Annotated in this window: 56 protein-coding genes and 2 pseudogenes (2 of these 58 cut by a window edge); 34 read left to right on the forward strand and 24 right to left on the reverse strand. The window is 57.5% G+C overall.

Annotated features, from left to right (window positions below; translation table 11 throughout):
- Positions 1 to 734, reverse strand: partial view of an MFS transporter gene (locus tag KB890_RS23845; protein ID WP_002911522.1) — the beginning only. Its footprint begins 778 nt before the window's first position; the window shows 734 of its 1512 coding nt (coding positions 1–734); its start codon is at positions 732 to 734; the stop codon falls past the left edge of the window.
- A 65-nt stretch (positions 735 to 799) separates the two neighbouring features.
- Here KB890_RS23845 and KB890_RS23850 point away from each other — a divergent pair, with 65 nt between their 5' ends.
- Positions 800 to 958: a succinate dehydrogenase gene (locus KB890_RS23850; RefSeq protein ID WP_004148869.1), complete on the forward strand. Its 159-nt coding sequence runs from the start codon at positions 800 to 802 to the stop codon at positions 956 to 958.
- Between the two features lie 70 nt (positions 959 to 1028).
- Here KB890_RS23850 and KB890_RS23855 read toward each other — a convergent pair whose 3' ends face one another.
- Together KB890_RS23855 and KB890_RS23860 are read right to left on the reverse strand one after the other, a co-directional pair.
- On the reverse strand, positions 1029 to 1538 hold the full coding sequence (locus KB890_RS23855; protein ID WP_004175413.1) for a non-heme ferritin-like protein: 510 nt from the start codon (positions 1536 to 1538) through the stop codon (positions 1029 to 1031).
- Between the two features lie 434 nt (positions 1539 to 1972).
- Positions 1973 to 2068, reverse strand: a pseudogene (locus tag KB890_RS23860) (hypothetical protein); the annotation flags it as partial.
- A 361-nt stretch (positions 2069 to 2429) separates the two neighbouring features.
- Here KB890_RS23860 and KB890_RS23865 point away from each other — a divergent pair.
- The 5 genes from KB890_RS23865 to otsA all read left to right on the forward strand — a co-directional run bounded on the left by KB890_RS23865 (position 2430) and on the right by otsA (position 8331).
- A complete protein-coding gene (locus tag KB890_RS23865; protein ID WP_002911518.1) occupies positions 2430 to 3410 on the forward strand; it encodes an arabinose ABC transporter substrate-binding protein in 981 nt (326 codons plus the stop codon).
- Between the two features lie 62 nt (positions 3411 to 3472).
- A complete protein-coding gene (gene araG, locus KB890_RS23870) occupies positions 3473 to 4987 on the forward strand; it encodes an L-arabinose ABC transporter ATP-binding protein AraG (RefSeq protein WP_002911516.1) in 1515 nt (504 codons plus the stop codon).
- Positions 4988 to 5001: 14 nt separating this feature from the next.
- Positions 5002 to 5982, forward strand: coding sequence for an L-arabinose ABC transporter permease AraH (araH, locus tag KB890_RS23875; protein ID WP_002911507.1), 981 nt, complete (start codon positions 5002 to 5004; stop codon positions 5980 to 5982).
- Between the two features lie 161 nt (positions 5983 to 6143).
- Complete coding sequence (gene otsB / locus KB890_RS23880) at positions 6144 to 6932, forward strand: trehalose-phosphatase (RefSeq protein WP_002911505.1); 789 nt, start codon at positions 6144 to 6146, stop codon at positions 6930 to 6932.
- Positions 6907 to 8331 carry an alpha,alpha-trehalose-phosphate synthase gene (gene otsA / locus KB890_RS23885; RefSeq protein ID WP_004175414.1) on the forward strand — a complete coding sequence of 475 codons (1425 nt, stop codon included), beginning with the start codon at positions 6907 to 6909 and terminating at the stop codon, positions 8329 to 8331. Before otsB ends, otsA begins: the two co-directional genes overlap by 26 nt.
- A gap of 23 nt (positions 8332 to 8354) precedes the next feature.
- Here otsA and uspC read toward each other — a convergent pair whose 3' ends face one another.
- Complete coding sequence (gene uspC, locus KB890_RS23890) at positions 8355 to 8783, reverse strand: universal stress protein UspC (RefSeq protein ID WP_002911500.1); 429 nt, start codon at positions 8781 to 8783, stop codon at positions 8355 to 8357.
- Between the two features lie 352 nt (positions 8784 to 9135).
- On the opposite strand from uspC, the gene KB890_RS23895 reads away from it, so the two are divergent.
- Positions 9136 to 10719, forward strand: a complete 1584-nt coding sequence (locus KB890_RS23895) for an MFS transporter (protein WP_002911499.1) — start codon at positions 9136 to 9138, stop codon at positions 10717 to 10719.
- Positions 10720 to 10723: 4 nt separating this feature from the next.
- Positions 10724 to 11863, forward strand: a complete 1140-nt coding sequence (locus KB890_RS23900; protein WP_002911497.1) for a beta-galactosidase BglB — start codon at positions 10724 to 10726, stop codon at positions 11861 to 11863.
- A 61-nt stretch (positions 11864 to 11924) separates the two neighbouring features.
- Here the strand turns inward: KB890_RS23900 and argS are convergent, their stop codons facing one another.
- Entirely contained in the window at positions 11925 to 13658 is a 1734-nt protein-coding gene (argS, locus tag KB890_RS23905; RefSeq protein WP_004151452.1) for an arginine--tRNA ligase, read from the reverse strand.
- 235 nt (positions 13659 to 13893) lie between these two features.
- Here argS and KB890_RS23910 point away from each other — a divergent pair, with 235 nt between their 5' ends.
- Positions 13894 to 14463 (forward strand): VOC family protein, encoded by a 570-nt coding sequence (locus KB890_RS23910; protein ID WP_004180441.1) that lies wholly within the window; start codon positions 13894 to 13896, stop codon positions 14461 to 14463.
- Positions 14464 to 14539: 76 nt separating this feature from the next.
- The gene (gene cutC, locus KB890_RS23915; protein WP_004180440.1) at positions 14540 to 15283 is read left to right on the forward strand and encodes a copper homeostasis protein CutC; all 744 of its coding nucleotides are present in this window, start codon (positions 14540 to 14542) and stop codon (positions 15281 to 15283) included.
- 81 nt (positions 15284 to 15364) lie between these two features.
- Here cutC and cmoB read toward each other — a convergent pair whose 3' ends face one another.
- Genes cmoB through KB890_RS23940 form a run of 5 tightly spaced genes read right to left on the reverse strand, consistent with a single transcriptional unit; the run spans position 15365 to position 18978 of the window.
- Entirely contained in the window at positions 15365 to 16369 is a 1005-nt protein-coding gene (gene cmoB, locus KB890_RS23920) for a tRNA 5-methoxyuridine(34)/uridine 5-oxyacetic acid(34) synthase CmoB (protein WP_004151451.1), read from the reverse strand.
- Positions 16366 to 17109 carry a carboxy-S-adenosyl-L-methionine synthase CmoA gene (cmoA, locus tag KB890_RS23925; protein WP_002911486.1) on the reverse strand — a complete coding sequence of 248 codons (744 nt, stop codon included), beginning with the start codon at positions 17107 to 17109 and terminating at the stop codon, positions 16366 to 16368. Before cmoA ends, cmoB begins: the two co-directional genes overlap by 4 nt.
- A 39-nt stretch (positions 17110 to 17148) precedes the next feature.
- Positions 17149 to 17544 (reverse strand): MAPEG family protein, encoded by a 396-nt coding sequence (locus KB890_RS23930; protein WP_002911484.1) that lies wholly within the window; start codon positions 17542 to 17544, stop codon positions 17149 to 17151.
- A 52-nt stretch (positions 17545 to 17596) separates the two neighbouring features.
- A complete protein-coding gene (locus KB890_RS23935; protein WP_002911483.1) occupies positions 17597 to 18415 on the reverse strand; it encodes a DUF72 domain-containing protein in 819 nt (272 codons plus the stop codon).
- A complete protein-coding gene (locus KB890_RS23940; RefSeq protein WP_004145564.1) occupies positions 18412 to 18978 on the reverse strand; it encodes a hydrolase in 567 nt (188 codons plus the stop codon). Before KB890_RS23940 ends, KB890_RS23935 begins: the two co-directional genes overlap by 4 nt.
- Positions 18979 to 19245: 267 nt before the next feature.
- Between KB890_RS23940 and aspS the strand changes: the two genes are divergently transcribed.
- The 6 genes from aspS (at position 19246) to ruvB (ending at position 24512) form a co-directional block, all read left to right on the forward strand.
- Positions 19246 to 21033, forward strand: coding sequence for an aspartate--tRNA ligase (gene aspS / locus KB890_RS23945; protein WP_002911479.1), 1788 nt, complete (start codon positions 19246 to 19248; stop codon positions 21031 to 21033).
- Between the two features lies 1 nt (position 21034).
- The gene (gene nudB / locus KB890_RS23950) at positions 21035 to 21478 is read left to right on the forward strand and encodes a dihydroneopterin triphosphate diphosphatase (protein WP_004180439.1); all 444 of its coding nucleotides are present in this window, start codon (positions 21035 to 21037) and stop codon (positions 21476 to 21478) included.
- Between the two features lie 27 nt (positions 21479 to 21505).
- Positions 21506 to 22246, forward strand: a complete 741-nt coding sequence (locus KB890_RS23955) for a YebC/PmpR family DNA-binding transcriptional regulator (protein WP_002911459.1) — start codon at positions 21506 to 21508, stop codon at positions 22244 to 22246.
- 34 nt (positions 22247 to 22280) lie between these two features.
- Positions 22281 to 22802 (forward strand): crossover junction endodeoxyribonuclease RuvC, encoded by a 522-nt coding sequence (ruvC, locus tag KB890_RS23960; protein WP_002911456.1) that lies wholly within the window; start codon positions 22281 to 22283, stop codon positions 22800 to 22802.
- Positions 22803 to 22881: 79 nt separating this feature from the next.
- The gene (gene ruvA / locus KB890_RS23965; protein ID WP_002911454.1) at positions 22882 to 23493 is read left to right on the forward strand and encodes a Holliday junction branch migration protein RuvA; all 612 of its coding nucleotides are present in this window, start codon (positions 22882 to 22884) and stop codon (positions 23491 to 23493) included.
- 8 nt (positions 23494 to 23501) lie between these two features.
- Positions 23502 to 24512, forward strand: coding sequence for a Holliday junction branch migration DNA helicase RuvB (gene ruvB, locus KB890_RS23970; protein WP_004148860.1), 1011 nt, complete (start codon positions 23502 to 23504; stop codon positions 24510 to 24512).
- Between the two features lie 63 nt (positions 24513 to 24575).
- Here the strand turns inward: ruvB and znuB are convergent, their stop codons facing one another.
- Positions 24576 to 25361, reverse strand: coding sequence for a zinc ABC transporter permease subunit ZnuB (gene znuB / locus KB890_RS23975; RefSeq protein WP_004180438.1), 786 nt, complete (start codon positions 25359 to 25361; stop codon positions 24576 to 24578).
- A complete protein-coding gene (gene znuC / locus KB890_RS23980) occupies positions 25361 to 26080 on the reverse strand; it encodes a zinc ABC transporter ATP-binding protein ZnuC (RefSeq protein WP_004197828.1) in 720 nt (239 codons plus the stop codon). Before znuC ends, znuB begins: the two co-directional genes overlap by 1 nt.
- A gap of 111 nt (positions 26081 to 26191) precedes the next feature.
- Between znuC and znuA the strand changes: the two genes are divergently transcribed.
- From znuA to lpxM, 3 genes are all read left to right on the forward strand, one after another.
- Complete coding sequence (znuA, locus tag KB890_RS23985; protein WP_004180437.1) at positions 26192 to 27136, forward strand: zinc ABC transporter substrate-binding protein ZnuA; 945 nt, start codon at positions 26192 to 26194, stop codon at positions 27134 to 27136.
- A gap of 15 nt (positions 27137 to 27151) precedes the next feature.
- Positions 27152 to 28471: a murein DD-endopeptidase MepM gene (gene mepM, locus KB890_RS23990; protein WP_002911444.1), complete on the forward strand. Its 1320-nt coding sequence runs from the start codon at positions 27152 to 27154 to the stop codon at positions 28469 to 28471.
- Positions 28472 to 28588: 117 nt separating this feature from the next.
- The gene (lpxM, locus tag KB890_RS23995) at positions 28589 to 29563 is read left to right on the forward strand and encodes a lauroyl-Kdo(2)-lipid IV(A) myristoyltransferase (RefSeq protein WP_004175421.1); all 975 of its coding nucleotides are present in this window, start codon (positions 28589 to 28591) and stop codon (positions 29561 to 29563) included.
- A gap of 40 nt (positions 29564 to 29603) precedes the next feature.
- Here the strand turns inward: lpxM and pyk are convergent, their stop codons facing one another.
- Both pyk and KB890_RS24005 read right to left on the reverse strand, forming a co-directional pair.
- Positions 29604 to 31046, reverse strand: a complete 1443-nt coding sequence (gene pyk / locus KB890_RS24000) for a pyruvate kinase (RefSeq protein ID WP_002911440.1) — start codon at positions 31044 to 31046, stop codon at positions 29604 to 29606.
- Between the two features lie 125 nt (positions 31047 to 31171).
- Complete coding sequence (locus KB890_RS24005; RefSeq protein WP_004145555.1) at positions 31172 to 32077, reverse strand: MurR/RpiR family transcriptional regulator; 906 nt, start codon at positions 32075 to 32077, stop codon at positions 31172 to 31174.
- A gap of 159 nt (positions 32078 to 32236) precedes the next feature.
- On the opposite strand from KB890_RS24005, the gene KB890_RS24010 reads away from it, so the two are divergent.
- The 4 genes from KB890_RS24010 (at position 32237) to KB890_RS24025 (ending at position 36586) form a co-directional block, all read left to right on the forward strand.
- Positions 32237 to 32386 carry a hypothetical protein gene (locus KB890_RS24010; protein WP_004145554.1) on the forward strand — a complete coding sequence of 50 codons (150 nt, stop codon included), beginning with the start codon at positions 32237 to 32239 and terminating at the stop codon, positions 32384 to 32386.
- Between the two features lie 10 nt (positions 32387 to 32396).
- Positions 32397 to 33872, forward strand: a complete 1476-nt coding sequence (zwf, locus tag KB890_RS24015) for a glucose-6-phosphate dehydrogenase (RefSeq protein WP_002911427.1) — start codon at positions 32397 to 32399, stop codon at positions 33870 to 33872.
- Positions 33873 to 34094: 222 nt separating this feature from the next.
- On the forward strand, positions 34095 to 35906 hold the full coding sequence (edd, locus tag KB890_RS24020; protein ID WP_004180436.1) for a phosphogluconate dehydratase: 1812 nt from the start codon (positions 34095 to 34097) through the stop codon (positions 35904 to 35906).
- 38 nt (positions 35907 to 35944) lie between these two features.
- Positions 35945 to 36586, forward strand: a complete 642-nt coding sequence (locus KB890_RS24025) for a bifunctional 4-hydroxy-2-oxoglutarate aldolase/2-dehydro-3-deoxy-phosphogluconate aldolase (protein WP_002911423.1) — start codon at positions 35945 to 35947, stop codon at positions 36584 to 36586.
- Between the two features lie 57 nt (positions 36587 to 36643).
- On the opposite strand, the gene purT is transcribed toward KB890_RS24025, so the two are convergent.
- A complete protein-coding gene (gene purT, locus KB890_RS24030; RefSeq protein WP_004180435.1) occupies positions 36644 to 37822 on the reverse strand; it encodes a formate-dependent phosphoribosylglycinamide formyltransferase in 1179 nt (392 codons plus the stop codon).
- Positions 37823 to 37966: 144 nt separating this feature from the next.
- On the opposite strand from purT, the gene KB890_RS24035 reads away from it, so the two are divergent.
- From KB890_RS24035 to ptrB, 3 genes are all read left to right on the forward strand, one after another.
- Positions 37967 to 38314 carry a YebG family protein gene (locus KB890_RS24035; protein WP_004175424.1) on the forward strand — a complete coding sequence of 116 codons (348 nt, stop codon included), beginning with the start codon at positions 37967 to 37969 and terminating at the stop codon, positions 38312 to 38314.
- A gap of 139 nt (positions 38315 to 38453) precedes the next feature.
- Positions 38454 to 39113 carry a tellurite resistance TerB family protein gene (locus tag KB890_RS24040; RefSeq protein ID WP_004180434.1) on the forward strand — a complete coding sequence of 220 codons (660 nt, stop codon included), beginning with the start codon at positions 38454 to 38456 and terminating at the stop codon, positions 39111 to 39113.
- A gap of 120 nt (positions 39114 to 39233) precedes the next feature.
- Positions 39234 to 41294, forward strand: coding sequence for an oligopeptidase B (gene ptrB / locus KB890_RS24045; RefSeq protein WP_004151449.1), 2061 nt, complete (start codon positions 39234 to 39236; stop codon positions 41292 to 41294).
- A 3-nt stretch (positions 41295 to 41297) separates the two neighbouring features.
- On the opposite strand, the gene exoX is transcribed toward ptrB, so the two are convergent.
- Together exoX and KB890_RS24055 are read right to left on the reverse strand one after the other, a co-directional pair.
- Entirely contained in the window at positions 41298 to 41957 is a 660-nt protein-coding gene (exoX, locus tag KB890_RS24050; RefSeq protein WP_020324964.1) for an exodeoxyribonuclease X, read from the reverse strand.
- A 78-nt stretch (positions 41958 to 42035) separates the two neighbouring features.
- Positions 42036 to 42266, reverse strand: a complete 231-nt coding sequence (locus tag KB890_RS24055; protein WP_002911406.1) for a DNA polymerase III subunit theta — start codon at positions 42264 to 42266, stop codon at positions 42036 to 42038.
- 112 nt (positions 42267 to 42378) lie between these two features.
- Here KB890_RS24055 and yobA point away from each other — a divergent pair, with 112 nt between their 5' ends.
- The 3 genes from yobA to KB890_RS24070 are packed head-to-tail and all read left to right on the forward strand — an operon-like array spanning position 42379 to position 43981.
- Positions 42379 to 42753, forward strand: a complete 375-nt coding sequence (gene yobA, locus KB890_RS24060; RefSeq protein WP_004151448.1) for a CopC domain-containing protein YobA — start codon at positions 42379 to 42381, stop codon at positions 42751 to 42753.
- 3 nt (positions 42754 to 42756) lie between these two features.
- Positions 42757 to 43626, forward strand: a complete 870-nt coding sequence (gene copD, locus KB890_RS24065; protein WP_004151447.1) for a copper homeostasis membrane protein CopD — start codon at positions 42757 to 42759, stop codon at positions 43624 to 43626.
- Positions 43627 to 43642: 16 nt separating this feature from the next.
- Complete coding sequence (locus KB890_RS24070; RefSeq protein WP_002911404.1) at positions 43643 to 43981, forward strand: YebY family protein; 339 nt, start codon at positions 43643 to 43645, stop codon at positions 43979 to 43981.
- Positions 43982 to 44617: 636 nt separating this feature from the next.
- On the opposite strand, the gene KB890_RS24075 is transcribed toward KB890_RS24070, so the two are convergent.
- The gene (locus KB890_RS24075) at positions 44618 to 44761 is read right to left on the reverse strand and encodes an Ecr family regulatory small membrane protein (protein ID WP_002911398.1); all 144 of its coding nucleotides are present in this window, start codon (positions 44759 to 44761) and stop codon (positions 44618 to 44620) included.
- Positions 44762 to 44865: 104 nt separating this feature from the next.
- On the reverse strand, positions 44866 to 45834 hold the full coding sequence (locus KB890_RS24080; RefSeq protein WP_004151446.1) for a VirK/YbjX family protein: 969 nt from the start codon (positions 45832 to 45834) through the stop codon (positions 44866 to 44868).
- A 156-nt stretch (positions 45835 to 45990) separates the two neighbouring features.
- Between KB890_RS24080 and pphA the strand changes: the two genes are divergently transcribed.
- Positions 45991 to 46644, forward strand: a complete 654-nt coding sequence (gene pphA, locus KB890_RS24085) for a protein-serine/threonine phosphatase (RefSeq protein WP_004180432.1) — start codon at positions 45991 to 45993, stop codon at positions 46642 to 46644.
- Here the strand turns inward: pphA and KB890_RS24090 are convergent.
- The 5 genes from KB890_RS24090 to yebS all read right to left on the reverse strand — a co-directional run bounded on the left by KB890_RS24090 (position 46641) and on the right by yebS (position 52727).
- A complete protein-coding gene (locus KB890_RS24090) occupies positions 46641 to 46832 on the reverse strand; it encodes a YdfD/YebW family protein (protein ID WP_002911395.1) in 192 nt (63 codons plus the stop codon). The genes pphA and KB890_RS24090 overlap by 4 nt on opposite strands.
- A gap of 97 nt (positions 46833 to 46929) precedes the next feature.
- Positions 46930 to 47169 (reverse strand): YebV family protein, encoded by a 240-nt coding sequence (locus KB890_RS24095; RefSeq protein WP_002911393.1) that lies wholly within the window; start codon positions 47167 to 47169, stop codon positions 46930 to 46932.
- Positions 47170 to 47284: 115 nt separating this feature from the next.
- Entirely contained in the window at positions 47285 to 48718 is a 1434-nt protein-coding gene (gene rsmF / locus KB890_RS24100) for a 16S rRNA (cytosine(1407)-C(5))-methyltransferase RsmF (protein WP_004148845.1), read from the reverse strand.
- 123 nt (positions 48719 to 48841) lie between these two features.
- Complete coding sequence (locus KB890_RS24105; RefSeq protein ID WP_002911388.1) at positions 48842 to 51475, reverse strand: PqiB family protein; 2634 nt, start codon at positions 51473 to 51475, stop codon at positions 48842 to 48844.
- The gene (yebS, locus tag KB890_RS24110; RefSeq protein ID WP_002911387.1) at positions 51444 to 52727 is read right to left on the reverse strand and encodes a membrane integrity lipid transport subunit YebS; all 1284 of its coding nucleotides are present in this window, start codon (positions 52725 to 52727) and stop codon (positions 51444 to 51446) included. The genes KB890_RS24105 and yebS overlap by 32 nt, the downstream gene beginning before the upstream one ends.
- 132 nt (positions 52728 to 52859) lie before the next feature.
- Here yebS and KB890_RS24115 point away from each other — a divergent pair.
- From KB890_RS24115 to htpX, 4 genes and pseudogenes are all read left to right on the forward strand, one after another.
- Positions 52860 to 53373 (forward strand): annotated as a pseudogene (locus tag KB890_RS24115) (GAF domain-containing protein).
- A gap of 81 nt (positions 53374 to 53454) precedes the next feature.
- Complete coding sequence (proQ, locus tag KB890_RS24120; RefSeq protein WP_002911385.1) at positions 53455 to 54132, forward strand: RNA chaperone ProQ; 678 nt, start codon at positions 53455 to 53457, stop codon at positions 54130 to 54132.
- Between the two features lie 19 nt (positions 54133 to 54151).
- Complete coding sequence (prc, locus tag KB890_RS24125) at positions 54152 to 56200, forward strand: carboxy terminal-processing peptidase (RefSeq protein ID WP_004145536.1); 2049 nt, start codon at positions 54152 to 54154, stop codon at positions 56198 to 56200.
- Positions 56201 to 56435: 235 nt separating this feature from the next.
- Positions 56436 to 56900, forward strand: the 5' portion of a protein-coding gene (htpX, locus tag KB890_RS24130; protein ID WP_002911381.1) for a protease HtpX. The gene runs 420 nt beyond the window's last position; the window shows 465 of its 885 coding nt (coding positions 1–465); the start codon lies at positions 56436 to 56438; its stop codon lies off the right edge, out of view.

Genomic DNA, 56900 nt, shown 5'->3' on the forward strand with positions numbered 1-56900 from the left:
CCAAAGCCGCACAGGTACATACCAAGATGTTTGCGGAATACGCGTAGATAAAAAGTCGAACGCATATCTTTCGCCAGCGACAGCAGGGTGCTCAGCAGTCCTTTTTTCGCGCTGGTTTCCACCTCTTCCCCGCGCTCACGCTCCCAGCTGCACAACCACAGGCAGGAAATAGCGACGATCAGGATCGCGCCATAGGTCAGACCGGTGAGGAAGAAAGGGGTGGCAGAATCTTTGCCATACAGCAGAATGAACTGGCCGGGAATAAACGCCGCGAGGAAGTTGGCCAGCTTACCAAAGATAGCTTTATAGCCGGTCAGTTTTGAACGCAGTGAGAAATCATCGGTCATCTCTGTCGCCAGCGTTTCATAAGGCACCATGATAGAGGTGTAGATGATCTCAAACACCACATAGGTGCTAAGGTAGTACCAGAAACTCAGGCCTTCCACCCACAGCAGCGGGTAGAACATCATCAGCGGAATACCGATTAGCAGAAAGAAACGCCGGCGGCCGAAGCGCTTGCCCAGGCGCGTTTTGCCAAAATTATCCGTCAGATAGCCCATCAGCGGGTTGCTGATAGCGTCAATGATGCTGGCGACGGAGAAGATAAATGAGGCCTCGATCAGCGTCAGGCCGCAAAAGGTCGTATAAAAATAGAGTAGCCATGCGCCGCTTATCGCCAGTGCGCCGCTCCCTAACAGATTTCCGCCGCCGTAGGCTAACTGATGGCGTAACAAGATCGGTCTTCCCTGCAGCCCTTCAGAGGCTGAAGCCGTGTATCTAGCCATAAAAAATAAACCTCGTGTTTTATATTTTTGAAACACTGTTTTTATATTTCTTTATGGTTCGTCAAAAAGTGACCGCGCTCACTAATCCCCCTTATGGGGTAACGGTGATGAGGGAATGGGATCGAGTTAAAACTTTTTTATTCTTGAAAGGAATAATAGGGGAGAAAAAATAGACGTAATGGATTAATAAACCGGGCGGGGCAGCGCAGACGCGCTCCCCCTGGCAGAGCGATAAAGGCTTGATTAATGCGCTTTCTGCGCTTCTCCAACGATAGCCATCAGACGCCGATCGGTCTGCTCCATCCCGAGACCGGCTTTATCGGCATTACGAATTTCCTCAAGCACGCTTTGCAATAGCAGGCCATCCTGCTGCTGCTCTTCCGCCAACAGCGTGAGAAACCGCCAGGTGCTGTCATCGCTTTGCGCTTTGGCTTCCTGAGCGAGACCGCTCAGCAGACGACTGCGCTGTTGGTAATCGCTCAGGGTTTGGGTAAACAGATCTTCCAGCGAGGTGCACTCAGGGTTACAGGCGTGGTCGGGATTGACGATCGGCCAGCTGCCGGCTTTTTTCAGGTAGTCAAATACGCGCATGGTGAGGGTGATGCTGCTTTGCGCGCGGGTGCGCAGAAACGTCGCGGCGCCGTCGAAGCGATGTCGGGCGCACCACTCACTTAAGTTCAGGTAAACGTTAGAGGCGTGAAACTCAAGATTCATTTGGGTGTTTAGCTTTTGTGCCATTCCTGGAACTGCCATAAAAAATATCCTTATTAACCGGGAAGGGGTTACTGGTGCGCGTCAGCGGATCCTGCGGATAACTACAAGATAAAATAGTGACACGCGGCACTGTTGCAGAATAATAAAACTCTACACATTCCGTATGAGTCGGGTATTTTTTCCATTTGCCGACGATTTAAGAATACTCGCTCAACGAAATTAAGAAAACTCTCAAGCGCGGTAATTTACGTTTTGTTACACCATTATTTGTGCAAACTACCAGGGCTGAGATTGTGCGCCGTTGGCAGGGGCTTGCTGGTTTCAGATTGGTTATAAGATATAAGTATTTGACTACGAGATTCGTCGTAGAAGAGAACGGAATAAGTTATTTCATTAGTAATGTTTCAGGTTGATGATCATTATTTTTATTTTTTGTTGCAGGCGCTTTTATCAAGAGGAATATATTTTTTCTATTCGGAATAAATTACGCCAAAGATCCGTTTTTTCGCGATATTAAGCGGGCCATGTGGCTCAGCGGTGCGAGGTGGGTTGCCATTTGAGTGGCGCACAGGCGATCGCCCGCAGCAACGCCGTCAATCGCTGATGATAACAGTGCTGTAACCCACCGTTAAACATCCTCTGACAACACAAGGATAAGCCTGCTGATGGTATAGATGATCCTGCTATGCCCCGGTAAAATTGTATGACAATTGTGTCATTTTTTATGTCATTTTTTGCTAAATGTATGTACGCAATTACTGTAATTCCGCGATGTGATAATGCTCTCGTATGGAGAAATAATTTCCGGGTATTACTACTCTAACAACGGCAGTGGGGAATGCGATTTTTCTAATGCCTTGTTTTGATGCCGATTAAATTGTTAATTCCGATTTTTCCCTACATGAAAGCGAATTAAAGCTGGAGTTTACCATGCACAAATTTACTAAAGCGCTGGCGGCCATTGGTCTCGCTGCGGTTATGTCACAATCAGCTATGGCGGAAAATCTTAAACTGGGTTTTCTGGTGAAACAGCCGGAAGAGCCATGGTTTCAGACTGAGTGGAAATTTGCTGATAAAGCAGGAAAAGATTTAGGCTTTGACGTTATTAAAATTGCGGTCCCGGATGGGGAGAAAACCCTGAATGCCATTGACAGCCTGGCGGCCAGCGGCGCGAAGGGCTTTGTCATCTGTACCCCCGATCCCAAGCTCGGGTCGGCGATTGTCGCCAAAGCGCGTGGCTATGACATGAAGGTGATTACCGTCGATGACCAGTTCGTCAATGCGAAGGGCAAACCGATGGAGAGCGTACCGCTGGTGATGATGGCGGCGAGCGAAATTGGCGCCCGTCAGGGGCAGGAACTCTATAAAGAGATGCAAAAGCGCGGCTGGGATGTCAAAGACACCGCCGTAATGGCGATCACCGCCGATGAGCTGGATACCGCGCGCCGTCGCACCACCGGCTCCATCGATGCCCTGAAGGCGGCCGGCTTCCCGGACGCGCAAATCTACCGCGTGCCGACAAAATCCAACGATATCCCGGGAGCGTTCGACGCCGGTAACTCGATGCTGGTCCAGCATCCGCAGGTTAAACACTGGCTGATCGTCGGGATGAACGACAACACCGTCCTCGGCGGCGTGCGCGCGACCGAAGGTCAGGGCTTTAAAGCTCCCGATGTGATTGGCATCGGCATCAACGGCGTGGATGCCGTCAACGAACTGTCGAAGGCGCAGCCGACCGGCTTCTATGGCTCTCTGCTGCCAAGCCCGGATATCCACGGCTACAAAACCAGCGAAATGCTCTACAACTGGGTCACCAAGGGCGTCGAGCCGCCGAAGTTCACGGCGGTGACCGATGTGGTGTTGATTACCCGCGATAACTTCAAAGAAGAGTTGGCGAAAAAAGGGCTGTAACAGCCTGATTAAACTGGCCCCCGCCGCGGCGCGGGGGCTGAGTGCAGAAGAGCGGAGTCGTTATGCAACAGTCTACCCCTTATCTCTCATTTCGCGGCATCACCATGACGTTCCCTGGCGTAAAGGCCTTGTCCGATATCAGTTTTGACTGCTACCCGGGACAGATCCACGCGCTGATGGGCGAAAATGGCGCAGGCAAATCGACGCTGTTGAAAATTCTCAGCGGCAACTATATCCCGACCGCGGGCCATCTGCAGATCGGCGGCCAGCAGATGGCATTCGCCAATACCATGGAGGCGCTGAACGCCGGCGTGGCAATTATCTACCAGGAGCTGCATCTGATCCCGGAGATGACCGTCGCCGAAAATATCTATCTCGGTCAGCTGCCGCACAGAGGCGGCATCGTCAATCGCTCGCTGCTCAACTATGAGGCCCGCCTGCAGCTGGAGCATCTGGGTCTGGATATCGACCCGGAGACGCCGCTGAAATATCTCTCCATTGGTCAATGGCAGATGGTGGAGATTGCCAAAGCGCTGGCGCGTAACGCCAAGATTATCGCGTTCGATGAGCCGACCAGCTCGCTCTCCGCCAGAGAGATCGACAACCTGTTTCGCGTCATCCGCGAGTTGCGGGAGGAGGGAAGGGTCATCATCTATGTTTCACACCGGATGGAAGAGATTTTTGCCCTCAGCGATGCCATCACCGTCTTTAAAGATGGCCGCTACGTTTGCACCTTTGACGATATGCCGAGCGTCAGCCACGACGCCCTGGTCCAGGCAATGGTAGGCCGCAATCTGGGCGATATTTATGGCTGGAAGCCTCGCCCCTATGGCGAGGAGCGGCTGCGCCTGGAAGAGGTCAAAGCGCCGGGCGTGCGCACGCCGGTTAGTCTCTCGGTGCGCAGCGGTGAAATTGTCGGTTTGTTCGGACTGGTAGGTGCCGGGCGCAGCGAACTAATGAAAGGCCTGTTTGGCGGCACGCAGATAACCGGCGGTCAGGTGTATATCGATGGCCAGCCCGTCTCCATTCGCAAACCGGCCCAGGCCATCCAGGCCGGGATGATGCTGTGCCCGGAGGATCGTAAAGCGGAGGGGATTATTCCGGTGCATTCCGTGCGCGATAACATCAATATCAGCGCCCGGCGCAAGCATATTCACGCTGGCTGCCTGATCAACAACGCCTGGGAGGCGGACAACGCCGATCAACATATCCAGTCGCTGAATATTAAAACGCCGGGCCCGGAACAGCTGATTATGAACCTGTCGGGCGGCAACCAGCAGAAAGCGATCCTTGGCCGCTGGCTGTCGGAAGAGATGAAGGTGATCCTGCTTGATGAGCCAACCCGCGGCATCGACGTCGGCGCCAAACATGAAATTTACAATGTGATCTATGGCCTCGCCGCCTCCGGTGTCGCCGTGGTGTTTGCCTCCAGCGACCTGCCGGAAGTGCTGGGCGTCGCTGACCGCATCGTGGTGATGCGCGAAGGACAAATCGCCGGCGAACTGCTGCATGAAGAAGCCAATGAACAGCAGGCGTTAAGCCTTGCGATGCCAACAGTGAGCCAGGCTGTCGCCTGAGTAAGGAGTAAATGATGTCATCAGTGACTACGTCCGGGGCTACCCGCTCAACCTTTAGCTTTGCCCGCATCTGGGATCAGTTTGGCATGCTGGTGGTGTTTGCGGTGCTGTTTATCGGCTGTGTGATTTTTGTGCCCAACTTTGCTTCATTCGTCAATATGAAAGGGCTGGGGCTGGCGATCTCGATGTCCGGGATGGTGGCCTGCGGCATGCTGTTTTGCCTGGCCTCCGGCGATTTTGACCTGTCGGTCGCGTCGGTTATCGCCTGCGCCGGGGTCACCACCGCGGTGGTGATTAATCTCAGCGAAAGCCTGTGGCTGGGGATCGCCGCAGGCCTGTTGCTGGGGGCGCTTAGTGGTCTGGTTAACGGCTTTGTCATTGCGCGCCTTAAGATCAACGCGCTGATCACCACGCTGGCCACCATGCAGATTGTCCGCGGCCTGGCCTATATTATCTCCGACGGCAAAGCGGTGGGGATCGAAGATGAACGTTTCTTCACCCTCGGCTATGCCAACTGGTTTGGTTTGCCGGCGCCGATCTGGCTGACCGTCGCCTGCCTGGTGGTTTTCGGATTATTACTAAACAAAACCACCTTTGGCCGTAATACGCTGGCTATTGGCGGCAATGAAGAGGCGGCGCGCCTTGCCGGCGTCCCGGTGGTGCGCACCAAGATTATTATCTTTGTGCTCTCCGGTCTGGTATCGGCCGCAGCGGGGATCATTCTGGCGTCGCGCATGACCAGCGGCCAGCCGATGACCTCGATTGGCTATGAGCTGATTGTTATTTCGGCCTGCGTGCTGGGCGGGGTGTCGCTGAAGGGCGGGATCGGCAAGATCTCCTACGTGGTGGCCGGGATCCTGATCCTCGGAACCGTGGAAAATGCGATGAACCTGCTGAATATCTCGCCATTCTCACAATACGTCGTGCGCGGGGTGATCCTGCTGGCGGCGGTGATCTTCGACCGCTACAAACAAAAAGCCAAACGTGCGGCCTGAATTTAAACCGAACTTTTTAGTTTACAGAGTAATTGCCGCCAGCGCCCGTTTCGCTGGCGGTAACTATCAAAAATGGCGAGGTTGGTCACACTGTCTATACTTACATGGCTCACATATAATTAACAACCAGCTTCGGCTGGCCATGATAAGGAGGAAACAGGGTGGATAACCAGATATCTGTACCGCCTGCGCTAACCGGAAACTACGCTTTTTTCTTTGACCTCGACGGTACTCTTGCCGATATCCAACCGCACCCCGATCAGGTGGTGATACCCGACAGCACGCTGCAGGCGCTCAATGCGCTGGCCCAGCAGCAGGGGGGCGCGGTGGCATTGATTTCAGGGCGCTCAATGGCTGAACTTGACGCGCTAACCCATCCCTGGCGGCTACCGCTGGCCGGCGTTCACGGGGCCGAGCGCCGTGATATCAATGGTAAAACCTACATCGTCTCTCTGCCGACAGCGCTGCGCGATGAGATCGCGGCTGAGCTGACGTCGGCGCTGGAAGCGCTCCCGGGATGTGAGCTGGAGAGTAAAGAGATGGCTTTCGCGCTCCACTATCGCCAGGCCCCGCAGCAGCAGAGCGCCGTGCTGGAGCTGGCGCAGCGGATTGTTCAGCGCTATCCGCTGCTGGCGTTACAGCTTGGCAAGTGCGTGGTGGAGATTAAACCCCGCGGCGTCAACAAAGGGGAGGCGATTACCGCGTTCATGCAGGAGGCGCCATTCGCCGGCCGCGAACCGGTTTTTGTCGGCGATGATTTGACCGACGAGGCGGGATTCAGCGTCGTTAATCAACTGCAGGGAATGTCGGTAAAAGTTGGCGCCGGGGAAACTCAGGCGCACTGGCGGTTGGCGGATGCCGCCGCTGTAAGGACGTGGTTGCAACATCTGGCGTATGACGCGCAAACCGAAAGGAGGGATGACCATGAGTCGTTTAGTCGTAGTCTCTAACCGTATCGCCTTACCGGACGATAAAAAATCGAGCGCTGGCGGTCTGGCCGTCGGCATCCTGGGGGCACTGAGAGCGGCGGGGGGTCTGTGGTTTGGCTGGAGCGGCGAGATTGGCGATGACCAGCAGCCGCTCAAGCAGGTCTCCCGCGGGAATATTTCCTGGGCGTCGTTCAACCTTAATGAACGGGACCATGATGAATACTACAACCAGTTCTCTAACGCCGTGCTGTGGCCGGCTTTCCACTATCGTCTTGATCTGGTCAGCTTTCAGCGCGAAGCCTGGGAGGGATATCTGCGGGTTAACGCCATGCTGGCGGACAAGCTTCTGCCGCTGATTGAGCCAGACGATACGCTGTGGATCCATGATTACCATCTTCTGCCCTTCGCCAGCGAGCTGCGTAAGCGCGGAGTGAACAATCGCATCGGGTTTTTCTTACATATTCCGTTCCCGACGCCGGAGATTTTTAACGCTCTGCCGCCGCACGCTGAGCTGCTGGAGCAACTGTGCGATTACGATCTGCTGGGCTTCCAGACCGAAAGCGACAGAACCGCTTTTCTCGACAGCATTGCTATGCAGACTCGCCTATCCGACCTCGGCGATAAACGCTATCAGGCATGGGGTAAGGCGTTCAGTACCGAGGTTTATCCGATAGGGATCGATCCGGACGAAATTACGCGCAACGCTAAAGGTCCGCTGCCGCCGAAGCTGGCCCAGCTGAAGAACGAGCTGAAAAATGTGAAGAATATCTTCTCCGTGGAGCGTCTTGACTATTCGAAAGGGTTGCCGGAGCGATTCCTCGCCTACGAGACGCTGCTCGAGAAGTACCCTCAGCACCACGGCAAAATCCGTTATACCCAGATCGCGCCGACCTCCCGCGGCGATGTGCAGGCCTATCAGGATATCCGCCACCAGCTGGAAACCGCAGCCGGACGCATCAACGGACAGTTTGGTCAGCTTGGCTGGACACCGCTCTACTATCTGAACCAGCATTTTGATCGTAAGCTGCTGATGAAGGTCTTCCGCTACTCTGACGTCGGGCTGGTGACGCCGCTACGCGATGGTATGAACCTGGTGGCGAAGGAGTACGTCGCGGCGCAGGATCCGGATAACCCTGGCGTACTGGTCCTGTCGCAGTTTGCCGGGGCGGCGCAGGAGCTGACCAGCGCCCTGATCGTCAATCCTTACGATCGCGACGAGGTTGCCGCCGCGCTGGATCGCGCGCTCAGCATGCCGCTGGCGGAACGTATCGCCCGTCATTCAGCGATGCTGGACGTGATCAGAGAAAATGATATTCATAACTGGCAGGCGCGCTTTGTCGAGGATCTGCAGCATATTTCACCGCGCAGCGAGGAGAGCCGTCTGCGGGGGAAGATAGCCACCTTCCCTAAACTGGCCTAGTTCAGGAAAAGGGCTAACCGGCGTTAGCCCTTTTCAAGGGAAACCAACAGGACATCAACGCCGCAGCTGCCGACGATACTTTTCGCCGAGCAGGTGGCGCGTGAGAAGAGGGAATGGTTGTGATTGCCGCAGATCACCAGATCAACACGGTGCGACCGGCAGAAGTCCTTAATATGATGGCCTAGCTCGCCGCAGGCGATGGTCATTCTTTCTATTGGGTAGTCCGCGTGGCGAGCCAGCTCATTGAGAAACTCCCGCGTCTCTTCCTGCATCACTTCGCGCAGATTTTCCATCATCGGTGCGGCGAACTGGTTATACAGCTCCGGATCCGTAGCGAGAGTGATTAAGCTCACCTTCGCGTTAACGGGGCGGGCTATCGACACCGCTTTTTTAATTAATACCTGACTCTCCGGCGTTGGCGCGACGGCAACCAGCAGATGGGTATAAGGCATCTGGCCTCCTTGAGATACGCGGAATAACCCTTTCTTCCATTCTTTACTCCTGTTTCCCCGACTGCGCAAGGGCCGATCCCGGGATTTGCGAGCCTGTTCGTTAGTCGGCGACCTTCCAGCCAGATCACATCAATGAACCTGTCTTTTGATTAAAAAGAAATGCTGTTTTATAAATGAGTGAAGTGGCGACGTCATCTCTTTGTCATTTTGCCACCGGCGACTGTTCCGTGGCAAAAGTACAAAGGTAACCTCCTTTCACAGCTTTTAGTGTAGCCAGGTACCCACTCCCTTCCGGTGGCAAATCCGGAACGATTGTCGGCGTTCTTTTAAAAAAAGACACAGGATCACGGCGATGAAAACACGAAAAATTGGACTGGCTAACTATCTGGCCTACGGCGCGGGCGATTTTCTCGGCGCCGGCACGACGGCGCTAACCGCCGCATGGCTGCTCTACTTTTACACGACCTTTTGCGGACTGACCCCGATTGAGGCCACGCTTATTTTTGCTGCCGCCCGCGTGCTGGACGCGGTGGTAAGCCCGCTGATGGGCTTTCTCACCGATAACTTTGGCACCACCTGGCTTGGTAAGCGCTTCGGCCGCAGAAAATTCTTTATTCTGCTCGGCATCCCCTGCGTATTCAGCTATTCAGCGATGTGGGTCGGCGAGATGGGCTTCTGGTACTACCTGGCGACCTATCTGCTGTTTGATATGGTCTATACCATGATTCTGGTGCCCTATGAGACGCTGGTGCCGGAGATGACCGATGACTTTAAACAGAAAACCAAATTCTCCGGCGCGCGCATTTCGATGGCGCAGATGTCGGCGATTTTAGCCTCCTTCCTGCCGGGGATCCTTCTCTCCTGGCTCGGCAAAGATAATGCCAGCTCGTTCTTCTATGCCAGTCTGGTGTTCTCGGTGCTGTGCGCGGTGATGCTGACTCTGGTCTGGTGTTTCACCTGGGAACGACCGCGGGAGGCGTGGTCGGAAGCGGCCCTGCGGGCGGAAGCGGAAAAACAAAACTTAACCCTTGCTCAGAGCCTCAATCGCCTGGTGATTGAGCTGAGTTCTACGCTGCGGATAAAAATTTTCCGCCAGCACCTCGGCATGTATCTGGGGGGCTATATCGCCCAGGACGTCTTCAATGCCGTGTTTACCTATTACGTGGTCTTTGTTCTGATGCAGGAAGCCGCCGTCGCCTCGAACCTGCTGGGGACGATGGCCATCTTCCAGTTTATTGCAGTAATCGCCATGATCCCGCTGTGCATTCGTTTTGGCCCCGCGCCGTCGTACCGCATGGTGGTGGTCCTGTTTGGCCTGAGCTCACTCTCCTACGCGCTGCTCTATTACGCCGGACTGAGCGACGTCTATTCCTTATTGCTGCTCATCTCTGCTGTCGCCGGACTGGGACGCGGCGGGATAAATTACGTACCGTGGAATACCTACACCTATATTGCCGACGTCGACGAAGCGATCACCGGCCAGCGCCGGGAGGGGATTTTTGCCGGCATCATGACTCTGACCCGCAAAGCCTCGCAGGCGGGGGCGGTGATGCTGGTGGGGATCATTATGCAGTTGTCGGGGTTTGTTTCCGGGCAAAAAATACAGCCTGAAGGGGTCAGCCATACCATTCTGCTGATCCTCAGCGTCGGCACTCTGGTGGTGTTAGCCTGCGGCTTCCTCGTCTCGCTGCGCTTCAAGCTCAACCTGCACACCCACAGCGTCCTGCGCAGCGAGACCCTCAGAATGCGCGAGCTCGGCTACGCTCAGTCGGAACAAACCAGTGCGGAACACCGTGCGGTGGTCGAGCTGCTGGCGGGGATGCCTTACGACTGTCTGTGGGGCAATAACAATATTGGCTATCTGAATCGTCATAAACCTGCTGCCCCGGCGCTCATTAAGGGCGGCGCTTTGAATTCGACATATACCCGAGGTTAACAACATGAAAGTTTGGCCGGTCAAACATAGCCCATTACTGCGTCAGCCTGAGCGTTTTATCGCCCGCAGCGAACTGCAGGCGCTGATCCGCAACGTGACGCAAAACCTGGTGAATATTAAGGATGAGAGCGGGCAATTTTTACTACGCCTGGATGACGGGCGCGTGATCGATACCAAAGGCTGGGCCGGCTGGGAGTGGACCCACGGCGTTGGGCTGTACGGCATCTATCAGTATTACCAGCAAACCGGCGATATCGAGATGCGTGATATCATCGATCGCTGGTTTGCCGACCGCTTCGCCGAGGGAGCAACGACCAAAAACGTCAATACTATGGCCCCGTTTCTGACCCTGGCTTACCGCTTTGAAGAGACCGGCCGTATGGCGTATCTGCCGTGGCTGGAGAGCTGGGCGGAGTGGGCGATGCACGAGATGCCGCGCACCGAGCAGGGCGGTATGCAGCACATGACTCTGGCGGAGGAGAACCATCAGCAAATGTGGGATGACACGCTGATGATGACCGTGTTGCCGTTAGCCAAAATTGGCAAGCTGCTTAACCGCCCCCAGTATGTGGAGGAGGCAACCTACCAGTTCCTGCTCCATGTGCAGAACCTGATGGACCGGGAGACCGGGCTGTGGTTTCACGGCTGGAACTATGAGGGGCGGCATAACTTTGCCCGGGCGCGTTGGGCGCGGGGCAACAGCTGGCTCACCATGGTGATCCCGGATTTTCTGGAACTGGTGGATCTCCCCGAGGGGAATGCGGTACGGCGCTATCTGATTACAGTCCTCGACGCACAGATTGCCGCCTTAGCAGAATGCCAGGACGACAGCGGCCTGTGGCATACCTTGCTGGACGACCCGCACTCTTATCTTGAGGCCTCGGCGACCGCCGGCTTTGCCTACGGGATTCTCAAAGCGGTGCGCAAGCGTTACGTCGGGCAGCACTACGCCGGGGTGGCTGAAAAAGCGATTCGCGGGATTGTGCAGAATATTTCGCCGCAGGGGGAGCTGCTGCAGACCTCATTTGGCACCGGGATGGGGTCAGACCTCGACTTTTATCGCCAGATCCCGCTTACCTCGATGCCCTACGGTCAGGCGATGGCGATCCTTTGTCTGACGGAGTATCTACGCAAGTACTTCTGAGCAGGGCGCCCCGCTGGCGAGGCGCCGAATAAAACTAACCCGGCTTTCGCCGGGTTGCTTGTTACATACGCTCGACGGTTTCGATACCGAGGGTATCGAGACCCAGCTTGAGGGTTTTCGCCGTGAGCAGCGCCAGCTTCAGACGGCTGTTGCGGGTCTCTTCGCTTTCCGCGCTGAGGATCGGGCAGTGCTCGTAGAAGCCGGAGAACAGGCCCGCCAGATCGTAGAGGTAGGCGCACATCACGTGCGGCGTCCCTTCGCGAGCGACCACGGAGAGGGTCTCTTCAAACTGCAGCAGGCGCGCGGCCAGCTGAGCTTCGCGATCTTCGGCGATGACCACCGGCGCGTCGATCATCGCGTTTTCGTCGATGCCGGCTTTGCGGAACACGGAGAGCACGCGGGTATAGGCATACTGCATATACGGCGCGGTGTTGCCTTCGAACGCCAGCATATTATCCCAGTCGAAGACGTAGTCGGTGGTGCGGTTTTTCGACAGGTCGGCATATTTAACCGCGCCGATACCCACCACTTTCGCCAGATTTTCCAGCTCGTCAGCCGACATATCCGGGTTCTTCTCGGCCACCAGGCGACGGGCGCGCTCCAGCGCTTCGTCCAGCAGATCCGCCAGCTTCACGGTACCGCCGGCGCGGGTTTTAAACGGCTTGCCGTCTTTCCCCAGCATCATACCGAACATATGGTGCTCCAGCGGCACGGAGTCCGGCACGTAGCCTGCCTTGCGCACGATGGTCCACGCCTGCATCAGGTGCTGGTGCTGACGAGAGTCGATGTAGTAGAGCACGCGGTCGGCGTGCAGCGTTTCATAGCGATACTTCGCACAGGCGATATCGGTGGTGGTATAGAGGTAGCCGCCATCCTTTTTCTGGATGATGACGCCCATCGGTTCGCCTTCCTTGTTTTTGTACTCATCAAGGAAGACCACGGTAGCGCCTTCGCTCTCAACCGCCAGCCCTTTGGCTTTCAGATCGGCGACGATCCCCGGCAGCATCGGGTTGTACAGGCTCTCACCCATCACGTCATCGCGGGTCAGGGTGACGTTCAGGCGATCGTAGGTGATCTGGTTCTGCGACATGGTGATGTCGACCAGCTTACGCCACATCTGCAGGAAGTACTCATCACCGCCCTGCAGCTTAACCACGTAGCTGCGCGCGCGCTCGGCGAAGGCTTCGTCTTCGTCATAGTGCTTTTTCGCTTCGCGATAGAAACCTTCGAGGTCGGCCAGGGCCATCTCGCCGGCGTTTTCCTGCTGCTGTTTTTCCAGATACGCGATCAGCATCCCGAACTGGGTGCCCCAGTCGCCGACGTGGTTGGCGCGGATCACCTTATGACCCAGGAACTCAAGGGTACGGACTGAAGCATCGCCAATGATGGTCGAACGCAGATGGCCGACGTGCATCTCTTTCGCTACGTTGGGTGCCGAGTAGTCGACGACGATAGTCTGCGCCTGCGGTTTCGTGACGCCCAGGCGCTCAGACTGCAGCGCGCGGTTGACGTTGTCCGCCAGAAACGCGGGGTCGAGGAAAATATTGATAAAGCCCGGCCCGGCGATTTCAACCTTGTTGGCAATGCCGTTGAGGTCAAGATGAGACAGTACCTGCTCTGCAAGTTGTCGCGGCGCCATACCCAGCTTTTTGGCGACAGCCATCACGCCGTTGGCCTGATAGTCGCCGAACTGAACTTTTGCTGACTGGCGGACCTGGGGTTCGCAATCGGCAGGGGCGCCTGCCGCGATCAGGGCCTGGCTGACTTTTTCTGAGAGAAGAGCCTGAATATTCACCGGAATACCTTACGTGTAATGCGCCTGCCCCCGAGGGAGGCGGCGCCATAATGTGGACAAATTAGGGCGGGAGTATACTGCATTTGTCCCCGTCCGTCAGCATTGCGCGCGGCGCGCCGGCGTGCGCAATCCATCGCCGGTCAGTTGCCCATCAGCGGGGCGGCGGTTGGTCCGCAGGCCGAAACACGGTAAATTACCTTTTCATTACTGACGAGCATTATTGACGAGCAAACCCATGGCAAACTGGCAGCAAAATGAACAACTGGCCGATATTACGGCGGATCTCCCGCGATTTTCCGATGCGCTTGAGCGCTTCACTGCGCGACTGGGACTGGAGATCGCCGGGCTCGACGCCGACCATATCTCCCTGCGCTGTCATCAGAATACCACTGCGGAACGCTGGCGCCGCGGTCTGGAGCAGTGCGGCACCCTGCTGTCGGAGAATATGATTAACGGCCGGCCCATTTGCCTGTTCAAACTGGCGGAGCCGGTCTGCGTGGCGCACTGGCGCTTCCATATCGTTGAGCTGCCGTGGCCGGGTGAAAAGCGTTATCCCCATGAAGGCTGGGAGCATATCGAAATCGTCCTGCCCGGCGATCCGGCAACCTTAAATGCCCGCGCGCTGGCGCTGCTGGCCGATGACGGACTCAGCCAGCCGGGGATCGTGGTCAAAACCAGCTCGCCGAAAGGGGAGCATGAGCGCCTGCCGAATCCTACCCTGGCGGTGACTGACGGCAGCGTGACGGTCAAATTTCATACGTGGTCTATTGAACAAATCGTCGCCAGCGAGCAAGCCGATACGTAACAGTGTGAAGCCGCGCGGCGTCTGCCGCGTGAAATTGTGACATGCTGCAAAGGTTGTCTGGATCAGGGAGAGAGGAATGGCGGTACTGGAAGTGTGTTGCTACAGCATGGCGTGCGCCCGGGAGGCTGAGCGCTGCGGCGCCGATCGTATTGAGCTCTGCGCCGCGCCGCAGGAAGGGGGATTAACCCCCTCTTATGGGGTGCTGGTCTCGGCCCGCGAGGCGATTACTCTCCCGGTGCATCCGATCGTTCGCCCGCGCGGCGGCGATTTCTGCTACACCGAGGAAGAGTTCGCCGCGATGCTTAACGATATTCGCATGGTGCGGGATCTGGGCTTTCCCGGGCTGGTGACCGGCGTGCTGGATGCTGATGGCCAGATCGATATCCCGCGGATGAAAAAAATAATGGCCGCGGCGGGGCCGCTCGCGGTGACCTTTCATCGCGCGTTCGATCTGTGCGCTGACCCGCGTCAGGCCTGGAAAACGCTGGGTGAGCTGGGGGTCAAACGTATCCTGACTTCCGGTCAGCAATCCTCGGCGGAGAAAGGTATTTCATTAATTACGGAACTTATTGCCGCAGGGGATACTCCAATCATTATGGCCGGTGCGGGAGTCCGCGCCGCGAACCTGCCGCTGTTTCTGCAGGCGGGGGTGAAAGAGGTCCATAGCTCTGCTGGCCACTGGTTGCCGTCGGAAATGCGCTTTCGTCATCCGGGCGTTTCGATGTCAGCCGATCCCGATGCCGATGAATACAGACGCTACGCCGTGAATGGCGCAGCGGTGGCGGAGATGAAAAGGATTATCTCCGCCTGGAGAAGTTAAACGGTTTTTTGCTGCACATCATGTCGCCCAATATGATGATTGCCCGTACCAGGCCCCTGCCCATTAAACAGGGGCCTTTTTTTATCTCGCCTTTTTCGCCAGCGACTGCTGGGTTTCCGGTTTGGTGGCAATGATCACAGCCCGTAATGGCGCCGGATAGCCTTCCACCGTTTTGCGCTGATCCTGTGGGTCGAGGAAATCGGCCAGCGATTCGGTCGTCATCCATTCGGTGCGTCGCTGCTCCTCTGTCGAGGTGACGCAGGCGTCGACGATGCGCACGTCAATAAACCCGCACTTCTCCAGCCACATTTTCAGGGCCGCCGCCGAGGGGATAAAATAGACGTTGCGCATTTGCGCATAGCGGTCGCCCGGAACCAGCACCGTATTTTCATCTCCTTCAACCACCAGCGTCTCCAGCACCAGCTCGCCCCCTGGCGCCAGCTGATCTTTCAGCTGCCACAGATGGTCCAGCGGCGAGCGGCGGTGGTAGAGCACGCCCATCGAGAACACGGTGTCGAAGGCCTCCAGCGCCGGCAGCTGCTCGATGCCCAGCGGCAGCAAATGCGCCCGCTGGTCGTTACCGAGCAGCTTACGCACCGCTTCAAACTGGCACAGGAACAGCTGGGTGGGATCGATACCGACCGCCAGATGTGCGCCGGCGCCGATCATCCGCCACATGTGATAGCCGCTGCCGCAGCCCACGTCGAGGATAGTCCGGCCAGTGAGATCGGACAGGTGCGGCAGAACGCGCTCCCATTTCCAGTCGGATCGCCATTCGGTATCGATATTGATGCCGTACAGCGAATAAGGGCCTTTGCGCCACGGCATCAGGTTTTTAAGCAGATTTTCGATCCGCCGCTGATGGCCTTCGCTGAGCGGCGTTTCGCTCTCGGCGGTGACGCTGTGCAGAAGATCCAGACGCCAGGGAGTTAACTCCGGCAGAAATTCTACGGCGCGCTCCCATTCACGAAACTTGCCGTGCAGGGCATCGCGCTGCCAGGCGGCTACCTGGGCAGGCAGCGTCTCCAGCCAGTGAGACAGCGGGCTTTTGGCGATCAGCTGATAGAAGTTACTGAAGTCGATCATGCCTGCTCCCCGGCTTTCACGGCCACCAGCGAGCCAAAGTTAAAGCACTGGAACCACAGTTCGGCATGTTCAAACCCAGCCTGACGCAGGCGGGCTTTATGGGTTTCGACAGAGTCCGTCAGCATCACATTTTCCAGCATGCTGCGTTTCTGGCTGATCTCCAGTTCGCTGTAGCCGTTGGCGCGCTTAAAGTCATGATGCATATTGAACAACAGTTCGCCAACGTGGGCGTCTTCGAAGCTGAATTTTTCCGAGAGCACCAGCGCGCCGCCCGGATTCAGCCCCTGATAGACTTTATTGAGGATCGCCTGGCGATCGCCCGGCTCAAGGAACTGAATAGTAAAGTTCAGGATCACCAGCGAGGCGTTTTCAATGGTCACGTCGCGGATATCCCCTTCAATCACTTCGACCGGCGTCGGCGCTTTATAAGCGTCAATATGGCGACGGCAGCGCTCCACCATCGCGGGCGAGTTATCGATGGCGATAATGCGACAGCCCGGATGGCTAATATTGCGGCGCACGGAGAGGGTGGCGGCGCCCAGCGAACAGCCAAGATCGTAAACCTGAGTGTTGGGCTGAACGAAGCGCTCGGCCAGCATGCCGATCATCGAGATGATATTGGAGTAGCCGGGCACAGAACGCTGGATCATATCGGGGAAGACTTCAGCAACCCGTTCATCAAAGGTCCAGTCGCCGAGGCTGGCAATCGGCGCGGAAAAAAGCGTATCGCGGTGAGACATAACGTTAAACCCGAAAAAACGAAAACGGCGTATTGTGCGCTAACGGAGGGAGAAAACCAACTCCCAGGGCATATACCAGAGATTGGCCAGCACCATTAGCAACAACGCGCACCAGGTGGCGCTCATGCCGGAGCGGCGCCAGTAGTAGACGCGGTGATGAAAGCCCCAGGAGTGCATCAGTCGCCCGACAATCAATAAAATCCCGCAAACGTGCACCATCCAGGTCTGAGCGCCGTTCATCTCCATAAATAACAGCAAAATGAGGCCAATCGGCACATATTCGACGGCATTGCCGTGAACGCGGATGGCAACCTGCAGCTCGCTAAAGCCGCCGTCACCGTAGCCTACATGGTATTGGGTGCGCAGACGCACCACGTCAAATGAGAACTTCACTAACAATAACGCACCTAAAACGGCATACAGCGCGCTGACCATACGAAAACTCCCTTTAACTCTGGCAGATGGCTCCGGATATGATAGCAGGATATCAGAAAAGAGAAGATTGCTGCGGAATCGACGGCGCATTTCCTGCCGCCGGCAGGGCAGCGCGCAGGTCACCCCACAGGGTATCCACCAGTGCCGGGGCGAAGGCAATGTCCGGAGTATGCAGGAACAACCACGGGGTCCCCGACTGATGCCACTTCGCCAAGGTCTGAAGCCAGACGCGAAACAGTTCCCGGTTATGGGCCATATCGTCACCGCCGATAAAGCGCACCATTGGCTGCCGGGCGGTCATCACCGCATGTACCGGCACCTTCGGTTTCTTTTGTTGGGCATCGATCATCGCCGGACTGGTGGCCGCAGCGCTATGGACCGGGCGGCTGTCGAGGATCACGCGGTTGACGTTACGCTCGTGCAGCCCGCGGTTGAGCTGCTGTTCTGCTTCCCCTTTGGCGAAAAACTCGGGATGACGAACTTCGACGCCGTAGGTGAAATCCTTCGGCAGTCCGTCGAGAAAATGCCATAGCGCGGGGAGATCGCGAGGACCGAACGTCGCCGGCAGCTGCAGCCAGTACTGGCCGATGCGCGAGGCCAGCGGCGCCAGGCGGGCAAAAAATTCGCTGCTTAACTCGTCGCAATGGCGCAGGGCGGCCTGGTGCGAGATGGTGGCCGGGAATTTGAAGCAGAAGCGGAAGTCATCGTGGGTCTGTTCGTACCAGCGGGCGACAATCTCCGGCTTTGGTAGCGCATACAGGGTGGTGTTGCCCTCCACGCAGTTAAAGTGGCGGGCGTACTCTTCAAGGCTGGTGATGCCAAGGCGCACCCATTTCGGGTGCGACCACTGGGGAAGCCCAATATAAATCATAGCGCCGTGAGGATCTCCTCGGTACTGCGCACCCGGCCGATGCGCGGGAAAATATGCGTCATGCTGCCCTGATGCTGCTCGGCGGAGGCGGCGCTGCAGGCATCTTCAGCGATGACCAGGTTAAAACCCAGCTCCCAGGCATTGCGGGCGGTGGATTCGACGCCGATGTTGGTGGAGATGCCGCAGAGAATAATGGTGTCGATCCCGCGGCGGCGCAGCTGAAGCTCAAGGTCGGTGCCATAGAACGCGCCCCACTGGCGTTTGGTCACTTCGATATCGCTCTCCTGCTTACCCAGCGTGGCCGGGTAGGTCCACCAGTTTTCGGGCAGCGTATGCGCCCCGGCCTGAGCGTCGACAGGCTGTTTCAGCGCTTCGGCGAAATCGGCCGACCAGCCCACGCGGACCATGATGACCGGCGAACCCTGTTGCCGGCACTTGTCTGCCAGGCGAGCGGCGCGCGCCACCACCTCGTCAGCCCGATGCGGGCCGCCGGCGAAAGGCAGAATGCCTTCCTGCAGATCGATTACCACCAGCGCCGTGTTTTTTGCATTGAGTTCTAACATGGTATCCCCGTATCTTCATCTGTTGTCAGGCGGCTACAATACCTTTGCGGCTTCAGCAAAAGAGTAACAAATTTTGTTAATTTATGTGAGTGTGGACGTTAAGCGCGCAGCAAAGCAGCGTACATCGTGCGTCGGACTTATCGAACGACAGAATTTCCAGTATAATAGCCGCCTTTTTTCATTCAGTTGTGACATCAGCTAAAGCTGCGACCTCGTCGCCTGCAGGGCAGACGACAATCCGCCGACGGCTAAGTTAAGGGATATCTCATGCGTACAGAATATTGCGGACAGCTTCGACAGTCCCACGTTGGGCAGCAGGTGACTCTGTGTGGTTGGGTCAACCGCCGTCGCGATCTCGGTAGCCTCATTTTTATCGATATGCGCGACCGCGAAGGCATCGTTCAGGTGTTTTTCGATCCGGATCGTGCGGATGCGTTGAAGTTAGCCTCTGAACTGCGTAATGAGTTCTGCATTCAGGTCACTGGCACCGTTCGCGCGCGTGAAGAGAAAAACATCAACGCGGACATGGCCACCGGCGCTATCGAAGTGCTGGCTTCCGATCTGACGATCATTAACCGCTCAGAATCGCTGCCGCTGGACTCCAATCACGTCAACACCGAAGAAGCGCGTCTGAAATACCGCTACCTCGACCTGCGTCGTCCGGAGATGGCGCAGCGCCTGAAAACCCGCGCGAAAATTACCAGCTTTGTGCGCCGCTTTATGGACGACCATGGCTTCCTCGACATCGAAACCCCGATGCTGACTAAAGCCACCCCGGAAGGCGCCCGCGATTACCTCGTGCCTTCCCGCGTGCACAAAGGCAAATTCTACGCGCTGCCGCAGTCGCCGCAGCTGTTCAAACAGCTGCTGATGATGTCCGGCTTCGACCGCTACTATCAGATCGTCAAATGCTTCCGCGATGAAGACCTGCGTGCCGACCGTCAGCCTGAATTCACCCAGATCGACGTGGAAACCTCCTTTATGACCGCGCCGCAGGTGCGTGAGATCATGGAGGCGATGGTGCGTCAGCTGTGGCTGGAAGTGAAAGGCGTCGACCTGGGCGAGTTCCCGATCATGACCTTCGCCGAAGCCGAACGTCGCTATGGCTCCGATAAACCGGATCTGCGTAACCCGATGGAGCTGGTGGACGTCGCCGACCTGCTGAAGTCTGTGGAATTCGCGGTCTTTGCCGGCCCGGCCAACGATCCGAAAGGGCGCGTGGCGGCCCTGCGCGTCCCGGGCGGGGCCTCTCTGACCCGCAAGCTGATTGACGAATACGGCAACTTTGTGAAGATCTACGGCGCGAAAGGGCTGGCCTATATTAAAGTGACCGAGCGTGCCAAAGGCATGGACGGGATCAACAGCCCGGTGGCCAAATTCCTGACCGCTGAAATCGTGGAAGCGATCCTTGACCGCACCGGCGCGCAGGATGGAGACATGATCTTCTTCGGCGCCGACAACAAGAAAGTAGTGGCCGACGCGCTGGGCGCGCTGCGTCTGAAGCTGGGTAAAGACCTGAGTCTGACTGACGAGAGCAAATGGGCGCCGCTGTGGGTGATCGACTTCCCGATGTTCGAAGACGACGGCGAAGGCGGCCTGACGGCGATGCACCATCCGTTCACCTCGCCGAAAGATATGACCGCGGATGAGCTGAAAGCCGCCCCGGAAGAGGCTGTAGCCAACGCCTACGATATGGTTATTAACGGTTATGAAGTCGGCGGCGGTTCGGTGCGTATCCACCGCGGCGAGATGCAGCAGACCGTATTTGGTATTCTAGGCATTAACGAACAGGAACAGCGTGAGAAATTCGGCTTCCTGCTGGATGCGCTGAAGTACGGTACGCCGCCGCATGCAGGTCTGGCCTTCGGTCTTGACCGTCTGACCATGCTGCTGACCGGTACCGATAACATCCGCGACGTTATCGCTTTCCCGAAAACCACCGCGGCCGCCTGCCTGATGACCGAAGCGCCAAGCTTCGCCAATCCGGCGGCGCTCGGTGAGCTGGGTATTCAGGTTGTGGAGAAAGAGGCAAAAGCGTCTCTGGAGAACAAGTAATATGTCATTTAAGCTGCCCGTTTCGGTGCTGGTGGTGATTTACGCCGAAGATACGAAACGGGTGCTGATGTTGCAGCGGCGCGACGATCCCGCGTTCTGGCAGTCGGTCACCGGCAGCCTGGAAGCTGGAGAGACCGCGCTGCAGGCCGCCGCGCGTGAAGTAAAGGAAGAGGTCGCCATTGACGTTGCCTGCGAGCAACTGACCTTAATCGACTGTCAGCGCACGGTGGAGTTCGAGATATTTTCTCATTTGCGTCATCGCTATGCGCCGGGTGTAGAGCGCAATACGGAATTCTGGTTCTGTCTTGCGCTGCCTCATGAGCGGGAGATTACTTTCACCGAACATCTGGCCTATCGCTGGGTCAGCGCGAAGGAAGCCGCTGCGCTGACCAAGTCGTGGAGCAACCGGCAGGCGATTGAAGAATTTGTAATTAACGCCGCCTGAAAGGGCGCGCTTTTTGGAGAGTTTTTTATGGCAGGTCATAGTAAATGGGCCAACACCAAACACCGCAAAGCGGCACAGGATGCCAAACGCGGTAAAATCTTTACGAAAATCATTCGCGAGCTGGTCACCGCCGCGCGTCTGGGCGGTGGCGATCCGGCTTCCAACCCGCGTCTGCGTGCGGCCGTTGATAAAGCGCTGTCTAACAACATGACTCGCGACACCCTGAACCGCGCCATCGCGCGCGGCGTCGGCGGCGATGAAGACGCGAACATGGAAACCATCATTTATGAAGGTTACGGCCCTGGCGGCACCGCGGTGATGGTGGAATGTCTGTCCGACAACCGTAACCGTACCGTTGCGGAAGTGCGTCACGCCTTCACCAAAACCGGGGGTAACCTCGGCACCGATGGTTCCGTCTCCTACCTGTTCAGCAAGAAAGGCGTTATCTCCTTCGAGAAAGGCGATGAAGACACTATCATGGAAGCGGCGCTGGAAGCAGGCGCAGAAGACGTGGTGACCTATGACGACGGCGCCATCGACGTCTACACCGCCTGGGAAGAGATGGGCGCTGTGCGCGACGCGCTGGAAGCCGCCGGCCTGAAAGCCGACGCTGCCGAAGTCTCAATGATTCCGTCCACCAAAGCGGATATGGATGCCGAGACGGCGCCGAAGCTGCTGCGTCTGATCGATATGCTCGAAGACTGCGACGACGTGCAGGAAGTGTACCATAACGGCGAGATCTCCGACGAGGTCGCAGCCACCCTGTGATGCAGCCGCATCCACGGTTAACCGGAGGCGCGTGATGGCTATTATTCTCGGCATTGACCCGGGGTCGCGCGTTACCGGTTATGGCGTGATCCGCCAGGTTGGGCGGCAGCTGAGCTACCTGGGCAGCGGATGCATCCGCACCAAAGTGGACGATCTGCCGTCGCGGCTGAAGCTGATCTACGCCGGGGTGACGGAGATCATCACCCAGTTCCAGCCCGACTATTTCGCCATTGAGCAGGTCTTTATGGCCAAGAATGCCGACTCGGCGTTAAAGCTCGGGCAGGCGCGCGGGGTGGCGATCGTCGCAGCGACCAATCAGGCGCTGCCGGTGTTTGAATACGCCGCCCGTCAGGTCAAGCAGACCGTGGTCGGGATTGGCAGCGCCGAAAAGAGCCAGGTCCAGCATATGGTGCGCACCTTGCTCAAGCTGCCCGCCAATCCGCAGGCGGATGCGGCGGATGCGCTGGCGATCGCCATCACCCATTGCCATGTCAGCCAGAATGCCGCTCAGATCAGCGAGACCCGGCTCAATCTGGCGCGGGGGCGCTTACGATAATCGCAAATCAGGCTGGATATCTATCCAGCCTTTTTTTATGATACCGCCAGATACTTAGACCATAACGCAGGAGCCCCACGTGATAGGCAGACTCAGAGGCATCATTCTCGAAAAACAACCCCCGCTGGTGTTGCTGGAAACGGCGGGCGTCGGCTATGAAGTGCATATGCCAATGACCTGCTTCTATGAGCTGCCGGAGGCCGGGCAGGAGGCGATCGTCTTCACCCACTTTGTGGTGCGTGAAGATGCCCAGCTGCTGTATGGGTTTAACAACAAACAGGAACGTACCCTGTTTAAAGAGCTGATTAAAACCAACGGCGTGGGGCCCAAGCTGGCGCTGGCGATCCTCTCCGGCATGTCGGCGCAGCAGTTCGTCAACGCCGTTGAACGGGAAGAGGTCGCCTCGCTGGTGAAGCTGCCGGGGATTGGCAAAAAAACCGCTGAGCGTCTGATCGTTGAGATGAAAGACCGCTTCAAAGGGCTGCACGGCGACCTGTTCACCCCGGCGGCCGATCTGGTGCTGACCTCGCCGGCAGGCCCAACGGCGGACGATGCCGAGCAGGAAGCGGTTGCCGCGCTGGTCGCGCTGGGCTATAAACCGCAGGAGGCCAGCCGGATGGTCAGCAAGATCGCGCGTCCGGACGCCAACAGTGAAACGCTAATTCGCGAAGCGCTGCGCGCTGCGTTGTGAGGTAAGGGATGATTGAAGCAGACCGGCTGGTATCGGCAGACAGCAGCGGCTTTGAAGAGGCCGCTGACCGCGCCATCCGCCCAAAATTGCTGGCAGAGTATGTCGGCCAGCCGCAGGTGCGTTCGCAGATGGAGATCTTTATCCAGGCGGCGAAGCTGCGCGGCGACGCCCTCGATCACCTGCTGATTTTTGGCCCGCCAGGGTTGGGGAAAACCACCCTGGCCAATATCGTCGCCAATGAAATGGGGGTGAATCTGCGTACCACCTCCGGCCCGGTGCTGGAGAAGGCGGGCGATCTCGCCGCGATGCTCACCAACCTCGAACCGCACGATGTTCTGTTTATCGATGAGATCCATCGCCTCTCGCCGGTGGTGGAAGAGGTGCTCTATCCGGCAATGGAAGACTACCAGCTGGATATTATGATTGGCGAAGGTCCCGCGGCGCGTTCCATCAAGATCGATCTGCCGCCGTTTACCCTGATCGGCGCCACCACCCGCGCCGGTTCGTTGACCTCGCCGCTGCGCGACCGCTTTGGCATCGTGCAGCGTCTGGAGTTCTATCAGATCCCCGATCTGCAGCATATTGTCAGCCGCAGCGCCCGCCATATGGGGCTGGAGATGAGCGACGAGGGCGCGCTGGAAGTAGCCCGCCGTTCACGCGGCACGCCGCGTATTGCCAACCGTCTGCTGCGCCGGGTGCGTGACTTTGCGGAAGTGCGCCACGACGGCACCATCTCCGCCGATATTGCCGCCCAGGCGCTGGATATGCTTAACGTCGATGCGGAAGGGTTCGACTATATGGACCGTAAGCTGCTGCTGGCGGTGATAGATAAGTTCTTTGGCGGCCCGGTGGGGCTGGATAACCTCGCCGCCGCGATTGGCGAAGAGCGGGAAACCATTGAAGATGTACTGGAGCCCTACTTAATTCAGCAGGGCTTTCTGCAGCGTACGCCGCGGGGAAGAATGGCGACGGTGCGCGCCTGGAATCATTTCGGGATTACGCCGCCGGAAATGCCGTAGCGCGTTGCGGTTGAGCAGTTTATGGTGAAGCCCGGTCAGCAGCGTGACCGGGCTTTTTCATTTTCAGCTGGCGGCTTTTTTCGTCATGCTGAGAATAAACAGCACCGCGGCGCAGAGCACCACCGACGGCCCGGCCGGGGTATCATAGAAAGCCGAGAAGGTTAACCCGCCGGTAACGGCCAGCATGCCCACGCCCACCGCCACGGCGGCCATCTGCTCCGGCGTGCGGGCAAAACGGCGGGCGGTGGCGGCCGGGATAATCAGCAGGGAAGTGATGATCAGCGCCCCGACGAACTTCATCGCCACGCCGATAGTCAGGGCGGTGACCAGCATCAACAGCAGCTTGACCCGCTGCAGCTTCACGCCGTCGACAAACGCCAGGTCCGGACTGATGGTCATCGCCAGCAGATTCCGCCACTGCCAGAGCAGAATGCCAATCACAATCACCACGCCAATGGCAATGGCGATCAGGTCCTGCGGCGTAACCGCCAGCAGATCGCCGAACAGGTACGCCATCAGATCGACGCGGACGTTAGACATCAGACTGACCACCACCAGCCCCAGGGACAGCGCGCTGTGCGCCATGATGCCCAGCAGGGTATCGATCGCCAGATGCGGTCGTTTTTCCAGCCACACCAGCCCGCCGGCCAGCAGCAGGGTCACGTTGATCACCGCATAGAACGGATTGACGTTAAGCAATAAACCGAAAGCGACGCCGAGCAGAGACGCATGCGCCAGCGTGTCGCCGAAATAAGACATGCGGCGCCAGACCACAAAGGAGCCCAGCGGACCAGCGGCGCAGGCCAGCATCATCCCGGCAAGCCAGCCAGGTAACAGAAGTTCAATCATTAGCGGCTGTTTCCCCGACGCAGTACAATTCGCCCCTGAAGGTCGTGGCGGTGATTATGGTGGTGGCGGTATATCCCCAGCTGTTCCGCGCCGCGCGGGCCGAACATGGAGATAAACTCCGGGTGCATGGAGACCACCTCCGGTGCGCCAGAGCAGCAGATATGCTGGTTCAGGCACAGAACTTCGTCGGTTTTGGCCATCACCAGATGCAGATCGTGGGATACCATTAGCACCGCGCAGTCCAGTTCATGGCGCAGCTGGTTGATAAGATCGTAGAGCGCCACCTGGCCGTTGACGTCAACACCCTGGGTCGGTTCATCCAGCACCAGCAGCTGCGGACGGTTGAGCAGGGCGCGGGCCAGCAGTACGCGCTGCGTTTCGCCGCCGGAGAGCTTTTGCATCGGCGCATCGATCAGATGCCCCGCCTGCACGCGCTTCAGCGCCGGCAGGATGTCGTCTTTACGGGTGCCCGGGCGCAAACGCAGGAAGCGACTGACGGTCAGCGGCAGCGTGGCGTCCAGATGCAGTTTCTGCGGCACATAGCCGATGCGCAGGCGTGCGTCACGCTTGATAACACCCTCTGTCGGTGCTACCAGCCCGAGAACCACCCGCACAAGGGTCGATTTGCCGGCGCCGTTGGGGCCCAGCAGGGTTAAGATTTTGCCTGGCGTGAGAGCCAGCGAGATGTCAGACAACACGCGGCGTTGGCCAAAGGCCACCGAGACATTTTCCAGCGTTACAAGGTTTGTCATAGTAATTTAGGGGTTGCACAAGCTAGTGAATGTTATAATATCACATCACACTCACTTATTTCGATGACTAGACGCATTATGTTACATAAAAATACGCTTCTTTGCGCTGGACTTGGCGCTGTTTTTTTGTTCGCACAGGTACCGCTGGCCAGCGCCGCCGTGGTGACTTCTATGAAACCGCTGGGCTTTATTGCGGCGGCCATCGCCGATGGGGTGACCGAGACCCAGGTGCTGCTGCCCGATGGCGCCTCCGAGCATGATTATTCCCTCCGTCCTTCTGATGTAAAACGCTTACAGAACGCAGACTTAGTGGTGTGGATTGGTCCGGAAATGGAAGCCTTTATGGATAAGTCGACGCAAAGCATTGCGGCGAATAAAAAGGTGACGATTGCCGAGCTGGATGGGGTCAAACCGCTGCTCATCACCGGGGCGGACGACGATGACGATCACCATGGTCATGACCATGGCGCAGCAGAAAAAGGTGACGGCGATCACCATCACGGTATTTACAATATGCATCTGTGGTTATCCCCAGAGATAGCGCGGCTTTCGGCGGTTGCAATCCACGATAAATTATTGGAACTTATGCCGCAGAGTCGAGCCAAACTCGACAGCAACCTGCAGCAGTTCGAGACCGCGCTGGCGGCGACCGACAAGCAGGTGAGCAATGAGCTGGCACCGCTGAAAGGGAAGGGCTATTTCGTTTTTCATGACGCCTACGGTTACTTTGAAAAACACTACGGTTTGACCTCGCTGGGGCACTTTACCGTCAACCCTGAAATACAGCCCGGTGCGCAGCGTTTACACGAAATCAGAACACAACTGGTTGAGCAGAAAGCCACTTGCGTTTTTGCTGAGCCACAGTTCAGGCCAGCGGTTATCGAAGCTGTTGCCCGGGGCACGTCTGTGCGCATGGGGACCCTGGATCCACTGGGGACAGGAATTACGCTGGGTAAAACGAGTTACCCGCAATTCCTCACCCAACTGGCGAATCAGTATTCGAGCTGCCTGAAAGGAGATTAACGAGGAAGTGAATACGTGCAACAGATAGCCCGCGCTGTCACTCAGGCATTCAACAATTTGCCACGACCTCATCGCGTCATGCTGGGGTCGCTTAGCGTTCTTACCTTAGCGGTCGCCGTCTGGCGACCCTACATTTACCACCCGGAATCCGCCCCCATCGTCAGAACCATTGAACTGGAAAAAAGCGAGATCCGTTCCCTGCTGCCGGAAGCCTCCGAGCCGATCGATCAGGCCCCGCAGGAAGAAGAAGCCATTCCTCAGGATGAGCTCGACGAAAAAGCCGATAGCGATGCCGGCGGGCACGAATATGTGGTGTCGACCGGCGATACGCTCAGCAGCATCCTGAACCAGTACGGTATCGATATGGGCGATATCGCCCAGCTTTCCTCCGCCGATAAAGAGCTGCGCAACCTGAAGATTGGCCAGCAGCTCTCCTGGACCCTGACCGCCGACGGCGATCTGCAGAGCTTGACCTGGGAGATGTCCCGCCGCGAGACCCGCACCTATACCCGTGTGGATAACGGTTTTAAAATGAGCAGCGAGCTGCAGAAAGGCGATTGGGTCAACAGCGTGCTGAAGGGCACCGTCGGCGCCAGCTTTGTCTCCAGCGCGCGTGATGCCGGGCTGACCAGCACGGAAATCAATGCGGTGATCAAGGCCATGCAGTGGCAGATGGATTTCCGTAAGCTGAAGAAAGGCGACGAATTCTCGGTATTGATGTCGCGCGAAATGCTCGACGGCAAACGTGAGCAAAGCCAGTTACTCGGCGTGCGTCTTCGCTCTGACGGTAAGGATTACTATGCCATCCGCGCCGAAGACGGCAAATTCTACGACCGCAACGGGACGGGTCTGGCGAAGGGCTTTATGCGCTTCCCAACGGCGCGTCAGTTCCGCGTCTCCTCTAACTTTAATCCGCGTCGTCTGAACCCGGTCACCGGCCGCGTCGCGCCGCACCGTGGCGTCGATTTCGCGATGCCGCAGGGAACGCCAGTGCTGGCGGTGGGCGATGGTGAAGTAGTCGTGGCCAAACGCAGCGGCGCTGCCGGGTATTACGTCGCGATCCGCCACGGCCGCACCTATACCACTCGCTACATGCACCTGCGTAAGCTGTTAGTGAAGCCGGGGCAGAAAGTGAAGCGCGGGGATCGCATTGCGCTGTCGGGGAATACCGGACGCTCTACCGGGCCACACCTGCACTACGAAGTGTGGATCAACCAGCAGGCGGTCAACCCGCTGACGGCTAAGCTGCCGCGTACCGAAGGGCTGAGCGGTTCTGACCGGACCGACTATCTGGCGCAGGTCAAAGAGGTCGTTCCGCAGCTGCGGTTTGACTAACCACCGGTCAGTGGAAAGCCGGTGCCCCAGGGCGCCGGCTTTTTCTTTTGTAGGATACCCGACGTCTCGCTACACTATCCCATTATCTTGATTAAGCAGTCGATCTGCGGATTGGGCATGGAAACGAAAAAAAATAATATTGAGTTTATCCCTAAGTTTGAAAAATCCTTTTTACTGCCGCGCTACTGGGGCGCCTGGCTGGGGGTCTTTGCCTTCGCCGGTATTGCGCTGACGCCGCCATCCTTTCGCGATCCGCTCCTCGGCAAACTCGGTCGTCTGGTAGGGCGTCTGGCGAAAAGCTCGCGCCGCCGGGCGCAGATTAATTTGCTGTACTGCTTCCCGGAAAAAAGCGAGTACGAGCGGGAAGCGATCATCGACGCCATGTATGCCTCGGCGCCGCAGGCGATGGTGATGATGGCCGAGCTGGGCCTGCGCGATCCGCAGAAAATCCTTGCCCGCGTCGACTGGCAGGGGAAAGCGATCATCGACGAGATGCAGCGCAATAATGAGAAGGTGATTTTTCTCGTTCCGCATGCATGGGGTGTGGATATCCCGGCGATGCTGATGGCCTCCGGCGGGCAGAAGATGGCGGCGATGTTCCATAACCAGGGTAACCCGGTGTTCGATTACGTGTGGAATACCGTGCGTCGTCGTTTTGGCGGGCGTATGCACGCGCGCAACGATGGGATCAAACCGTTTATTCAGTCGGTGCGCCAGGGCTACTGGGGCTACTATCTGCCCGATCAGGATCACGGCGCCGAACACAGCGAGTTTGTGGATTTCTTTGCTACCTACAAGGCCACGCTGCCGGCGATTGGCCGCTTAATGAAAGTGTGCCGCGCCCGCGTCGTACCGCTGTTCCCGGTCTACGATGGCAAGACGCACCGCCTGACGGTGCTGGTGCGCCCGCCGATGGACGATCTGCTGGACGCTGACGATACGACCATCGCCCGGCGGATGAACGAAGAAGTGGAAGTGTTTGTTAAGCCGCACACCGAGCAGTATACCTGGATCCTGAAGCTGCTGAAAACGCGCAAGCCGGGTGAAATCGAGCCCTATAAACGCAAAGAGCTGTTCCCGAAAAAGAAATAAAAAAAGCCTCCGTCAGGAGGCTTTTTTATCTCTACCGTGCTTACTCGACGGTGAGGATACGGGTGGTGTTGGTGCTGCCGATGGTGCTCATCACGTCACCCTGGGTCACGACCACGAGGTCGCCGGAGACCAGATAGCCTTTGTCCCGCAGCAGATTGACGGCGTCGTGCGCGGCGGCCACCCCGTCATTCTGGCTGTCGAAGAACACCGGCGTCACCCCGCGGTAGAGGGCGGTCAGGTTCAGGGTGCGCTCGTGGCGGGAGAGGGCGAAAATCGGCAGACCGGAGCTAATGCGCGAAGTCATCAGCGCGGTACGGCCCGATTCGGTCATGGTGATGATGGCGGTGATGCCTTTCAGGTGGTTGGCGGCATACATCGCCGACATGGCAATCGCTTCTTCCACGTTGTCGAACTGGACGTCCAGACGGTGTTTGGAGACGTTGAGGCTAGGGATTTTTTCCGCGCCCAGACACACGCGCGCCATCGCGGCCACGGTTTCCGAAGGATACTGACCGGCAGCGGTCTCCGCGGAGAGCATCACCGCATCGGTACCATCCAGCACGGCGTTGGCCACGTCCATCACTTCCGCGCGAGTCGGCATCGGGTTGGTGATCATCGACTCCATCATCTGGGTGGCGGTAATGACGGAACGGTTCAGCTGACGGGCACGACGGATCAGCGCTTTCTGGATGCCCACCAGCTCAGGATCGCCGATCTCGACGCCGAGGTCGCCACGGGCAACCATTACCACATCGGAGGCGAGGATCACGTCGTCCATCGCATCCTGATCGCAAACCGCTTCGGCACGCTCAACTTTGGCGACGATTTTCGCATCGCAGCCGGCATCGCGCGCCAGGCGACGGGCGTAGTTCAGGTCTTCGCCGCAGCGCGGGAAAGAGACGGCCAGGTAGTCGACGCCGATTTTAGCGGCGGTGACGATATCAGCTTTATCTTTGTCGGTCAGCGCTTCGGCAGACAGGCCGCCGCCCAGCTTGTTGATCCCTTTGTTGTTGGACAACGGGCCGCCGACGGTCACTTCAGTGAACACTTTCATCCCCTGAACTTCGAGGACTTTCAGCTGCACGCGACCATCGTCGAGCAATAAGATATCGCCCGGCACGACGTCCGCCGGCAGGCCTTTATAGTCGATCCCGACTTTCTCTTTGTCGCCTTCGCCTTTGCCAAGGTTTGCGTCGAGCAGGAATTTATCGCCGACGTTGAGGAAAATTTTGCCTTCTTTGAAGGTCGATACGCGAATTTTTGGTCCCTGGAGGTCGCCGAGGATGGCCACATGACGGCCCAGTTTTGCCGCAATCTCACGCACTTTGTCGGCACGGAGCTGATGATCTTCCGGGGTGCCGTGAGAGAAGTTCATACGTACTACGTTTGCGCCCGCGGCGATAACCTTTTCCAGGTTGTTATCGCGGTCAGTTGCCGGGCCTAAGGTAGTAACGATTTTGGTTCTGCGAAGCCTTCTGGACATGTAATACTCCGTTGACTGATACAACTTTGGTGTTGCGTGAACATGGATTCGGTAGCGCCAGCCTGCAACGTCGCACAGCCGGATCGTTATCGAAGGTGTAATGGGGTACTGCTTGTTATCAACTTTTATTGATTATCACTGGGTACGAATGGTTCTTTATCAAAACGCGATTCCTTCAGCGCTTCCTTGACCCTCTTCAAGTTATCTCTGAATTTTGCCCCCCGACGCAAGGTAAAGCCAGTCGCCAACACGTCAATGACGGTCAACTGGGCCAAGCGGGAGACCATCGGCATATAGATGTCGGTATCTTCCGGCACATCAAGGGTAATGGCGAGCGTGGCTTCCCTGGCTAGCGGCGTACCGGCGGAGGTGAGCGCGATCACCATGGCATCGTTTTCACGAGCCAGCTGCGCCAGCTCCACCAGGCTCTTGGTTCTTCCGGTATGCGAGATAATCACCACCACATCATCGTCATCGCAATTCATACAGCTCATGCGTTGCAGGACAATGTCGTCGGAATAGATGACCGGCACGTTAAAGCGGAAAAATTTGTTCATCGCGTCGTGAGCGACCGCCGCTGAGGAGCCGAGGCCGAAAAAGGCGATTTTTTTGGCCTGAGTCAGCAGATCCACCGCGCGATTTACCGCCGACATGTCGAGAGAATGGTGCACCTGATCTAAACTCGCCATGGCCGATTCGAATATTTTTCCCGTGTATGACTCAACGCTGTCGTCTTCATCGACATTCCGGTTAACATAGAGCGTGCCGTGCGCAAGGCTCTGGGCCAGATGCAGTTTGAAGTCAGGGAATCCGCGGGTTTCGAGACTACGGCAGAAGCGATTGACGGTCGGTTCGCTAACGCCGGCCTCAAGGGCGAGGGCGGCGATGCTCGAATGAATGGCCTGCTCGGGGGTGGCGAGGATCACTTCCGCCACTTTGCGTTCAGATTTGCTAAGGTGTTCCAGTCGGGACTGGATTTTTTCCAGCATGTTCATTAGTAACAGGGCGCTCATCAATGGAAACGATTTCATTAATGGGTGAAATCATTGGGCGTTTTAGCAAGAATATACCCCTCCGCAAGCGCAAGCGGTGAGGAATGACGTGAAATGATGTTGTTTTTTTTCATTACATGATCAGGGTCGTATTTTACTGACCTGAACCAGGTACAAACAACGAACAATAACGGCCGAATGCCCAAATCATCGCCGAATGTTTTCACCCTGTGCGGTTTTACCGCCGCAAACGAAGGGGAAGGCTTTCGGGAAATACGTAAACACAGTACAGTGCAGTGTAAGAAAATTACAAATATAGCCTGGCAAAAGCACCAGACTATCAACTGAGGAGAATGACATGGCGGTAACGCAAACGGCCCAGGCATGCGACCTGGTCATTTTCGGCGCGAAGGGCGACCTGGCGCGGCGTAAATTGTTGCCTTCCCTGTATCAGCTTGAAAAGGCGGGCCAGATCCACGCTGACACCAGAATCATTGGCGTCGGCCGTGCCGACTGGGATAAAGCGGCTTATACCAAAGTCGTGCGCGAAGCGCTGGAAACCTTCATGAAGGAAAAAATTGATGAAGGTTTGTGGGATACCCTGAGCGGACGCCTGGAGTTCTGTAATCTTGACGTCAATGACACCAGCGGCTTCACCCGCCTGGGTGAGATGCTGGATCAAAAGAACCGTGTCACCATCAACTATTTCGCTATGCCGCCGAGCACCTTTGGCGCGATCTGTAAAGGGCTGGGCGAAGCGAAGCTTAATGCCAAGCCTGCGCGCGTGGTCATGGAAAAACCGCTCGGCACCTCGCTGGAAACCTCCCGTGAAATCAACGACCAGGTCGGCGAGTTTTTTGAAGAGTGTCAGGTCTACCGTATCGACCACTATCTCGGTAAAGAGACGGTCCTCAACCTGCTGGCGCTGCGCTTCGCCAACTCCCTGTTTGTCAATAACTGGGACTGCCGCACCATCGATCACGTCGAAATCACCGTCGCGGAAGAGGTGGGTATTGAAGGGCGCTGGGGTTACTTCGACCAGGCCGGGCAGATGCGCGACATGATCCAGAACCACCTGCTGCAGATCCTGTGCATGATTGCCATGTCGCCGCCGTCCGATCTCAGCGCCGACAGCATCCGTGATGAAAAGGTCAAGGTGCTGAAATCCCTGCGCCGTATTGACCGCTCCAACGTGCGCGAGAAAACCGTTCGCGGCCAGTATACCGCCGGCTTTGCCCAGGGCAAAAAAGTGCCTGGCTATCTCGAAGAGGAGGGGGCCAACAAGACCAGCAACACCGAAACCTTCGTGGCGATCCGCGTCGATATCGATAACTGGCGCTGGGCTGGCGTACCGTTCTATCTGCGCACCGGCAAACGTCTGCCGACCAAATGCTCAGAGGTAGTGGTTTACTTCAAAACCCCGGAACTGAATCTGTTTAAAGAGACCTGGCAGGAGCTGCCGCAGAACAAGCTGACCATTCGCCTGCAGCCGGACGAAGGGGTAGATATCCAGGTACTGAACAAAGTGCCGGGCCTCGATCATAAACATAACCTGCAGATCACTAAACTGGATCTGAGCTATTCCGAGACCTTTAACCAGACGCACCTGGCCGATGCCTATGAACGTCTGCTGCTGGAGACCATGCGTGGCATCCAGGCGCTGTTCGTTCGCCGCGACGAAGTAGAAGAGGCGTGGAAATGGGTTGACTCCATTACCGAAGCCTGGGCAGCCGACCGCGATGCGCCGAAACCGTATCAGGCCGGGACCTGGGGACCGGTTGCGTCGGTGGCCATGATCACTCGCGACGGTCGTTCATGGAACGAGTTCGAGTAAGGCTGGAGGCTAATCCGTCAGGGTTATTTTACCGGTAACATGATCTGACGCAGAAAGTCGCACGCTTTTTAATCTTTTAAGCCCCGTGAGGATTCACCCACGGGGCTTTTTTTATTACACTGCCTGCAGACATTTTGCCCCTGAGCGCTGGTGTTTGTGGCCTTTACCACGTCAACACGTCATCACGCAGCGGCCGGACAGATAAAAATTTGAGGAGCCTTTATGAATTCGACAATGTTACGGGTAACAAATCGCATTATCGAACGGTCGCGTGACACCCGCGCGGCTTACCTCGCAAGGATTAACCAGGCCAAAACCGACACCGTGCATCGTGCGCAACTGGCCTGCGGCAATCTGGCTCACGGATTCGCGGCCTGCCAGGCTGACGACAAAGCCTCCCTGAAGAGCATGTTGCGCAACAACATTGCCATCATCACCTCCTACAACGACATGTTGTCCGCTCACCAGCCCTATGAACACTACCCGGAGATCATCCGCAAAGCGCTGCACAGCGCCAATGCGGTCGGCCAGGTCGCCGGCGGCGTGCCGGCGATGTGCGACGGCGTAACGCAGGGGCAGGACGGGATGGAGCTTTCACTCCTGAGCCGCGAGGTGATCGCTATGTCCGCCGCCATCGGCCTGTCGCATAACATGTTCGACGGGGCCCTGTATCTCGGGGTCTGCGATAAAATTGTTCCCGGTCTGACCATGGCGGCGCTCTCATTTGGCCATCTGCCGTCGGTCTTTATTCCCTCCGGTCCGATGGCCAGCGGCCTGCCGAATAAAGAGAAGGTTCGCATTCGCCAGCTGTATGCAGAAGGGAAAGTTGACCGTATGGCGCTGCTGGAGTCCGAAGCCGCCTCTTATCACGCGCCGGGGACCTGTACTTTCTACGGAACGGCGAACACCAACCAGATGGTGGTCGAATTTATGGGCATGCAGTTGCCGGGCTCGTCCTTTGTCCATCCGGATGCTCCGCTGCGGGAAGCACTGACCGCCGCCGCCGCGCGCCAGGTCACCCGCATGACCGGCAACGGCAATGAGTGGATGCCGCTGGGCAAAATGTTTGACGAAAAAGTGGTGGTCAACGGCATCGTGGCGCTGCTGGCGACCGGTGGCTCCACCAACCACACTATGCACCTGGTGGCGATGGCCCGCGCGGCGGGAATTATCATTAACTGGGACGATTTCTCCGACCTGTCAGACGTGGTGCCACTGCTGGCGCGCCTCTATCCCAACGGCCCGGCGGATATCAACCACTTCCAGGCGGCAGGCGGCGTTCCGGTACTGGTGCGCGAGCTGCTGAAAGGCGGCCTGCTGAATGAGGATGTTCACACCGTGGCCGGCTTTGGCCTGTCGCGCTACACCCTGGAGCCATGGCTGAATAACGGCGAGCTGGACTGGCGCGAAGGGGCGACAGCGCCATTGGACGACCAGGTCATCGCGACCTTTGAAAAACCATTCTCCCGCCACGGCGGCACCAAGGTGCTGAGCGGCAACCTGGGACGCGCGGTGATGAAAACTTCGGCGGTCCCGGTGGAGAACCAGGTGATTGAAGCGCCGGCGGTGGTATTTGAGAGCCAGCACGACGTGTTGCCGGCCTTTGAAGCGGGGCTGCTGGACAAAGACTGCGTGGTGGTGGTCCGTCATCAGGGGCCAAAAGCGAACGGGATGCCAGAATTACATAAACTTATGCCGCCACTTGGTGTATTATTGGACCGCCGTTTCAAAATAGCGCTGGTGACCGATGGCCGACTCTCTGGCGCCTCCGGTAAAGTTCCGTCAGCCATTCACGTCACGCCTGAAGCGTATGATGGCGGCTTGCTGGCGAAAGTGCGCGATGGCGATCTTATTCGCGTGAACGGACAGACGGGGGAACTGACGCTGCTGGTGGATGAGGCCGAACTGGCGGCGCGTCAGCCGCATATCCCTGACCTCAGCGCGTCGCGCGTGGGAACCGGTCGGGAGATGTTTGGGGCGCTGCGTGAGAAGCTCTCTGGCGCGGAGCAGGGCGCAACCTGCATCACTTTTTAAGACGATTTAATTTCTAGATCTGGCGAGAGAAAATCCTGATGAAAAACTGGAAAACAACAGCAGAAGCAATCCTCACCTCCGGTCCGGTTGTCCCGGTTATCGTAGTGAAAAAGCTGGAACACGCGGTACCGATGGCGAAAGCGCTGGTGGCGGGCGGCGTTCGCGTGCTGGAAGTTACCCTGCGCACCGAGTGCGCCCTGGAGGCGATCCGCGCGATTGCCAAAGAAGTTCCGGACGCGATTGTCGGCGCGGGCACGGTTACCAACGTTGAGCAGTTGAAAGCGGTAACGGAAGCCGGCGCGCAGTTCGCTATCAGCCCGGGTCTTACCGAATCCCTGCTGAAAGCGGCGACCGAAGACGGCACCATCCCGCTGATCCCGGGGATCAGCACGGTATCTGAGCTGATGCTGGGTATGCAGTATGGCCTGAAAGAGTTTAAATTCTTCCCGGCGGAAGCCAACGGCGGCGTGAAAGCCCTGCAGGCGATTGCGGGTCCGTTCGGCCACATTCGTTTCTGCCCGACCGGCGGTATCTCTCCGGCCAACTACCGTGACTACCTGGCGCTGAACAGCGTACTGTGCATCGGCGGTTCCTGGCTGGTGCCAGCCGACGCCCTCGAAGCCGGCGACTACGATCGCATCACCACCCTCGCGCGAGAAGCGGTGGAAGGCGCGAAATAAACCACGCCTCCAGGTCAACAACCCGGTCTGCGGCAACACGACCGGGTTTTTTTGTCTTTACCCTTCGACGATGACCGCCACGGCGGCGGCTTTAGCCCGCGCCACGGCTTCCTCAACCGAATCGGCGACGGCGAGGGTTACCCCCAGGCGGCGGGTACCGTCAATCTCCGGCTTGCCGAACAGACGCAGCTGCAGGCCAGCCCCGACGGCCGACTGCAGCTGGCCAAAGCTGACGTTCTGGCTGGACAACTGCGGAAGGATCACCGCGGAGGCGGCCGGACCATACTGGCGGATAGCGCCGACGGGTAGCCCGAGGAAGGCGCGAACGTGCAGGGCGAATTCCGAGAGATCCTGGGAGATAAGCGTCACCATCCCGGTGTCGTGTGGTCGCGGGGAGACTTCGCTGAAGATCACCTCGTCGCCGCATACGAACAGCTCCACGCCAAACAGACCATAACCTCCCAGCGCCAGCACCACCTCGCGGGCGATGGCCTGGGCACGCTCGAGGGCCAGGTCGCTCATCTGCTGCGGCTGCCAGGACTCACGGTAATCGCCGTCTTCCTGACGATGGCCAACCGGAGCGCAGAAATGCACGCCATCGACAGCGCTGACGGTGAGCAGGGTGATTTCGAAATCGAAGTTCACCACCCCCTCGACGATCACCCGTCCGGCGCCAGCGCGGCCGCCCTGCTGCGCATAGCGCCAGGCTTCGCTGAGCTGGTCAGCCGAGCGGATAAAGCTCTGGCCTTTGCCGGAGGAGCTCATCACCGGTTTAACGATGCATGGCAAACCGATCTCGGTAACCGCCGCGCGGAAGCCTTCTTCGCTGTCGGCAAAACGATAGCGGGAGGTGGGAAGCTGCAGCTCTTCCGCCGCCAGGCGGCGAATGCCTTCGCGGTTCATGGTGAGCTTTGCCGCCCGCGCCGTGGGGACCACTTTCTGCCCGGCCTGTTCCAGTTCGACCAGGGTGTCGGTAGCGATAGCTTCGATCTCCGGCACGATGTAATCAGGTTTTTCCTGTTCAATCAGGGCGCGCAGGCTCTCGCCGTGCAGCATATTGATGACGTGGGCGCGGTGGGCAACCTGCATCGCCGGGGCATCGGGGTAGCGGTCTACGGCGATGGTTTCAATGCCCAGACGCTGACATTCAATAGCGACTTCTTTACCCAACTCGCCGGAACCTAACAGCATAACTTTGGTGGCTGCCGGGCGCAGCGCGGTGCCTAATACAGTCATAACTCTCATCCGCAGTAAAAAAAGATGGCAGCGATTATAAACGAAAACGTTTGCGTATGTCTTTACGCGCGTAACGCGCGTGAGTTGAGTCCGGGAGGGAAATTTGCTATACTGTATAAAAATACAGTGTTGAGAGGCTGCAGTATGGCGGTTGAAATTAAATATGTGGTGATCCGCGAAGGTGAGGAAAAAATGTCTTTTGCCAGCAAAAAAGAGGCCGACGCTTACGACAAAATGCTCGATCTGGCAGAGGTGCTGAATGACTGGCTGGTGGCATCGCCGCTGGAGATGGATGACGTCCAGCGCGATACCATGGCGATGTGGCTGGCTGAGCGTAAAGAAGCGCTGCAGCATATCCTGCGAGTTGGCCGACTGCCGGAGCAAGAGACGCCCGCACAGGACGCCTCCGCGCCGTCGGCTACCGCCGAGACTTCTCCGGCGGGTGATGACGCCGTGCCGGCGGCCAAAGCGCGCAAAGCCAAGGCAGCCTGAACGCTGGCGGTCAGTCACTGGTCGGTCGGCCCCGATGCTGCCGTCGCACGTACCTTTGCGCATCTTTAGCCATATCTAACATTTCCTGACATCGCGTCGTTTAGGCTGATAACAGTGTTTGTCACCTGAGAGGAAAACCATGGCTAACTGGCTACATCAACTGCAGTCGCTGCTCGGGCAGCAGGGTGCGTCACCGTCCGGCGAGTCGTCAAAAGGGAGCGGCCTGCTGCCCGGCGCCATCGGTGGGCTGGCCGGATTGCTGGTGGCCAGCAAATCGTCACGCAAATTATTGGCGAAATATGGCACTAGCGCGCTGCTGGCAGGCGGCGGGGCGGTGGCGGGCACGGTGTTATGGAACAAGTATCAGCAGAAAATGCGCGCGCAGAATACGTCCGCCCAGGCGCCTGAGACGGCAGCGGCGCCGGCGGAGGTCGATCCGCGTAGCGTGCGGCTGATCACGGCCCTGGTATTTGCCGCGAAAAGCGACGGTCATATTGATGACCACGAGCGGGCGAATATTGAAACTCAGCTGCGGGCGGCCAATATTGACGTTCAGGCCCGGGTGCTAATTGACCAGGCGCTAGCCCAGCCGCTGGATCCGCAGCGTCTCGCCGAGGGCATCATCGACCCGCAGGAGGCGCTGGAGATCTACTACGTCAGCTGCGCGGTGATTGATATCGACCATTTTATGGAGCGTAGCTACCTTAATGCGCTGGGAGACGCCCTGGCGCTGCCGAAAGATGTCCGGGCCGATATAGAACAGGATATCCAGTCACAAAAACAAGCGCTAAGCGTCTAAATCATCACGTTTCGCTTGCATCGCTCGCGTCTTTTGCCACCCTTATAGACACGTCATCATTCAGGCGCCACCCTGCGGCCTGAATGCTCTTGTGTCACGATAAAGCAGCAGAAGAATAACATGCCACCTAAAGCTAAACGGATCCCTCACGCCATGACCTTGCATGGCGATACACGCATCGATAATTATTACTGGCTGCGCGACGATGAGCGCGCGCGACCTGACGTGCTGGAGTATCTGCACGCGGAGAACGCTTACGGCAAGCAAGTGATGGATTCGCAGCTCAGCCTGCAGGAGCGTCTGCTGAAGGAGATTATCGACCGCATTCCGCAGCGGGAAGTCTCTGCCCCCTACAGTAAAAACGGCTTTCGCTACCGTCAGGTGTATGAGCCGGGCTGCGAATACGCTATCTACCAGCGGCAGTCGGTGCTGAAAGAAGAGTGGGATGAGTGGGAGATCCTGCTCGATGCCAACCAGCGGGCGGCGAAGAGCGAGTTCTACACCCTGGGCGGACTGGGCATTGCGCCCAACAACCAGCTAATGGCGGTGGCGGAAGATTACCTTTCCCGCCGCCAGTACGGCCTGCGCTTTTGCGACCTCAGCAACGGCGAGTGGTACCCGGAAATCCTCGAAAATGTCACCTCCGGCTTTGCCTGGAGCAACGATTCACGCTTTGTTTGGTATGTGCGTAAACATCCCACCACGCTGCTCCCTTATCAGGTCTGGCGCCACACCGTCGGGACACCGGCGCAGAGCGACGCGCTGGTCTACGAGGAAAAAGATGAGACCTTCTACGTCAGCGTGCATAAAACCACCTCCCAGCAGTTCGTGGTAATTTATCTCTCCAGCGCCACCACCAGCGAAGTGCTGCTGCTCAACGCCGAACTGCCAGACGCCGAGCCGGTCTGCTTTCTGCCACGGCGTAAAGATCATGAATACAGTCTTGATCACTATCAGCACGCTTTCTATCTTCGTTCCAACCGGGAGGGGAAGAATTTCGGCCTCTACCGTACCGTACTGCGTGATGAAGAACAGTGGACCACGCTGATCCCGCCGCGTCACGACGTGATGCTCGAAGGATTTACCCTGTTTACCGACTGGCTGGTTGTGGAAGAGCGTCAGCGTGGCCTGACCAGTCTGCGGCAAATTAACCGCAAGACCCGGGAGGTGGTGGGGATCGCTTTTGACGATCCGGCCTATGTCACCTGGCTTGCCTATAATCCGGAGCCCGAAACGTCGCGACTGCGCTACGGCTATTCCTCCATGACTACGCCGGATACGCTGTTTGAACTGGATATGGATACCGGCGAACGAAGAGTGATCAAACAGCAGGAGGTAAAGGGGCTGGATACGAGCTGCTACCAGAGCGAACACCTGTGGGTGACCGCCCGCGATGGCGTCGAAGTCCCGGTCTCTCTGGTCTACCATCGCGAACATTTTCGCAAAGGGAGCAACCCGCTGCTGGTCTATGGCTATGGCTCATATGGCGAGAGTATCGATGCCGATTTCAGCGCCAGCCGGCTGAGCCTGCTCAACCGCGGCTTTGTCTACGCCATCGCCCACGTCCGCGGCGGCGGCGAGCTGGGTCAGCAATGGTATGAAGACGGTAAATTCCTGTGTAAGAAAAATACCTTCAACGACTATCTGGACGTCTGTGACGCGCTGCTTGCCCAGGGGTACGGCGATCCGCGGCTCTGCTACGGCATGGGGGGCAGCGCCGGCGGAATGCTGATGGGCGTGGCCGTGAATGAACGGCCAGAGCTGTTCCATGGCGTGATAGCCCAGGTGCCGTTCGTCGATGTGGTGACCACCATGCTGGATGAAACTATTCCGCTGACCACCGGTGAATTTGAAGAGTGGGGAAATCCGCAGGATGAAACCTATTATCATTATATGAAAAGCTACAGTCCCTATGACGGCGTGAGGGCGCAGGCCTATCCCCACATGCTGGTGACTACCGGTCTGCATGATTCCCAGGTGCAATACTGGGAGCCGGCTAAATGGGTGGCGAAACTGCGGGAACTGAAAACCGACGATAACCTGCTGCTGCTCTGCACCGATATGGATTCCGGACACGGCGGAAAATCCGGGCGCTTTAAAAGCTATGAAGGGGTGGCGCTGGAGTACGCCTTTTTCATCGCCCTGGCGCAGGGGACACTGCCGGGAAAAGCGGCAGTGTAGGCGCTATTCCCCGAGGTAATGCCTGAGCGTCAGGCGCAGTTCGGGGCTCATGCGGTCGAGATTGTTGAATAACCAGCGCAGATAGCCTGGATCGTTTTCAGCAATCTCGGCGACGGCCTTACCCCGGTATTTGCCGAAGGTAAAAGTAGTCAGCAGCGCCGGCCGACCGGTGATATCGGCCATTTGGTCAGGGGTCCAGCCGGAAACATTGATGATATCCAGCAGCAGCGCGGCGGTGATATAGCAGTCATACAGCGCCCGGTGGTGATGCAGTCCCGGCGGCGTAGTCACGTTCAGCTTACGTGACTTATATAACCCCATATTGCTGTATTTGATTCCCGGCCACAGGCGTCGGGCCAGCTTCATCGTACAGATCCACTCGCCGTGCATCTCCGGCAACACCCGGCGATCGAAGCTGGCGTTATGCGCGACGTACCACGGGCTGCCATGATAGTGCGGAATAATCTCCTCAATCCACGGCTTATCGGCGACCATCTCTTCCGTGATCCGGTGGATAGCCATCGCCTGCGGGCTGATGGGCCGATCGGGACGCACCAGATGGCTCATGGGATTGGTAATTTGCCCGTCGACTATATCGACCGAGGCGATTTCAACGATGCCCCCCTGCAGGCTGCAGGTTTCGGTATCAATGACGCGCAGCATGGCTCGCTCCAGAGCAAAACAATAAGCGTAATGGAATTGGCCGGGCTTGCCAACCGACGGGGAGGAGGCGAGCGCGCATTATTTCTGTTTCGGCTCCCACGGTAGTCGCGAAAGGGAGACGGAGGCCAGCCGATGGGCGATCAGTCGTTCACGGAACCAGTCGCGCAGATGTGCAGGCTGTTCACGCTCGACTAAATCAGCGACCACCGGCATATTGTACCGTTCCTTAAAAGCAACGCCGGCGGCGGCGAGATCGACATTGACTTTATCCATCTCATCTTGCGAAATTTTGGCCAGATTTCTTTCCATCATCCACTCCACTCTGCTTATAAATCCGGTCAGGGCCAGATGCCTGGCTCGACTCTGGCATTATACAGGGTTATTCTCTGTGCTACAGACATAACAAAAGGGAATGACGAATATGCGACTTCTTGCTGGACGCGCGTTGCGTCTCTCCGTTGCGCTTGCCGGGATGTTAACCGCGGCGGGCGCCTTCGCCCACGCTCACCTGCAGCAGCAGATCCCGACCGCCGGGGCGCAGCTTTCAGCTTCCCCACAGACGTTGACGCTCAGTTTTTCCGAAGGTATTGAACCCGCATTCAGCGGCGTGACCGTCACCGGTCCGCAGCAGCATGCGGTGGCTACCGGAAAACTGACCCGCAGCGCCGATAATCCCGCCGAGGTCACGTTACCTTTGGCGGAAGCCTTGCCGCCGGGAGAGTACACCGTGGCATGGCATGTGGTCTCGGTGGATGGTCATAAAACCAAAGGGCAATATACCTTTAGCGTGAAGTAAGCGATGCTGACCGGGCTCTATATTACCCTGCGCTTTGGGCACTTTATCTCCCTGATGCTGGCTTTTGGCTGCGTGCTGTATGGCGCCTGGTGGGCGCCGGTACCGCTGAGACGCGTGCTGATGCTGCGCTTTTATCCACTACTGCGCCCGCTGCTGCTGATCGGCGCGATCTCTACGCTGGCGCTGTATCTCCTGCAGGGAGGAATAATGGGCGAGGGCTGGACGGATGTCTGGCGACCCGCCGTCTGGCAGGCGGTGGCCGGGACCCGCTTTGGTGGAGTGTGGATCTGGCAGATCCTACTGACGTGGATCGCACTCGCGGTAGTGTGGATCCGTCCCCGTCACGGCGCCCGCCAGCTGGTGGCCCTGCTGGCGGCCCAGCTGCTGCTTTCCGCCGGGGTAGGGCACGCCGCTATGCACGATGGTCTCACCGGCGTGCTGCAGCGGACAAACCACGCTGTGCATCTCTTCTGCGTCGCCAGCTGGTTCGGCGGTCTGTTGCCCTTTATCTATTGCCTGCGCCTGGCGCAGGGGCGCTGGCGGCCGGCCGCGGTCTATACCATGGCGCGCTTTTCACGTTACGGGCATCTGGCCGTCGCCGGCACGATTGCCAGCGGAGCGCTCAATGCGCTGTTGATCCAGGGAGGATTGATTGGCGCATCGCCGTGGGGACGCATGTTGTTGATCAAATGTGCGCTGGTCGCCGGGATGGTGGTAATTGCGTTAGTGAACAGGTATGTTCTGGTACCGCGCATGTCGGCAAGCGGTTCGCGGGCGGAAAGCCTGATCCTGCGAACCACGCAGGCTGAAATAGGGCTGGGCGCGCTGGCGCTGCTGGCCGTCAGTCTGTTTGCCACCTGGGAACCTTATTGAATTAACTGGCAAAATCATGAAAAAAATTGTTCTGACCATGTTGTTACTGGCAAGCTCCGGGGCTGCTCTGGCAGCGCCACAAATTATCACCGTGAGCCGTTTTGAGGTGGGGAAGGAGAGCTGGGCGTTCAACCGGGAAGAGGTTATGTTGACCTGTCGACCGGGTAACGCGCTTTACGCCATCAACCCGAGCACGCTGGTTCAGTATCCGCTCAATGAGGTGGCTGAGCAGCAGGTCAAAGCCGGCAAAACCACCGCGCAGCCGATCTCAGTGATCCAGATCGACGATCCGCAGCATCCGGGACAAAAAATGAGCCTCGCGCCCTTTATCGAGCGAGCGCAGAAGCTCTGCTAAACTTTCTCGCTATCCTGCTGTAATAACATTAAAAAAACCGCCCTTGCCGGACAACGGCAGTGGCGGTTTTTTCGCTGGCAGAGGCCCCCTTTCCAGGAATTATGCAGCCACTTTGGCCGCGGACTGGAAAAGCTGACGCGTTAAACTATTCTTATAGTGCAAGGCGACTTAGCCTGCATTAATGCCAACTTTTAGCGCACGGCTCTCTCCCAAGAGCCATTTCCCTGGACCGAATACAGGAATCGTATTCGGTCTCTTTTTATCTTTATCTGTCTTCTTTCTCAATAGCCAGCGACATCCTGTCAGTCAAACACCCGCTGGCCTCTGGATGTCCCGTTATAGCACACCGTTTTTAGCATACACAATTCATTTACACATAAATCGCATCCTGTGGAAGGGGGAGGTGGCAACGGTGGAACCGTAAACGAGGGCGGAGAAAAGAAAAAACCTGCACCTAAACAGGCCCGGCGTGCAGGTTAACTGGCGGGCCAACATCGGAAGCCTGCTAGTATACATATTTGTATGATAAATAAAATAAGCAAAATCTAAACGATTTGGCAATTCATGCGATTACACCTCGCCGGCTGACGAGGTGGCATAAATAATAAGCACGAGCACTTTTGCGGGCGGAAAATATTATTGCGGAACGCTGAATGTAGGGTATATCTGACTTTCCAGATAGCAGAGCAATAGCCAAATTTCATCGCTGAAAATAAACCATATGCTCCCGAGCAGAATGACCGCCAGAATAATCAGCAGAAAAATTTCGGTTTTACTCATTATGCAAGCGACTATCCGGTGGCCTTCGGGGACCCTGATAGTAGCGAAATATTGACATAATAAGCAAACGCCATGTTGTAATTCGGCTTCACCGACAGCGCAATTTAGTCACCGGCATGCCGCTGCGTCAATATTGCCACCTGCTCCGTCAGCTGATCCAGCAGCTGGAATCGCCGCCGATATTCAGCCCGTTTTTTACTGGCGATACTCTCCAGCGATTTTCTTTCCAGACATAGCGGTAGCCGCCAGCGCCAGGGGCTTTCCGGCTGGCCGTCGATAGACTGCCAGAACTCGTCGTAGCTGGCGTGGAAATGGCGGCCTTTGCTCAGGCGATAGCGCAGGGCGCGGAACACGTGACCATTATCGCTGACGCCGTAAATAGCCGCGATTTGGCTGCGCGCGGCCAGCTGCCAGATAAACTCCAGCAGCAGGCGCTTCGGAAACAGGCCGTAGCAGGCGCGAGTCGCCTGCTTAATCACCTCATGAGAAACGTGACGTCGTGGCCCCTGCAGACCGCCGATAACCAGCTGCCAGGCATCGTGATCACGGGTTACGCTGAAGGTGGCGCTGGCCAGCAGGGTGTGGTCGCTGTCGCGCAGCCACAGAGTGGTTTCACCCTCACGTTCGGCTTTGCCTGCCGAGGAGGCATAAAGAGTAAACCGGCGGTCCTCTTTTCCGTTTAACGTCAGCAGCGGGACCTCAGACACCGCGGTCATAGCGTGCGCCAGCCGCGATCCGCGTAGGGTGTCGATATAACGATAATGGTTGATTACCGCCACCGCCCGCTGCCAGGCGTTGAGATCGCGGGTCAGATATTGACGGTGTACTTTGCCCGGCAGCGTAGCCTGCGCGGCCAGCAGCTGATTAAAATCATCCCGAGCGCTGAGCGCTTCCAGCATCGCTCTGGTGGCGTTATAAAATAAGGCCGTGCGCAGCAAAAACTTAAAGCGGTAATTTTTTTGCCGCCAGATGGGGGCAGGTGTCAATCTGCCCATCACCAGATCGGCAATAAGATGCGAGCGCGGCGCTAGCACGCCGGATGAATGCAGGCTATTGTCTGTCACGATAAACACCTCGTTGTGATTTCCCCCTATTTTAAAGCGAGCCACTGACAAGCTTAATCCTCTGGCGGACTATATTTGCCGTCTGTTTAAAATTGATTGAGGTGTAAATTAAATTCCGTGGACCTTTGCTGGAATTACCTATAATTACCGCTGAGAGGTAATTATATGTATCAACGTATTAACGGCAGCGACTGGCGTAATATCTGGCTGATGGGCGATCTGCATGGCTGCTTTGCGCTGCTGATGAATCGCCTGCGTCAGTTGCGTTTTGATCCCTGGGCCGATCTGCTGATCTCGGTGGGCGATCTGATCGATCGCGGGCCGCAGAGCGCCGATTGTCTTGGCCTGTTGCGCTGTCGCTGGTTCAGGGCCGTTCGGGGGAATCATGAGCAGATGGCGCTGGAGGCGCTGGAGAGCGGAGATATGCGGCTCTGGCAGATGAACGGTGGCGACTGGTACGTCAAGGGCGATGCGCGGCAGCGGGCCGACGTCGATCGGCTGCTGGCGCACTGTCGGCGGCTACCGTTGATTATTGAAGTGGAATGCGGGAAAGCGCGGCATGTGATCGCCCACGCCGATTACCCGGCGCCGGTCTATCGCTGGCAGCAGCCGGTGGATCCCCAACGGGTACTATGGAGCCGCCATCGTCTGAGTGAACACCTGGCGGGGCGCCATGGCGCTATTGCCGGCGCGGACCATTTCTGGTTTGGCCATACGCCGCTTCAGGCGCGTTATGACCACGATAATCAACACTATATTGATACGGGCGCTGTGTTTGGTGGGACGCTGACGCTGGTGGCGCTGCAGTCGGCAGGCTAAAAGTCGCTGTATTCGCTGGCGGGTTGCCAGAAGCCATCAATAAAATCTTCTATCGGGTAGCAGCCACCGTGGCGGATCCGCTGATCCTCCATCGCCACTAAGCACTGCGTTTCCTCGCGGTAGACGTCAACCACAATGTCCTCGCAGCCGCCATCCAGATAGCAAATAAACAACACTAAGGCAAACATCCTGGCCTCATGCTCGGGTTCACATACTATTTAGTGTAGGGGATGACGGCGGGACGGGGAAATAAATAACCCGTCTCAGGCGACGGGTTCATTGGTGTCAGGCAAGGCGCATGACCCAGGCATCGGACTGGCGGTCGTAATGTTTACGGTAGAGAACGGAATGTTCGCCATTGAGAATCGCGGGCACGCTGGTGTCGGCATCCCAGGCGTCAAGCTGCATACATAAGTCTGGATCGGATTTGCAGGGTATGCTTAACGTTCGCTCACCCTGATGCTCACCGTGCAGTTCGGCATCGTCTATTTCGAACGCGCCGATGCGGACATTGGTTTTACTCATCGCTTCACCCCATTTTTCAGCTGAGTTGTGGTACGACCAGTTATGGCCGTTATTTTTCAGCGTAGTCAATGGGGCGAAAAGCGCCAGTCAAAAAGTGCGCATTTTTTGCGCGGCCTCACACCTTGCCGGCAAAAAGTTTTCCATCGCGCACCAGTTCGCGCGGATAGCTGTTCTTCAGTCGGGAGCCGACGCGCTTCGCCAGGCCCAGCGGGACGCCCTGGAAGGTCACAATGGTTTCATCCTGCCCAGGCGCGGTTTGCGGATAGACGTCGCGCCCGCGATACCATTCCTCCGCTTCCTCCTGCGACAGCTCGAAGGCGCGCTGCGGCGCGGCAAAGGCGATAACCGCCTCATGCTGCCAGCGGTACCCCTTATTGTGCAGCTCCGCCAGGCGCACGCCGATGCGAGAAAAGCGCACCTTGCCGAACAGGGGCTCCAAAGCCAGCGGAAACAGCCACAGCTCTTTATCCCGCTGCCACAGCGTATGGCCTGCGTCCCACTCCAGGCCAACAGCCCTGGCGGCGGCAGTTACCGCGGCGGCCTCCCGGTCCTTCAGCGGCGTAAACGGGAATTTACCGACCTTATAGCCTGGCGCCGGGAGCGGATCGATCGCCGCAGTTTTGCGCAACCTCGCGACAAAGAAGCCTTCGCAATCGTAAATTTGCGGAAAAACGTGCAGAAAACCTTCCGCGGTTAAGGCGTCGGCTGCGCCGGGAAACAACTCTCCCAGCGGCAGGATCTCCACCGCCTGCGGATAGCGGGACAGCAGCCACTCAATGACCGATTGATTTTCTTCACGATTCAGGGTGCAGGTGGAATACACCAGCGTCCCGCCAGGGCGCAGAGCATGGAAGGCGCTGTCGATAAGCTCGCGCTGAGTGGCGGCGATGTCGAGGTTGCTCTCCGGCGACCAGTTTTTCAGCGCGTCGGCGTCTTTACGTACAACCCCTTCGCCGGAGCAGGGGGCGTCAAGCAGGATGGCATCGAAGGTTTCGGGCAAGGCCGCGCCAAAAACCCGGCCGTCGAAGTGGGTCAGAGCGACGTTGCTGATGCCGCAGCGGCTGATGTTGGCATGCAGCACCTTCACCCGGCTGGCGGAGAATTCATTGGCGAGAATGCCGCCCGCGTTGCCCATTCGGGCTGCAATTTGGGTGGTTTTCGATCCCGGGGCGGCGGCAACGTCCATCACCCGTTCGGGCTGCCGGTTATCGGCGAACAGGGCGGCGACCGGCAGCATCGAACTGGCTTCCTGAATATAGAACAGCCCGCTGAGATGTTCGGCGGTACTGCCCAGCGGCAGCGCGTCGTCATCCTCTCGCTCGATCCAGAATCCCTCTGCGCACCAGGGCACCGGCGCGAGCTGCCAGCCGTAGGGGGCAACCAGAGAGAGGAAATCATCGACGCTAATCTTCAGCGTATTGACGCGAATACTGCGGCGTAGCGGGCGCTGACAGGCGGCGATAAAGTCGTCGAAAGAGAGATGCGCTGGCATCGCCGCGCGCATTTGAGCGAGAAACGCTTCAGGGAAATAGACAGTATTTTCAGCCACGGGCAGCGCACCACAGAAAAAAAGGGTGCGCAGTTTAGCACAAACGCCCCGGCGCGTGACACCGGGGCGTGCGGTTTATCCTTTCCCCGCGCCCGGCGTTGCCCGGGGCGGGAGAAGGGGGCATTACTGCGGCAGAGCGGTGCCCCACTCCCGCCACTCTTTCGGCTCGCTCTCCTGTAGCAGGAAGTGCTTGCCATCCTGGGCCTTCGGCGCCAGCGGCGTGCCCGGCGGCGTGGCAAAGGCGATCCCGCCGCGGATAAACTGATTGAAGGTACCGGTTTTCACCACCCCGCCAATCAGGCCGAAGTCGAGGCTGTAACCCGAGGCCAGCCAGAACACCGAGTTATTACGTACCAGGTACTGGTAGCGCTTACTGATGCGCAGCTTAACCATCACCCGGTCAGACATCGACCCCAGCGACAGTCCGGTAACCGTCCCGACTTCCAGTCCGCGGAACAGGACCGGCGTACCGATGCCAAGCGACCCCGCCTCCGGCGCTTCCACCACGATGTTCAGGCCGTCGATATAACGCGAATCGCTGATCGTCGTATCCTGGATCTCAAAATCGCGTCGCGCCGGGCCGCGGCCGGGCTCAACGTTGATGTAGGCCTGGAACAGGGTGTCGAGATGTTCCACGCCCGCGGCGGAGATTTGCGGAGTGATCACCGAGAAGCGGGTCCCGGCGCGGGCGAAGGTGCCGACGTATTCCGGATAGAGCACCGCTTTCGCCTGCACTTCGTTTTTGGCGGTGATTAGCTCCAGCGACTGGATTTGACCGATGTCGATGCCGAGATAACGAATCGGCATCCCGGCCGCCATCTTCCCGGCGTCGTACGCGTGCAGGGTGATTTGGCCGCCCACGGCGCGCGCCGCCGTTTCAGATGCATAAAGGATACGTTTGTTATTCAGCCGTGCTCCGGCGCTGCTGCCATTGAGGTTATCGAAACTGATCGCCCCTTTGATCGCGCGCGCCAGCGGCGAGGCCTGCACGGTGAGTCCGTTACCGTCAAGCTTGACCTTCGCACCGCCTTCCGCCCAGAAGACGCTGTTGTTGGTCAACAGGTAGCGGTACTCCGGCTTGATATGCAGATCGATATCGAATGCATCCTTGCGCGGTTTGACGGCGATGATCTCGCCGACGGCGAATTTACGATACAGCACCACCGAGCCGGCCTGAACGTCAGGCAGCGTCTCAGCAGACAGGCTCAGGGTAGTGGTCGGCACTTCGCTCAGGCTATTTTCCTGCGCCTTTTCAAGGTTAGCGTACAGCGGATAGCTGCTTTGCATTTTGCCTTTTTCGCCGGGGATCACCCTGATCCCGCCGTTCACCCATTCGCTGGCGCTGGCGCCCAGCACCTGCACGCCGTCGAGCCCCACTTTGACGTCCAGACGACTGTTAACCACAAATTTGCTGTCGCCGTGAATTAAATCGCGGTATTCAGGATCAATGGCAACCTGAAAGGTTACCCCTTTGGCCGTCAGTTTACGCTCCAGCACCTGGCCGACTTTTACTCCGTGCAGCACCAGCGGCTGACCGCCGTCGATGCCGTAGCTCTCCGGCGCCGAGAGGGTAACGGTGGCGACGTTGGGCTCATCCAGCAGCGCTTTATCCGCCGGCATTACCGAGAAGTGATTGCGTGGCTCGCCTTCGCCGGGCACCAGCTCAAAGGTATTGCCGGTGAGCAGGGTGCTAATGCTGGGGTTATCGAGGGAGAGCTTCGGCTTCTTCATCTGAATCAGCGTTTTCTCCCGCAGCAGCGTCACCACGCTCGGGTCGACGGTCATCTCGCCAGTAACTTTTCCGCCGGGGTTTAGATTCAGTTTGCTTAACTGGCCCACCTCCAGCCCCTGATACATGAGCGGCGTCGAGCCCGCTTTCAGTCCATCGCCATCAGGCAGATCGAGGGTCACCACCACGCCGCGCTGGCTATGCGCCAGATCTTCATACAGGTGATATTCATCGTTTTGCGAGGCGACATGCGAATCGGCGGGGGAGTCAAAGGCGATAGCGCCGTTCACCAGCGCGGACAGGTTCTCCAGTTGCACTTTGGCCCCGCTCAGGCCGACGTCGGCCTTGACGCCTGAGACGTTCCAGAAGCGGCTGCCTTTTTTCACCAGATTGGTAAACCGGCGCTCAATTAGCACATCGATGGTCACCCCCTGATTATTGGCATTCAGGGAATAGTCATATACCCGCCCGACCGGGATTTTTCGGAAGTAGACCAGCGAGCCGCTGTTCAGAGAGCCAAGATCCGGCGCCTGCAGGTGGATCATTAGCTCGCCGTTGTTGATGCGGTATTTAGGTTGGGTGTCGAGGGCGACAAAGTGATCTTCGGGTTCACCCTTGCCCGGCATCATGCCGATGTAGTTCCCGCCCACCAGCGCATCGAGGCCCGATACGCCGGCCAGAGAGGCTTTCGGCGTGACCAGCCAGAACTGGGTCTCTTTGCGCAGCGCATCTTTCATATCGCGTTTGATGCTGGCCGAAACCTCAATCTTACTCAGATCTTTACTGAGGCTAATATCCTGGACGGTGCCGACTTCAACCCCCTGATAGCGGATCGGCGTCCGTCCCGGCACGATGCCGTTCGCGGACTGGAAATCAATCGTAATCGTCGATCCGCGGTCGTCAAAGCTGGTCCATATTAGCCAGGCGGCAATCAGCAGCGCAATGACCGGCAGCAGCCAGAATGGCGAAATACGGCGTTTGGTTTTTATTCTGGCTTCAGTCTGCGAAGCGGGCGTTTCCTGACTCATGTGCGTCCCAAAGTAAGCGGCTGTCCAGCCATTCAACTGCAAGAATAGTTAAAATTACCGCGCCGCCAAAGTAAACCGCAGCCGGCCCCATGGTGAAGGCGAGGAGCTGATCGCGATTTATTAGCGACATGGTGAGTGAGATAACAAACAGATCCAGCATCGACCAACGGCCAATCCAGGTGATTAGCCGCAGCAGCAGGATGCGGGTGCGCAATCCCTGCTCGCACTTGAATTGTATGCTGAGCAGCAGGGTAAATAACACTATAACTTTGGTGAATGGCACCAAAATACTGGCGATAAACACGACCCCGGCAATGGCGATATTGCTGCTGGCCAGGGAGATGATCCCCGAGAGGATCGTGTCGTCCTGGCGCGCGCCGTTGACGTAGATGATGGAGATTGGCAACAGGTTGGCCGGAAAGAGGAAAACCAGCGAGGCAATCAGCGCCGCCCAGCTGCGCTGCAGGCTCTGCGGTCGGCGATGATGCAGCGGCGTGTGGCAGCGTCGGCAGCGGCCGCGCGCGTCGCGATAGCCGGTGTAATGGCAGCCGGTGCAGACCTGCAGATTATTATCGGCGCGGGTCGCCGGACGCTCGGGATAGAAACGCTCCCATAGCTCTTCGACGTTCATATGAATAAGCGTCAGGATGCTCAACAACGTCAGGGAGATAAACGCCACCAGACCGATGCCCGGCTGCAGGAAGGCGTAATCCTGCACCTTGATGGAGGCGACGCCGATGCCCACCAGATAGATATCCAGCATCACCCACTCTTTAAGCTTGCCGAGCATCAGCAGCACCGGCCGCAGGTTCATCCCCAGCACATTGCCCAGCCAGAGATAGCTGATGGAGACCACCAGCAGCACCGGGGCGACCACCGCGCAAAACAGCACCATGGCGGCGGTAATCGGATCGCCCTGCGCGGTCATCTGCCAGATCCCCTGCAGGACGTTGGCGTCGATGCGTACGCCCAACAGATGCAGGCGCAGCAGAGGTTCAGACCAGGCGAAAGGCATGAGCAATAGCATCGCGAGGGCCATGCTGCCCAGGCGGGTCAGCGACCAGTCGCGACCATCGCGCACCTTCGCGTTACAGCGCGGACACCAGGCGCTTTGGTTGCGTTTGAGCACCGGTAAGCGGAAGAGCATGTCACACTGCGTACAGCGCTGATAATGCGCATAGGGAAGCGGCGTGCTGACGGTATGCACGACCATCTTTTTCGCAGGTTTGAGGGTGGGTGTTTTTATCGGCATTTATTACGTACAGGAATGAATGTATCTCACTATCTTAACCTATGAATGAATTCATCTTGAGCCCAAGCGCATTTAATGCTTATTTTAGTAGGCTGTACGTATCAGGCAGTAAGACAACAAAGTGAAGATATAATGAGCAAAACAGAATTTTACGCGGATCTGAACCGCGATTTCCAGGCATTAATGGCAGGTGAAACCAGTTTTCTGGCGATGATCGCCAATACCAGCGCGCTGCTGTTCGAGCGGCTGAGCGAGGTCAACTGGGCCGGTTTCTACCTTCTGGAAGGCGATACCCTGGTGTTGGGACCGTTCCAGGGCAAACTGGCCTGCGTGCGGATCCCGGTCGGGCGAGGCGTATGCGGCGCGGCGGTGGCGCAGGCTCAGGTCCAACGCGTCGAGGACGTCCACGCCTTTGACGGCCACATTGCCTGCGATGCCGCCAGTAATTCGGAAATTGTCTTCCCTCTGCGCGTGAATGGCCAGATTATCGGCGTGCTGGATATCGATAGTCCGGCTTACGGGCGCTTCACCGCTGAAGATGAGCAGGGGTTGCGCACGCTGGTCGAGCATCTGGAAAAACTCATTGCGGCCACGGATTATCAAAAAATCTTTACCCGTGTCGTGGGATAATCAACGGATAACGTAGCATTTAGCGAGGACGTCATTATAATGTCGCCTGTTCATGCCTGCGGCTTGTTGGCTACGTCCGTTGTAATCAGGAAATTTCATGGAAAATCAACCTAAGTTGAATAGCAGTAAAGAAGTTATCGCCTTTCTGGCCGAACGTTTCCCGCAGTGCTTTAGCGCTGAAGGTGAAGCGCGCCCCCTGAAAATCGGAATTTTTCAGGATCTCGTTGAGCGAGTGGGTGGTGAGATGAATCTCAGCAAGACCCAGCTTCGCGCTGCATTACGTCTCTACACGTCCAGCTGGCGTTATCTGTACGGCGTAAAAGCCGGCGCTATTCGCGTTGACCTGGATGGCAATCCGTGCGGCGAACTGGAAGAGCAGCACATTGCCCATGCGCGTCAGCAGCTGGAAGAAGCGAAAGCTCGCGTTCAGGCGCAGCGCGCAGCCCAGCAGGCGAAAAAACGCGAAGCCGCTGCGGCCGCAGGTCAGCAGGATGAAGGCGTTCGCCGTGAGCGTAAACCGCGTCCTCAGCAGCCGCGTCGTAAAGAAGGCGCTGAACAGCGTAAACCGCGTCCTGTTGCGGCCAAAGCCCCGCGTGAAGAGCGTCTTACTCCGGTATCGGATGTTTCCGTTCTGACCGTCGGCCAGGCGCTGAAGGTAAAAGCAGGCAATAACGCCATGGACGCCACCGTTCTGGAAATCACCAAAGATGGCGTTCGTGTACAGCTGACTTCTGGTATGTCAATGATTGTACGCGCAGAACACCTGGTGTTCTGAAACGGAGGCCGGGCCAGGCATGAACACATTTTTTAAAATCACCGCGCTTGCGGGCCTGCTGGCAATAGCAGGCCATGCATTCGCTGTTGATGACATAACCCGCGCAGATCAAATCCCCGTGCTGAAAGAAGAGCCGCAGCACGCGACGGTAAGCGAGCGCGTGACGTCGCGCTTTACCCGCTCTCATTACCGTCAGTTTGATCTCGACAACGCCTTCTCGGCAAAGATTTTTGACCGTTACCTGAACCTGCTGGACTACAGCCACAATGTGCTGCTGGCCAGCGATGTGGCGAAGTTTGCGGCTAAAAAAGACCAAATTGGCGATGAGCTGCGCAGCGGGAAACTGGACGTCTTTTACGACCTCTACAACCTGGGGCAGCAGCGCCGCTTCGAGCGCTATCAGTATGCGCTGAAGGTGCTTGAACGTCCGATGGACTTTACCGGCAATGATAATTTCAACCTTGACCGCTCCAAAGCGCCGTGGCCAAAAGACGAGGCCGAGCTGAACAAGCTGTGGGACGCTAAGGTTAAGTTTGACCAGTTAAGCCTGAAGCTGGCGGGTAAAGACGATAAAGAGATCCGCGACACCTTAACCCGTCGCTATAAGTTTGCTATCCGTCGCCTGGCGCAAACCAACAGCGAAGATGTCTTCTCGCTGGCGATGACCGCCTTCGCTCGCGAAATCGATCCGCACACAAATTATCTGTCGCCGCGTAATACCGAGCAGTTCAACACCGAAATGAGCCTCTCACTCGAGGGGATCGGCGCCGTGCTGCAGATGGATGATGACTATACCGTCATTAATTCGCTGGTGGCGGGCGGTCCAGCCGCGAAAAGCAAAGCGATCAGCGTCGGCGATCGCATCGTTGGCGTTGGCCAGACCGGGAAGTCGATGGTTGATGTCATCGGCTGGCGTCTGGATGACGTCGTGGCGCTGATTAAAGGGCCGAAGGGCAGCAAGGTTCGTCTTGAAATCCTGCCGGCCGGTAAAGGAGCCAAGACGCGTATTGTAACGCTGACCCGCGAGCGCATTCGTCTGGAAGACCGTGCGGTGAAGATGTCGGTGAAAACCGTCGGGAAAGAAAAAGTCGGCGTGCTGGATATTCCAGGCTTTTACGTTGGCCTGACCGATGACGTGAAAGTGCAGCTGCAGAAGCTGGAAAAACAGAACGTCAGCAGCATCATCATTGACCTGCGCAGCAACGGCGGCGGAGCGCTGACAGAGGCGGTATCGCTTTCGGGTCTGTTTATTCCATCCGGTCCGGTGGTGCAGGTGCGGGATAATAATGGCAAAGTGCGCGAAGACAGCGACAACGATGGCGTGGTTTATTACAAAGGGCCGCTGGTGGTGCTGGTTGACCGCTTTAGCGCCTCGGCGTCTGAGATCTTCGCCGCAGCGATGCAGGACTATGGCCGCGCGCTGATCGTTGGCGAACCGACCTTCGGTAAAGGGACGGTACAGCAGTATCGCTCGTTGAATCGTATTTACGATCAAATGCTGCGTCCGGAGTGGCCGGCGTTGGGTTCCGTCCAGTACACCATCCAGAAGTTCTATCGTATTAACGGCGGCAGTACGCAGCGCAAAGGCGTGACGCCGGATATCATGATGCCAACCGGCAATGAAGATCGCGAAACCGGCGAGCAGTATGAAGACAACGCGCTGCCGTGGGATAGCATCAACGCGGCCACCTATGTGAAGTCCGGGGATCTGACCCCGTTTGGACCGGAGCTGCTCAAGCGCCACGACGAGCGTATTGCGCAGGATCCTGAATTCCAGTACATCATGAAGGATATTGCCCGTTATAACGCGATGAAGGACAAACGTAACATCGTCTCTCTGAACTACGCCCAGCGTGAGAAAGAGAACGAAGAAGATGATGCGATTCGTCTGGCGCGGATTAACGATCGCCTGAAACGCGAAGGCAAGCCGCCGCTGAAAAAACTGGACGATCTGCCGAAGGATTACCAGGAGCCGGATCCGTATCTTGATGAAACGGTCCATATCGCGGTAGACCTGGCGCATCTGGAAAAAGCGCGCCCGGCGGTGGAACCGCCGGCCAGCAAATAAGTTGCTAACGGGCACCCTGAGAGGTGCCCGTTTTTTTTGTGCGCGTTGTCATCGCCATTCAGCTCATCTAACAAAATGTCAACCTGTGCTGCCGCTGTCAGCAAGATGCTACAAAATGTAAAGTTGTGTTTTTATCGTGACTTAGCGGGGGCTGATGGTTGAAAATTGCAGCCTGACCCATACGATGTGGGTAATCGCATAGTGCGTTTTGTTAAATTGAGGTAAAAAGAAAATTATGATGCGAATCGCGCTTTTCCTGCTGACGAACCTGGCAGTGATGGTCGTGTTCGGGCTGGTGTTAAGCCTCACGGGGATCCAATCCAGCAGCATGACCGGTCTTCTGATTATGGCCCTGCTGTTCGGCTTCGGTGGTTCTATCGTTTCGCTGATGATGTCGAAGTGGATGGCGCTGAAGTCAGTGGGTGGGGAAGTGATCGAGCAGCCGCGCAACGAAACGGAACGCTGGCTGATGAATACCGTTGCGCAGCAGGCGCAGCAGGTAGGTATTGCCATGCCGCAGGTAGCTATCTATCACGCGCCTGACATTAACGCCTTCGCCACCGGCGCGCGTCGTGACGCCTCGCTGGTCGCCGTCAGCACCGGGCTGTTGCAAAACATGAGCCGTGATGAAGCGGAAGCGGTCATTGCCCATGAAATCAGCCACATCGCCAATGGCGATATGGTTACCATGACCCTGATC

The sequence above is a fragment of the Klebsiella sp. P1954 genome, from assembly GCF_018199955.1.
Taxonomy (GTDB): domain Bacteria; phylum Pseudomonadota; class Gammaproteobacteria; order Enterobacterales; family Enterobacteriaceae; genus Klebsiella; species Klebsiella pneumoniae.

Excerpts from the sequence above, each read along its gene's own strand:
- KB890_RS23855 (WP_004175413.1), bottom strand. The coding sequence starts at position 1,538 with ATGGCAGTTCCAGGAATGGCACAAAAGCTAAACACCCAAATGAATCTT.
- KB890_RS23865 (WP_002911518.1), top strand. The coding sequence starts at position 2,430 with ATGCACAAATTTACTAAAGCGCTGGCGGCCATTGGTCTCGCTGCGGTT.
- araG (WP_002911516.1), top strand. The coding sequence starts at position 3,473 with ATGCAACAGTCTACCCCTTATCTCTCATTTCGCGGCATCACCATGACG.
- araH (WP_002911507.1), top strand. The coding sequence starts at position 5,002 with ATGTCATCAGTGACTACGTCCGGGGCTACCCGCTCAACCTTTAGCTTT.
- otsA (WP_004175414.1), top strand. The coding sequence starts at position 6,907 with ATGAGTCGTTTAGTCGTAGTCTCTAACCGTATCGCCTTACCGGACGAT.
- uspC (WP_002911500.1), bottom strand. The coding sequence starts at position 8,783 with ATGCCTTATACCCATCTGCTGGTTGCCGTCGCGCCAACGCCGGAGAGT.
- KB890_RS23895 (WP_002911499.1), top strand. The coding sequence starts at position 9,136 with ATGAAAACACGAAAAATTGGACTGGCTAACTATCTGGCCTACGGCGCG.
- KB890_RS23900 (WP_002911497.1), top strand. The coding sequence starts at position 10,724 with ATGAAAGTTTGGCCGGTCAAACATAGCCCATTACTGCGTCAGCCTGAG.
- KB890_RS23910 (WP_004180441.1), top strand. The coding sequence starts at position 13,894 with ATGGCAAACTGGCAGCAAAATGAACAACTGGCCGATATTACGGCGGAT.
- cutC (WP_004180440.1), top strand. The coding sequence starts at position 14,540 with ATGGCGGTACTGGAAGTGTGTTGCTACAGCATGGCGTGCGCCCGGGAG.
- cmoB (WP_004151451.1), bottom strand. The coding sequence starts at position 16,369 with ATGATCGACTTCAGTAACTTCTATCAGCTGATCGCCAAAAGCCCGCTG.
- cmoA (WP_002911486.1), bottom strand. The coding sequence starts at position 17,109 with ATGTCTCACCGCGATACGCTTTTTTCCGCGCCGATTGCCAGCCTCGGC.
- KB890_RS23930 (WP_002911484.1), bottom strand. The coding sequence starts at position 17,544 with ATGGTCAGCGCGCTGTATGCCGTTTTAGGTGCGTTATTGTTAGTGAAG.
- KB890_RS23935 (WP_002911483.1), bottom strand. The coding sequence starts at position 18,415 with ATGATTTATATTGGGCTTCCCCAGTGGTCGCACCCGAAATGGGTGCGC.
- KB890_RS23940 (WP_004145564.1), bottom strand. The coding sequence starts at position 18,978 with ATGTTAGAACTCAATGCAAAAAACACGGCGCTGGTGGTAATCGATCTG.
- aspS (WP_002911479.1), top strand. The coding sequence starts at position 19,246 with ATGCGTACAGAATATTGCGGACAGCTTCGACAGTCCCACGTTGGGCAG.
- nudB (WP_004180439.1), top strand. The coding sequence starts at position 21,035 with ATGTCATTTAAGCTGCCCGTTTCGGTGCTGGTGGTGATTTACGCCGAA.
- KB890_RS23955 (WP_002911459.1), top strand. The coding sequence starts at position 21,506 with ATGGCAGGTCATAGTAAATGGGCCAACACCAAACACCGCAAAGCGGCA.
- ruvC (WP_002911456.1), top strand. The coding sequence starts at position 22,281 with ATGGCTATTATTCTCGGCATTGACCCGGGGTCGCGCGTTACCGGTTAT.
- ruvB (WP_004148860.1), top strand. The coding sequence starts at position 23,502 with ATGATTGAAGCAGACCGGCTGGTATCGGCAGACAGCAGCGGCTTTGAA.
- znuB (WP_004180438.1), bottom strand. The coding sequence starts at position 25,361 with ATGATTGAACTTCTGTTACCTGGCTGGCTTGCCGGGATGATGCTGGCC.
- znuA (WP_004180437.1), top strand. The coding sequence starts at position 26,192 with ATGTTACATAAAAATACGCTTCTTTGCGCTGGACTTGGCGCTGTTTTT.
- lpxM (WP_004175421.1), top strand. The coding sequence starts at position 28,589 with ATGGAAACGAAAAAAAATAATATTGAGTTTATCCCTAAGTTTGAAAAA.
- pyk (WP_002911440.1), bottom strand. The coding sequence starts at position 31,046 with ATGTCCAGAAGGCTTCGCAGAACCAAAATCGTTACTACCTTAGGCCCG.
- KB890_RS24005 (WP_004145555.1), bottom strand. The coding sequence starts at position 32,077 with ATGAAATCGTTTCCATTGATGAGCGCCCTGTTACTAATGAACATGCTG.
- KB890_RS24010 (WP_004145554.1), top strand. The coding sequence starts at position 32,237 with ATGCCCAAATCATCGCCGAATGTTTTCACCCTGTGCGGTTTTACCGCC.
- zwf (WP_002911427.1), top strand. The coding sequence starts at position 32,397 with ATGGCGGTAACGCAAACGGCCCAGGCATGCGACCTGGTCATTTTCGGC.
- edd (WP_004180436.1), top strand. The coding sequence starts at position 34,095 with ATGAATTCGACAATGTTACGGGTAACAAATCGCATTATCGAACGGTCG.
- KB890_RS24025 (WP_002911423.1), top strand. The coding sequence starts at position 35,945 with ATGAAAAACTGGAAAACAACAGCAGAAGCAATCCTCACCTCCGGTCCG.
- purT (WP_004180435.1), bottom strand. The coding sequence starts at position 37,822 with ATGACTGTATTAGGCACCGCGCTGCGCCCGGCAGCCACCAAAGTTATG.
- KB890_RS24035 (WP_004175424.1), top strand. The coding sequence starts at position 37,967 with ATGGCGGTTGAAATTAAATATGTGGTGATCCGCGAAGGTGAGGAAAAA.
- KB890_RS24040 (WP_004180434.1), top strand. The coding sequence starts at position 38,454 with ATGGCTAACTGGCTACATCAACTGCAGTCGCTGCTCGGGCAGCAGGGT.
- ptrB (WP_004151449.1), top strand. The coding sequence starts at position 39,234 with ATGCCACCTAAAGCTAAACGGATCCCTCACGCCATGACCTTGCATGGC.
- exoX (WP_020324964.1), bottom strand. The coding sequence starts at position 41,957 with ATGCTGCGCGTCATTGATACCGAAACCTGCAGCCTGCAGGGGGGCATC.
- KB890_RS24055 (WP_002911406.1), bottom strand. The coding sequence starts at position 42,266 with ATGGAAAGAAATCTGGCCAAAATTTCGCAAGATGAGATGGATAAAGTC.
- yobA (WP_004151448.1), top strand. The coding sequence starts at position 42,379 with ATGCGACTTCTTGCTGGACGCGCGTTGCGTCTCTCCGTTGCGCTTGCC.
- copD (WP_004151447.1), top strand. The coding sequence starts at position 42,757 with ATGCTGACCGGGCTCTATATTACCCTGCGCTTTGGGCACTTTATCTCC.
- KB890_RS24070 (WP_002911404.1), top strand. The coding sequence starts at position 43,643 with ATGAAAAAAATTGTTCTGACCATGTTGTTACTGGCAAGCTCCGGGGCT.
- KB890_RS24075 (WP_002911398.1), bottom strand. The coding sequence starts at position 44,761 with ATGAGTAAAACCGAAATTTTTCTGCTGATTATTCTGGCGGTCATTCTG.
- pphA (WP_004180432.1), top strand. The coding sequence starts at position 45,991 with ATGTATCAACGTATTAACGGCAGCGACTGGCGTAATATCTGGCTGATG.
- KB890_RS24090 (WP_002911395.1), bottom strand. The coding sequence starts at position 46,832 with ATGTTTGCCTTAGTGTTGTTTATTTGCTATCTGGATGGCGGCTGCGAG.
- KB890_RS24095 (WP_002911393.1), bottom strand. The coding sequence starts at position 47,169 with ATGAGTAAAACCAATGTCCGCATCGGCGCGTTCGAAATAGACGATGCC.
- KB890_RS24105 (WP_002911388.1), bottom strand. The coding sequence starts at position 51,475 with ATGAGTCAGGAAACGCCCGCTTCGCAGACTGAAGCCAGAATAAAAACC.
- yebS (WP_002911387.1), bottom strand. The coding sequence starts at position 52,727 with ATGCCGATAAAAACACCCACCCTCAAACCTGCGAAAAAGATGGTCGTG.
- proQ (WP_002911385.1), top strand. The coding sequence starts at position 53,455 with ATGGAAAATCAACCTAAGTTGAATAGCAGTAAAGAAGTTATCGCCTTT.
- prc (WP_004145536.1), top strand. The coding sequence starts at position 54,152 with ATGAACACATTTTTTAAAATCACCGCGCTTGCGGGCCTGCTGGCAATA.